We start from the raw sequence: 56674 nt of genomic DNA, 5'->3' as shown, positions 1-56674 counted from the left end.
TCTCCCGGCGCCTGGCCGCCGTCACCGACACGGCATCGGTCCTGACCACCGTCGTGGAGGCGGCCCGACGACTGCTGGCCGCTCCCTGCGCCGCCGTCTTCCTGGCCTCGCCCCACGAAAGAGAGTTCACCCCTGCCTGTGTCATGGGTGCCGACGAGCCGGAGGCCGTGGCGGTCATGCGAGCCTGCGCTGCCCGGATCACGGAGGCGGCCAGCGGTCCCGTCCAGGTGGAGATCGCCGAGGGGGGACCGTGGAGTCGGGCGATCGGGGTGCCGATAGTGGTCGGTGACCGCCTGCAGGGCATCCTGGCGGCTGGCGGCGGCGACAGGTGGGAGCCCGCGCGCACGGCCCTGGCCACCCTGGGCCACGTGGCCAGCCAGGCGGGACTGGCCCTGGACCGGGCGGCGCTGCTGGAGGACATGCAGCGTCTGGCCCTGGCCAAGCCCGATGCGCGGCTGTACAGCCGGGAGCAGTTCGACCAGATGCTGCGCCAGGAGGTGTCCCGGGCCACTCAGCTGGGGGTGCCGTTTGCGCTGCTGGCCCTGTCCTGTCCGCAGATCGACGCCCGCGCCTCCGCCGGCCCGGCCGAGGACGCCGAGCTGGCCCACCGCCGGTGGACGGCCCTCGTCCTGGACGCGGCCCGCCGGGTGGACGTGGTGGCCGACAACGGACCGGGGTCGGTCCTGGTTCTGCTGGCCCTGACCAACCCCGCCGGCGCGCGGACGTTTGCCGCCCGGCTGGTCGAGATGGCCCGGGCCGACGCCACCCTCCAGCACCTGCTGAACGCCGATGGGCCCGTGGAGGTCTATGCCGGCATCGCCGCCTTCCCCGACGATGCGGTGACCGCCAGCGAACTGCTGCACGGGGCCCTGGACGCGGTGGCCGCCGCCGACGGCGCCCGGACGATCGTGGGAGCGTCGATGATGGGTCCGTTGTGACAGGACCTGCCAGCCCCCGTGGAGGCGGGGACGGGGAGCAGTGCAGGCCGCCCCACCCCGCCGGCATGACTGCCGGTCAGGTCATGGCATAGCCCTCAGGCCCACGGCGACCAGACACCCGTCGTCGGGGCACCGGAAGCGTCTCCGCCGGCGCGTCGGCGCTCCCCCGGCGACCGCCGATCAGCGCCCGCGCTCGACCGCCGAGCGGGGAACCGTCGCGAGGACCTGCTGCTGGTAGTACACAGGGCCCCCGTCGTCGGCCGTGACATCCGAGGGGTAGTGGGTGGAGACAAACAGGGCGTATATGTTCCGGGCCGAGATGGCAAGGCCGAAGTAGTCGCCGATGAAGCCGCGGCCCTTCGGGCAGGGGTCCTGGTGGCCTGCGCAGGGATACTGGGACACGCCTCCGACCCTCTGGACCGGCTGTTCGGGATCCCAGGCGTGCTGGGAGACACGGACGTTGGGACCCAGGGCCGCCAGTCTCCCTCCCGTGTCCCGGTACGCCTGCAGCGAGACGTCGATGCAGAAGTTCTCCGCCCCGGGATGGGCCACGCTGGGGTCCTCCGGGCACGCCCGTCGCCGGTCGTAGAACGCCACCGCCACCAGACCGCCCGGGCCGGCAGCCACCGAGGGCTGGAACTGGTCGGTAGGCTCGTTGTTGTTGTCGTTGACCTTCTGGGGGGATGACCAGCTCCGTCCCCCGTCCGCAGACCACGTCAGCCAGACATCCATCTGCTTCTTGGTCCGATCCCACCCTTCGTACACCAGGTACAGGTGTCCCGGATATACCGGGCTGGCGGCAAAGTGCTCGACAATACCATCGCGGAAGGTGGTGTTGGGGAGGAACCCTTCGGGTACCACGTCCACCGTCGCCACCTTGACGAACGGGCTCCAGGTCTCGCCATCGTCGTCGGAATGCGTCACGTACAGGGTGGCCGGGGTCACGCAACACGGGGGAAAAGAGGCGAAGGCAACGTACAGGGTGCCGGCGGCGTCGACAGCCGGGTACACGTACGTGTTGGCGGGACCGCTCTGGTCGGCGGGCACGGTCAGCTTTCGCGGGGCCGTGAAGGACGCCCCCCGGTCCCGGGAGATAGCGTAACGGATCTCCACCGTGAAGCCGTTGAACACTGCCCAGAACGCGTACACGTGGTCCTGAAATGGATGGCCGGGGATGTTGTTCACAGCGACCCACTGCTTGTCCTCGACGCCCCCGAAGGTCAGGGAAGACTGGTTGGGGACGCGATCCAGGTAGCGACCGCCGTTGCCCTGAACCCAGGTGCGACCCAGGTCGTCGCTGTAGGACACACCGATGGCCGCATCGGGGTGCAGGTTGACCCACCACGCGTTGGCCGGCAGCGTCGTCTGATACGCTCGCCCACCGCTGTCGAAGGCCACGTTAGGGTCCGTGACAATCATCCAGCTGGGAGGCGAGGACTGGGTGCCTGTGGAGATGCAGTCGTACCCCTGCACCTGGGTGTGCGCCACGGGTGTGCCGTTACGGACGGTGTAGGCGCCCAGGTGGAAGATGTAAAAGGTGCTGAAGGTCTCAAAGAAGATCTTGGACGTCCCCACCAGGTTTTCGGTACCGGGCTGGACCGCCACCCACGATTCGGATCGGTTGGAGTTGTACCATCCGGACCGGCAGGTTCCGGGCAGCGGTGCCGTGGCGCCCGGCGGCACCGGATAGCCGCCGCCCTCGATGGGCCGGCTGGCCACCACATTGGTGAACGGTACGCGTGCAGACCACCCGTCCGCCGCCGAACGCACCGCCACGGGAGACCCCAGAGCCAGAAACGCCACCACGCTCACCGCGACCGCGGCCGCCGCCCCACGCATCCGAGCCACCCCGATCATCAAAGAGGGTGCCAAGACAATTCGCGCCAGGCTGACTACGCCCTGCCTGCAGTACCGGCTTGCTGGCCCGGCGGGGGGCACCCTATAATGAGCGCGGTACCGGCGTGCCGGGCTGGCGGAATTGGCAGACGCGTACGCTTGAGGGGCGTATGGGTTTCCCGTGGGGGTTCAAATCCCTCGCCCGGCACCAGAACGAGATGCGGCAGGGTCGTCTCAGACCCTGCCGCGCTGTTCTGAGGGGGAAGATAGCCCCTGCGGGCGAGGGGGAGACCCCTCACACCCGGGGGCACCGGCGCCGGCCTACCGGAAGAAGGCCAGGTAGGTGGAGGTCAGGACGAACAGGACGCCCGTGATCGCCGTGGCCCGGGTGAAGAAGGTCTCCCGAGGCCGCGGGCCGTGAAACAGCCGGGCGCTTCCGCCGATCGCCCCCAGCCCTTCCCCCTTGGGCCCCTGCAGCAGAATCACCCCGATGAGGGTGACGGCCAGGATGAAGTGCACCACCAGGATGGCCGTGATCATGCCCGCTCCCTCTCCGCTCGCATCTCCCGCCGCCCATCCTACCATGCGCGCCGTGGGCGGGTCCACCCGGGCGGACGCTCAGCGGGAAAAGGCGCGGGCGATGGCGATGAAAGCGGACGCGTCCAGGCTGGCTCCGCCCACCAGCGCGCCGTCGATGCCGGGCCGCCCGGAAAACTCCCCGACGTTGGCCGGGGTGACACTGCCCCCGTACAGCACGCGCACGTCCTCTCCCGCACGCCCCAGGGCGTCCCGGATGACGCCGGCGACCCGGTCGGCCTCCTCGCCGGTGGGTGTCCGTCCCGTGCCGATGGCCCACACCGGCTCGTAGGCGATCACCAGCAGCCGGACCCGCTCGGCCGGCAGGCCCGCCGTGGCCTGCTCCACCTGCCGGCGGACCACGGCGTCGGTTCGCCCCGCCTCGCGCTCCTCCAGGCGCTCGCCGACGCACACGATGGGGACCAGGCCGTGGTCCAGGGCCGCAGCGGTCTTGCGGCCCACGGCCTCATCAGTTTCCCCGAAGTGCTGGCGGCGTTCCGAATGGCCCACGATGACGTACCGGCACCCCACGTCCACCAGCATGGGCGGCGAGATCTCCCCGGTGTAGGGGCCCCGGGGCTCCCAGAACACATCCTGGGCTCCCAGCCGCACCCCGGAGCCCTCCAGGGCGCGGGCCGCGGCCCCCAGCGCCGTGAACGGCGGGCAGACCGCCACCTCCACGTCGGGCGGGAGGGGGCCGCGGGCGATGGCGGCCGCCAGGGCGGCCGCCTCGGCCGTGGTCGTGTGCATCTTCCAGTTGCCGGCCACCAGGCGGGGCCGGCTCATGCCGCTCGGTCCTGCAGCGCCGCCACCCCCGGCAGGACCTTCCCCTCCAGGAACTCCAGCGACGCGCCGCCGCCGGTGGAGACGTGGGACATGCGGTCGGCCAGGCCCATCTGCTGCAGGGCGGCAGCCGTGTCCCCGCCGCCGACGATGGTCACCGCCCCCGAGGCCGCGGCGGCCTCGGCCACCATCCGGGTGCCGGCGGCAAAGGGGACGAACTCGCACACTCCCAGGGGGCCGTTCCAGACCACCGTCCCGGCGGTCCGGACGACGCGGGAGAACGCCGCGGCGGTCTGCGGCCCGATGTCCATGCCCATCCAGCCCTCGGGGATCGCCTCGGCGGGCACCACCCGCACGGCGGCGTCGGGAGCGAAGCGGTCGGCCACCACCACGTCCTCGGGCAGCAGGAGGGGGACCCGTCGGCGCTCCGCCTCCTCCAGCAGCGACCGCGCCAGGTCCAGCCGGTCCACCTCGCACAGCGACGCCCCCACCCCGTACCCCCGGGCCCGCAGAAAGGTATAGGCCATCGCCCCGCCGATGAGCAGGGTATCGGCCCGCCCCAGCAGGTTGCGGATGACCCCGATCTTGTCCGAGACCTTCTTGCCGCCCAGGATGGCCACGAAGGGGCGGCGCGGATCCTCCAGAGCCCGGGACAGATACTCGAGCTCGCGTTCCATGAGCAGCCCGGCCACCGCCGGGAGGTACCGGGCCACGCCCACCGTGGACGCGTGGGCCCGGTGGGCGGTGCCGAAGGCGTCGTTGACGTACAGATCCGCCAGGGACGCCAGAGCGCGGGCAAACTCCGGGTCGTTGGCCTCCTCGCCGGGGTGAAACCGCAGGTTCTCCAGCAGGATCACGTCGCCGTCCCGCATCTCGGCCACGGCCCGCTCCACCTCGGGCCCCACGCAGTCGGCCAGCTTGCGCACCGGGGCATCCAGCAGCTCGCTCAGGCGGCGGGCCACGGGGTCCATGCGCAGGCTCTCCACCACCTTGCCCTCGGGCCGTCCCAGATGGGATGCCAGGATCACCCGGGCGCCGCGGCGGCGCAGCTCCTGGATCGTCGGCAGCGCCTCCCGGATCCGCCGGTCGTCGGCCACGCGCCCGTCGTCCAGCGGAACGTTGAAGTCGACCCGGACCAGGACCCGCCGGCCGGCCACGTCCACGTCGCGGATCGTCTTCTTGGCCATCTCCGCGACCCTACAGTCCCCGCTCGGCCATGTAGGCCACCAGGTCGGCCACCCGGCAGGCGTAGCCCCACTCGTTGTCGTACCAGGACATGACCTTCACCAGGGTGTCCTCGATGACGGTGGTCAGCGGCGCGTCCACCACCGCCGAATAGGGGCTGCCCTTGTAGTCCATGGAGACCAGCTCCTCCTCGCTGTAGCCCAGGTACCCGCGCATCTCCTCCTGGCTGTAGCGCCGGTAGGCGGCGTTGACCGCGTCCGCGGTCACCGGCCGCTCCAGCTCGCACACCAGGTCCACGATGGAGACGGTGGGGGTGGGCACCCGCAGGGCGATGCCGTGCATCTTTCCCCGCAGTTCGGGGAGGACCAGGAAGATGGCGCGGGCCGCCCCGGTGGTGGCCGGGATGATGTTCAGGGCCGCCGCCCGGGCCTCCCGCAGGTTCTCGCCCACCACGTCCAGGATCCGCTGGGTGTTGGTGTAGGAGTGGACGGTGGTCATGAACCCCCGGCGGATGCCAAACTCCCGGCTGAGCACCTTGGCGGTCACCGCCAGGCAGTTGGTGGTGCACGAACCGTTGCTGACGATGGTGTGCACCCGGGGATCGTACAGCTCGTGATTGACCCCCATGTTGAGGGTGATGTCCTCACCCTTGGCCGGCGCGGTGATGACCACCTTGCGGGCGCCTCCGGCCAGGTGGCCGCGGGCCTTCTCGGCGGCGGTGAACCGGCCGGTGGCCTCCACCACGATGTCCACCCCCGCCTCCCGCCAGGGGATGGCCGACGGCTCGCGTTCGCTGAACACCTTCATGGTCCACTGGTTGACGCGCAGCTCGCCGTCCCGGGCCTCCACCTGTCCGGGGAACGTGCCGTAGTTGGAGTCGTACTTGAACAGGTGGGCGTTGGTCCGGAGGTCGGCGATGTCGTTGACGGCCGTCACCTGGAGCCGGTCGGGGTAGCGCTCCAGCATTGCCCTCAGCGACTGGCGGCCGATCCGGCCAAATCCGTTGATGCCCACGCGGACCATGATCACACCTCCTCCCGGTGCGTTCCCGCGTCGCGCGGCGTCAGGGGATCCGCCCCGTCTCTCCTGCCGGACCCCGCCTGGCGCCGCGCCAGTACCGCTCCAGCAGGTCCCGGCGGATGAAGCCCACGTTGCCGAAGATCCGGATGGAAAAGGCAATCACGGCGCCCAGGTAGATGTCCACCCCCAGCAGGTCCCCGATGGCGGTCAGCAGCGCCGCAAAGAACGTGTTGGCAAAGAAGCCGCTGAGGAAGATGGACAGGTCAAAGCGGTCCTCCAGCTGGGCCCGCAGGCCGCCCAGGACCGTGTCGATGGCGGCCAGGATGGCGATGGCCGTGTACTTGACCACCCCCAGCGGGATCTCCACCGACGACAGAAACCCCAGGACGATGCCGACCAGCAGGCCGAGCACGGGCAACCACATGACCGCTCCTCCTGTCGCGCCCCGCCTACGGCGGGGCCTCCGCGGGGCGGGCGAAGGTGAACCGGTAGCCACCCCGGTACGCTGGCACCACCAGCCGCGAGGCTGTCGTCACCTTCACCGGAAACCCGAACGCCCGCAGGGCCTCCAGGATGCCCCCCGGCCGGGTGAGATATGCCTGGAGCGCCGCCGGATTGCCGATGGCCGTGATCCGGTAGGGCGGGGCGATGCGCTTGGCGTTGCACAGGATGGTGGTGCCCACACAGGTCAGGCCCGTGGACACCACCACCCGCTCCCCGTTGATGGCCACCGCATCGGCCCCGCCCGCCCACAGGTCGTTGACCACCGCCTGCAGGTCCGTGTAATGGAGGATCACCGTGTTGGGGTCGTCCCCGGGGCGCAGGGGCTGCGGGCTGTCATCCAGCTCCACCACCACGCCGGGCCCGACCACCGCCACCAGCCCCGCCAGCGTCCGCAGCCGTTCCAGGTCCTGGCTGAGGGCCTCCATCCGGGCCCGGCCCTGGGCGACCCCCTGCTCGTAGGCCCGCAGCCGCTCCCGCAATTCCACGATCTGCTGCTCCAGGGCCGAGCGGGCCCGCTCCTGCTCCCGCAGCAGGAAGCCCAGTTCCTCCAGCCGCTGGGATGGTACCCGCAGGTGCCGGCGGATCAGCAGTTCGTTACGCACCTGGGTGGCGGCCAGAAAACCCACCGCGGCCAGCAGCGCCGCCAGGGTGGCCTGCAGGCGGGAGACCTTCCACACGCGCAGTGTATGAGAAGTGCCCAGCATGGCGACGGCGGATCACGCCTAGGGCCAGTATACGACAGGGAAGAGGGAAGAGGGGTACGCGCTATTCTTTCATTCCTTTCCCCTCTTCCTTCTTCCCTCTTCCTTCTTCCCTTCCCCCTAGGTCTTCTCCCGCGCCTCCAGCTTGCGCTTGATGCGCTTGAGGCGGAAGATATCCTCCCGGGCCCGCTGCTCCAGCACCGATGCGATAAAGCGGATCTCGCCCAGGATCCGGGGGATCACCACCTGCTCCAGGGCGTTGACCCGCCGGGTGGTCTTCTTGATCTCCTCCCCGATCTTGCGCAGCTTGATCTCGGTGGCCGCCACCTCCAGGATCGCCCGCAGCACCTCCTCGAAGTGGGCGGCGCTCTCCATGGTGCGGGCGCTGGTGGCGGCAGGGTTGTGCCCGCGCTCCAGCAGGGTGCGGCGCACCTCCCGGACGACCACGTCGGGAATGCGGGTCCCCCACACGTTGCGCACCTGGATGTCCACCAGCAGCTCGCGCCGGTCCGCCATGGCCGCCGCCTCCAGGGCCTCCCGGCCCTCCCACGCCTTGGCCAGGGCCAGCATCAGGTACGCCTCCTCGCAGGCCCGGGTGAGCGTCTCCCGGGCGTGCAGCGACTGGCGTACGATGGTGAAGAAGTCGGCCACGAGGGCGTCCCGCTTGCGCTTGAGCAGGTCCACGCCCTGGATGGCCACTTTGGCCTGCTGCTTGCGCTGCAGCAGGTTCATCCGGGTGGGGCTGACGGCTTCCGGCATGTGCCTCCTCGGGGCGATCTGCGGTCCGAAACCGGGGACCGGCCGCGTGGTGAGCGGCCGGGGACCCCTGCGTTCTAGACCCGCGTCTTCTCCTTCCAGACCTCCTCCATCAGGTCGCCGAAGTAGTACTTGTCGATGTGGTCCTGCTTGACCCGCTTGAGCTCACCCCGCGGGAACATGGACAGCAGCTTCCAGGCCAGGGTGAGGGTCTCCTCGATGCTGCGCTCGGCCTGGCCCTGGTGGAGGAACTGGCGCTCGAACTCGTCGGCAAACCGCAGGTACAGGCGGTCGCGCTCCGTGAGCGCCTCCTCGCCGATAATGGCCACCAGCTTGCGCAGGTCCACCCCGTTGGCGTAGGCCGAGTACAGCTGGTCCCGCAGGGCGCCGTGGTCCTCCCGGGTGCGCCCGGGGCCGATGCCGTCGTTCATGAGCCGGGACAGGCTGCGCAGCGGGGTGATGGGCGGATAGATGCCCAGCCGGTGCAGTTCGCGGCTGAGGAGGATCTGCCCCTCGGTGATGTAGCCGGTGAGGTCGGCGATGGGGTGGGTGATGTCGTCGTCGGGCATGGTGAGGATCGGCAGCTGGGTGATGGACCCGCGCCGGCCGTGGATGCGCCCGGCGCGCTCGTAGATGGTGGCCAGGTCGGTGTACATGTAGCCGGGGTAGCCCCGGCGGCCGGGGATCTCCTCCCGGGCCGCGCCGATTTCCCGCAGGGCTTCGCAGTAGTTGGTCATGTCGGTGAGGATCACCAGGACGTGCATGTCGAGCTCGAAGGCCAGGTACTCGGCGGTGGTCAGCGCCATCCGGGGCGTGATGAGGCGCTCGATGGCCGGGTCGTCGGCCAGGTTGAGGAAGACCACTGCGCGCGCCAGGGCGCCCGTGGACTCGAACTGATCGATGAAGAACGCCGCCTCCCGCTGGGTGATCCCCATGGCCGCGAACACCACCGAGAACTGCTCCTCGGTGCCCAGGACCTTGGCCTGGCGGGCGATCTGGGCCGCGATCTCGTTGTGGGGCAGCCCCGCGCCGCTGAAGATGGGCAGCTTCTGCCCGCGCACCAGGGTGTTGAGGCCGTCGATGGCCGAAATCCCCGTCTGGATGAACTCCTGGGGGCGCTGGCGCGCCACGGGGTTGATGGGGGCGCCGATGATGGGCAGGCGCTTCTCGGGAATGATGGGGGGCAGCCCGTCGATGGGCTCCCCCAGGCCGTTGAACCGGCGGCCGATCATCTCCCGGGATACGCCCAGGCGCGCCACATCCTCCCGCAGGCTGATGGAGGTCCGGGCCAGGTCCAGACCCGTGGTCTCCTCGAACACCTGGATCACCGCGTGCTTCTCGGAGACCTCGATCACCTGCCCTCCGCGCACCGTCTCATCGGGCAGGTGGATGCTGACCAGGGCTCCGTAGGCCAGGTCCTTCGCCCCCTCCACGAACAGCAGGGGACCCGAGATGTACGAGATCGAGCGGTACCGCTTGGTGGCCAGCTCCATGGCGTTCCGTCCTCCCGTGGGGATTACTGCCCCTCCGCCCCCACCGCCGCCGCCGGGCGGGCGCCGAACGCCGCCGGCAGTTTTTCCAGCCAGCGGGCGATGTACCCGTCGAATTCGGCAGCGGGCACGTCCTTGAGGCGGGCGATCTCCTCGATCTCCTTCATGTTGAGGATCTCGTCCAGATCCACCCCCCGCCGCAGCGCCGCCAGGGCGAGGTCGTAGAAGGTCAGGATGGCCTTCAGGATGCCGTAGGACTTGCTCAGCGGGCAGTGGGCGTCGTCGGTGTAGGCGTTCTGCTGCAGGAAGTCCTCCCGCAGCATCTTGCCGGCCTCGATGATCATCCGCTGGTCGTCCTGCAGCGCATCGGGGCCCACCAGCTGGACGATCTCCTGCAGTTCGGCTTCCTTCTGCAGCAGGGCGCTGGCCCGGTCCCGCAGGGTTTCGAAGTCGGCCGGCATGTGGTCCCGGTACCACTGGGTCAGCAGGGGCGTGTACAGGCTGTACGACCGCAGCCAGTTGATGGCGGGAAAGTGGCGGCGGCTCGCCAGCTTGTCATCCAGAGCCCAGAATGTCCCGGTGATGCGCAGGGTGGCCTGGGTCACCGGCTCCGACAGGTCGCCGCCGGGCGGGGAGACGGCGCCGATGACGGTGATGGACCCCCGGCGCTCCGGCCGCCCCAGGCACACGGCGCGGCCGGCCCGCTCGTAGAAGGCCGCCAGGCGGCTGCTGAGGTACGACGGGTAGCCCTCCTCCGCCGGCATCTCCTCCAGGCGGGAGGAGATCTCCCGCATCGCCTCCGCCCACCGGCTGGTGGAGTCGGCCATCAGGGCCACCTTGACTCCCTGGTCCCGCCAGTACTCGGCCAGGGTGATGCCGGTGTACACCGACGCCTCCCGGGCGGCCACCGGCATGTTGCTGGTGTTGGCGATGATGATGGTCCGCTCCATCAGCGGGCGGCCGGTGCGGGGGTCTTCCAGGCGGGGAAACTCGTCCAGGACGTGGGTCATCTCGTTGCCGCGCTCGCCGCACCCCACATAGATGATCACGTCGGCGTCGCCCCACTTGGCCAGGGTCTGCTGGGTGATGGTCTTGCCCGAGCCGAACGGGCCCGGGATGGCCGCCGTCCCTCCCATGGCCACCGGGAACAGGACGTCCAGCACCCGCTGGCCGGTGACGAACGGCTCGGTGGGGTCCAGCCGCCGGGCCACCGGCCGCGGCGTGCGCACGGGCCAGGGGTGCATCATGGTGAGAGGGGTGCCGTCCTCCAGGCGGGCGACGGCGTCGGTGACCGTGTACTCGCCGGGGCGGATCTCCGCCACGATCCCGCCCGGAGAGTCGGGGGGCACCAGGATCTGGTGGCGGAACCCGAACTCCTGAACCCACCCCAGCACGTCCCCGGGGCTCACCCGGTCGCCGGGGCGGACCGCCGGCTCAAAGGCCCACCGCCGGGTCCGGTCCAGGGCCGGCACCACCGCGCCCCGGGCCACGAAGTCTCCCTTCTGGGCCCGCACGCCCTCCAGGGGCCGCAGGATGCCGTCGAAGATCCCCGCCAGCAGCCCCGGACCCATCTCGGCGGTCAGCGGCCGGCCGGTGCTCTCCACCGGCTCGCCCACCCGCAGCCCCGAGGTTTCCTCGTAGACCTGGATGAACGCGGTGTCGCCCTCCAGGCGGATGATTTCGCCCAGCAGGCCCTCGTGGCCGACCCGCACGATGTCGTACATCCGGGCGCCCAGCATCCCCCGGGCGATCACCGCCGGTCCCGCGATTTTGATGATGCTGCCCCTGATCGCCGTGCTCATCGCTCACGCTCACCCCTTCCCGGCCTAGCGCAACTTCACGTAAAAACCGATGTGCTCTTTGACCAGCCGCGCAATGTACTCTTCGCTCGTCTCGATCTTCGCCCGGGGAGCCGGGACGGGAACGATGATCGGCAGGTCCCGGTCCCGCATCAGGCGCGGGAGGGCGTCCTGCATCGCCGCCAGGAGATCCTCGTTGACGGCCACCAGGCCGTAGTCCAGGGGCAGCATCGCCCGCAGGTGTTCCAGGGCCTCCCGCCCGTCGGCGGCCTCCCGCACCTCGACCCCGGCCAGGCGGAACCCGGTCGCCGTCTCGGGATCGGTGATCACGGCCACGCGGTAGGCCACGGCGCCTACACCTCCACCATCTCCTGCCGGACGCGCTCGCGGGGAATGCCCAGCGCCTTCCCCCGGGCGATCAGGCGGAGGTTGACAACTTCATTGTACTTCTGGGCCAGGTAGCCGATGACGATGTCGATCTCCAACGGGTCTCCGCGGTACAGACCCGCCTGGACCCGCAGGAGGGCCAGGTCCAGGTCCCGCTCGAACGCCGCCAGGTCCCCCACCGGGCCCCGGACGGGGAATCCCTGCAGGCGCAGGCCGGCCAGGCCCTGGTCGGCGGTCGCCGGATCGGAGAGGGCCAGGAACAGCCGCTCGTCCACCAGCCGCCCCCCGGGGATGTAAAAGCGCGCCCTCTCGTCCGGCCCCAGGGATGCCTGCTGGAGTTTGAGGGCCGTCTTCACGTTGGTGGCATCGATCTCCGCCTGCAGCACCCGCCGCAGCACCGCGGCGCTGTGCCCGCGTCCCGCGGCCCGCCTCAGCCCGTAGGCGGCGTAGAACCGGTCCAGGCGCAGCTCCAGGGCCAGCAGATCGCCGCGCTCCCGGTAGTCCGCCAGCCCCTCGGCCAGGGCGGGGGCCAGGGGGTGCTCCTGGGCGCTGAGGGCGCCCACCACCCCCGGCACGTCCGCGGCGGCGGCCAGTTCCCGCAGGGCGACCTCGCTGAGGGCGCCCGCCGGCAGGAGGGCGCCGATGATGGCCTCGGCCGGACGCCCGGCGTGCTTGCCCCGGAGGATGGCCCGCAGGTTGGCCACGTCCCACCGCATCAGGACCACCTCGATGAGCTCCCGGGCCCGCCCGTCGGCGAACGAGAGGATCCGGGTGGTGGCCTGGTGGAAGTTGCGGGCCAGCGCCTCGTCCACGGCCCGCAGGCCCGCGTAGCGGGTCAGCGCCTCCTGCAGGTGCGGCCCGTAGGGCGTCTGCGCCAGGGCCGTGACGAACCCTTCCAGCGTGGGGATCGCCAGCAGCTCCTCCAGGTGCGCGGAGTCCAGCAGGCGGCTGTGCATGGCCCGCACCCGGGCGTTGATGTAGGGAAAGTCGGGCATGGGCTGCCTCGTCCGCGCGGGGTGACTACGTCCCCCACAATGCGGCCGCCACCTCCGGGGCCAACCCCGCCCGGGCGCGCTCCAGGCGCGAGGCCAGGGTGTTCTCCACCACGAACCGGCCGTCGGCGGACACCACCCGGACCCCTCCGCTGACGTCGTCGGCCGGCTGCACGTCGGCATCCAGGCCCAGGTCCCGCGCCGCCCGCCGGGCCAGATCGACATCCCGGGGGTGCACCTGCACCACCACCCGGCCGCCCAAGCCAGCGGCGGCTTCCCGCAGCAGGCCGCCCAGCAGCGCGCCGTAGCGGGCGCGCTCCTGGACCAGGCGGTCGAGCTCGGCCCGGGCGCGCTGGAACACCTCGGCCAGCGCCTGATCCTTGGCCTGCAGGATCAGCGCCGAGGCGCGCAGGGCCGCCGCGCTGCGGGCCCGCGTCCGGGCGGCGGCGCGTTCGGCCTCCAGTCGCGCCCGCACGGCCGCCAGTTCCGCCTCGGCCTGCTGGCGCGCCTCCTGGATCAGGCGGTCGGCCTCGGCGCGGGCGTCGGCCAGGATCCGCTCGATCTCGGCGGCGGCCTCCCGCTCGAGGATGGCGATCAGTTCCGACTGGGATGTCATGAAGCCCCGCCGGGACCCCTAGATCCGGCTGATCACGAAGAATGCCACCAGAAAGCCCAGGATGATCATCGTCTCGGGCAGGGCCAGGAAGACCAGCATCAGGCCTCCGATCTCCGGCCGCTCGGCCATGGCGCCGGCGGCAGCCGCCCCGATGCGCGACTGGGCCCACGCGGTGCCGATGGCGCCGAACCCGACGGCGATGGCCGCCGCCAGACCCAGCAATCCGGCGTTGGGGTTGGCCGGCCGCTGCTCGGCGGTCTCGGGCGCCGCCAGGACCATCCCGGCCGCTCCCAGGACCAGGATGGCGGTGACAATCACGACTGCTGCTGTCCTCACTCTCCTCACCTCCTGCGGTGCCGCGGAGCCGACGAGGCTACCGCCTCCCGGGCGCCGCGGTCTTCTGGAACGGGCGGTACGCCCGCCCGGTTTCCTCGTGGAACTTGAATTTGCTGAAGAACTCTACCCAGTGCAGACGGGCGGGCTGGATCACGTGGCCGAAGATGGTGAACACGAAGAACAGCGCCTGAAACAGCGCCCCCACCAGGACCGCCGCCACCCGCCCCAGGGCGCCCGCCTGACGGCCCAGCTCGTTGGCCGCCATGGCCAGGGCGGCGGCGGCCAGGCCGAACGCCATCAATCGGGCGTGGGACAGGATGTGCCCGAAAGCCGTGGTGCTTTCCAGCAGCCACAGGAACCGGCGGATGACGTTGCGCTCCACGACCAGCGAGACCCCGGCCAGCCCCACGGCGCCCGCAAACAGCCACAGGCCCGGCGCGTCCCAGGAGGCGGGCAGCATGGCGCCCCGGGCGCCCAGGAACAGCAGCAGGCCGCCGGTCCCCAGCATGATGACGGCCGCTTCGAACGCGCCTTCCAGGTGCCGGTGCCGCAGGGCCTGGACGAAGTGCACCAGCAGGCCCAGGAAGATCATGGCGATGCCCGCGGCGATGATCACCAGGAAGTACCGGCCGGTGTCCTCGACCCGGTTGAACAGCGGCCGCACATGCCACAGCAGCTCGGGCAGGTTGCCGAACGCTTCGGCGTAGATCGCCCCGAACGCCATGATCCAGGCGGCGCAGGCCCGGATCAGAAACGACGCATCCGCCAGCACCGGCGGCGGGAAGCGCAGGTTCAGCAGCCGCACCTCCACCGTCCGCCCCGCCCGGGCCAGGGAGCGCATCTTCCAGCCCAGCAGGAACAGCAGCGCGCCGTAGCCCACGTCGCCGATCACCAGGCCGACAAACAGGGGGAAGGTGATGGCCACCACGGGACTGGGATCCCAGGTCCCATACCGTGGGGGCTGGAACAGGGCCAGCAGCCGCTGGAAGGGCCGGATCCACGGGTGGTTGTCCAGCAGGACCGGCACCCGCTCGGGGTCGTGGTGCGGGTCGGCGGGAGAATCGAAAACCACGACGTCGGACCCGAAGCGGCCGGCCAGGACCGCCCGGATCTGTCCCACGGCCCGCGACGGCGCCCACCCGTGGAGGACGAACGTGTACCGGGTGGCGCCCAGGTCCTGCAGCACCGACAGCTGGGCGGCCCGGTCGGCCAGCCAGGACCGCAGCACCTCCAGGCGGGGGCGGATCCGGGCGGCCAGCTCGCGCAGCTGGCGGTCCACCTGCTCCAGCTCCCGGGGAATCTCCCGCCGGCGGCGCTCCATGAGGGCGACGGCATCGGCCACCGCGCCCCCGGCGAACCGCTCCGGCAGGCGCAGTTCGGTGATCCCCGAGCGGGCCAGCACGGCCCGCACCGCCTCGCCGTCCTCCCGGCGGAACGCCACCACCATCCCCAGGCGCCTGTCGTCGACGGCGCGGCTGACCACCTCCACCCGTCCCCCGGTGGCGCGGATCAGCTCGGCGCGCAGCGCTGCCGCCACCTTCAGGTCGGTGGTGTTCAGCAGGAAGCCCAGCGATTCCAGCCGGGCGCTGCCCCGCAGGGCCTGGAGCAGGGGAGACAGCGCCCGCACCGCCCCTTCGTAGGTCTCGATGAGGGTGCGCTCCTCCTCCAGTTCGAGGCGCTGCCGGGTCAGATCCCGCACCTGCCGCTCCAGGGCGGCAAGTTCGGCCTCCACCTCGTCCACCGACCCGACCTCGGCCTCGGCGGAAACCGCGCCGTCGGCGGGGGGCAGCAGGGTGAGCACGGCGTCCGCCTGCCCGAGGAGACGCTCCAGGCGCTGGCGGGCCGCCGCCTGCTCGTCGGTGGCGGGCGGCGGCGGGGCTTCGTCGGATTCGATCCGGTCCACGTGCAGACTGCCCAGACGCTGCACCTCGTCCAGGACGGCCCCCAGCAACCGCTTGGGGCCCAGCACGATGACCCGGCTCATCTCGACAATCATGGCGACCCCGTCACCCGCCCGGCCCCCGCCGGGGACGCGCAACTGCCCGCCTACGACCTGTCCAGTCCGGCCAGCACCCGCTCCACCACCAGGGCGACGGCCCGGGGCAGGCGCTCGGCCACCGCAGCCCGCAGCCTCTGGACCTCCGCCTCGGCGGCGGCCAGCTGCTCGGCCTGCAGCGCCTCCACCTCCCGCGCGGTCTCCTCCCGCAGGCGGGCGGCCAGGGCGGCGGCGTCGGCCCGCGCACCCTCGCGGATCTGGTCCGCCTGCCGGCGAGCGTCGTCCACCACCTGCCGGGCCCGCTCCCGGGCCTCGGCCACGCGGGCTTCCAGTTCTTTCTCCTTCTGGGCGAGGATCTGAAGGACGTTCTCGTCCGTCGGGCCGTGCCGGGCCGTCATGGCTGCCACCCGCTCCATCGCTTGTCTGCCGCACCGGGAGGACCGGGAAGAGACACCGCCGCCCCCACCTCAGCGGCCGGAATGCAGGGACTCCACGCGCGCTATCCCGACAAAACCCAGGAACGGCGGGTCCCCCGCGCATTCCTGGGTTTGGACAAACACGCGCCCATCATAGCAGGCCCGCGCGAACAGCGTCAAGGACAGCGCCTACAGCCGCAGGAGCTGGGAGGCGGTGCGGACCAGGTCGATGACCGGCTGGGGGTACAGGCCGATGAGCAGGGTGCCCAATCCGGTGATCCCCAAGGCCACCTGCAGGCCGGTCGGCTCGGGCACGGGCGTGTCCGTGGCCGCCGGCAGCACGTACATGGCGCGGATGACTCCCACATAGTAGTACAGCGAGATGACGCTGTTCACCACGGCCACCACCGCCAGCCACAGCAACCCGTTGTCGATGGCCGCCGCCAGCACGTAGAACTTGCCCAGGAAGACGGCCGTGGGGGGAATCCCCGTCAGCGAGAGCATGAACAGGGCCATCAGCAGGGCCGAGACCGGCGCCCGGCGCGCCAGGCCGGCGTAGTCCGGGATCTCGTCGGTGCCCAGCTGGGTCCCGATCAGGGTGGCCACGAAGAATGCGCCCAGCTGGGTGAAGGTGTACCCCAGCAGGTAGACGAGCAGCCCCGGCGTGCCGAACGCGCCCCGGAACGCCGCCACCCCGATCAGGAGGAAGCCGGCGTGGGAGATGCTGGAGTAGGCCAGCATCCGCTTGATGTTGCGCTGGGGGAGCGCCAGCAGGTTGCCGACGGTCATGGTGACGGCGGCCAGCACCGCCACCAGCAGGACCCAGTTCACCCGGGACGGATCCACCACCACCTGCAGGACCCGGGCCAGGGCGGCGAACCCTGCCGCCTTGGATCCCACCGACAGGAATGCGGCCACCGGGGTGGGCGCGCCCTCGTACACGTCCGGGGCCCACTGGTGGAACGGCACCATGGAGATCTTGAAGCCCAGCCCCGCCAGGACCAGGATCAGGCTCAGGTAGAGGGTGAGGCCGGGGGCGCCGGCGACGGCCCGGGCCACCTGATAGAGGTTGGTGGTGCCCGCCAGACCGTACAGCAGCGAGAACCCGTAGATCATCACCGCCGACGCCGTGGCGCCGTACAGGAAGTACTTGATGCCGGCCTCGGCGCTCTTGGGGTGGGCCTTGAGGAATCCCGCCAGCACGTAGGAGGTGAGGCTGACGAACTCGATGGCCAGGACCAGCAGCACCAGATCGGTGCTGGCCGCCATCAGCATCAGGCCCAGGGCGGTCAGAACCAGCAACCCGTAAAACTCTCCCTCGAAGCGGGTGCGGGGGCCCACCGACTCCAGGGAGGAGAGGATCACCAGGGCGGTGGCGGCAACGGCGATGATCTTGAAGAACACCGCGAACCCGTCCACGGCGTAGGCGCCGTACAGGATCGTGCGCGGCTGCCAGGTCAGCATGGTGGCGATGGGCACCAGGGCCAGGACCAGGCCGCCCACCGCCATCACCCCCACGGCAGCCTTGCGGCCCGCCGGCACCACCAGGTCGAGCAGCAGCACCAGCAGGCCCAGCCCCAGCAGCCACAGCTCCGGGACAAGCGACCACAGATCGGCCGGGCTCACCGCGGGCATGGCCCCCTCCGCGCGCGTCGTCCTCCCGTGTGCCGGTGCGCCATGGCCGCCTCCTACCGCAGGGCCGTCACCAGCCCCGCCATGGCGGTGTTGATCACCTCCAGCAGGGGCCGGGGATACAGCCCGAACACCACCATGAGGACGGCCAGGGGTACCAGGGACAGCTTCTCCCGGGTGTCCAGGTCCGGCAGCCCCACCCACCGCTCGTTGAGGGGTCCCAGGAAGATCCGCTGGATGGTCCACAGGAACATGGCCGCGGTGAAGATCACCCCGGTCACCGCCACCGCCGTCAGGTAGGGGAAGACGCCGAAGGACCCCACGAACACGAGGAACTCGGCCACAAACCCCATCAGCCCCGGCAGGCCCAGGGACGCCAGCATGGCCAGGGTGGTGATCCCCGTGTACACCGGCAGGCGGGCGCCCAGTCCGCCGAACTCGTTGACGCCCCGGGTGTGCGCCCGGTAGTCGTACAGCACGCCGACGATGAGGAACAGGGCGCCGGTGATCACCCCGTGAGCGATCATCTCAAAGACGGCGCCGTTCAGGGCAGTGGTGGCGGCCTGGGCCTTGTGGGGCTGCCCCACCGCCGCGGCCGCGGCGGCGGTGCCCAGCATCACATACCCCATGTGGTTGACCGAACTGTAGGCCACCAGCTTTTTCAGGTCGGTCTGGGCCATGGCCACCAGCGCGCCGTACACGATGCCCAGCAGGGCCAGGATGGCGACGACGCCGGCAGAGGCCCGGAACGCTTCCGGCAGCATGGGCAGGCTGACCCGCACGAACCCGTAGGTGCCCATCTTCAGCAGGATGCCGGCCAGGATGACGCTGCCGGCGGTCGGGGCCTCCACGTGGGCGTCGGGCAGCCAGGTGTGGAAGGGCCACATGGGCACCTTGATGGCAAAGCTCAGGAAGAACCCCCAGAATGCCAGGGTCGCCAGCAGGGGCGCCCGGGCCAGGGGTTGCTGGCGGATGAGGGCCAGCATGTCGAACGTCCGGGGCTCGCTGTGGAAGTACAGCAGCAGGATCGCCAGCAGCATGGCCAGCGACCCCACCAGGGTGTACAGGAAGAACTTGATGGCCGCGTATTCGCGGCGGGGGCCGCCCCAGATGCCGATGAGGAAGTACATGGGCACCAGGGTGACCTCCCAGAAGATGTAGAAGAGGAAGAAGTCCAGGGCGGCGAACACGCCCAGCATGCCGGTCTCCAGCAGCAGGAACAGGAACAGGTATTCCTTCAGCCGCAGCTCGATCCGCCAGGAGTAGACCAGCGACACCAGGCTGAGCAGGGCCGTCAGCACCACCAGGGGCAGGCTGAGCCCGTCCACGCCCACGTGGTACTGGATCCCCAGGGTGGGGATCCAGCTGTAGCGTTCCACGAACTGCATCCCGCCTCCCACCTCGTACAGGGCCACCAGGAAGAGGGAGAGGATGAAGGACGCCAGCGACGCCCCCACCGCCACGCCCTTCATCAGCGGCTCGTTGGCCTTGGACGTGAACAGGATGATCAGTCCGCCCACCAGCGGCAGAAAGATGATCAGCGTCAGCAGCATGCGTCTCCTCCGCCGAACCTCGTGGTCCCCCGCGCCCGCACCGGCTACCGCACCAGGCCCACCAGGGCCAGGACGATGACGCCCAGGGCGATGGCCAGCAGGTAGTTGTGGGCGCGCCCGGTCTGCACGTACCTCAGGGTCGCCCCCAGCAGGCCGGTCACCCACCCCACCAGGTTCACGATGCCGTCCACCACATACAGGTCGAACAGCCGATACAGGCGGGCGATCCCCACGAAGACCACGCCCACGGCGTTGACGAGCCCGTCGATGACGTACAGGTCGAACGTCCGCAGCTGCCGGGCCGCCCACAGCAGCGGGCGCACCACCGCCCACGCGTACAGCTCATCCCACCAGTACTTGTGCACCAGCACCGCGTACAGGGGCGCCAGAACCCGGCGCAGCGTCGCCGAGCGGACCCACTGCCAGCGGTACACCACCGCCGCGGCCAGGATGCCGGCCAGGGCGATGCCGGTGGACTGCAGGGCGAAGGCCGGATCGAAGGCCGCCGCCTCGGCCTCCTCCAGGTGCACGAAGCGCTGGAACAGGTTGCCCACCCCCGGCCAGGGCGCCCCCACCAGTCCGATCACCGTGGCGAAGACCGCCAGCACCACCAGGGGCACCGTCATCACCCGGGGAGACTCGTGGGCGTGCTGCGCCGCGTGCCCCGGGGCGCCGGTGAAGGTGTAGAAGATCATCCGGAAGATGTAGAACGCCGTGACGAACGCGCCGGCCGCCCCCAGGCCGTACAGGGCCGGCGCCCGGTGGGCGGCCTCCAGCAGGATCTCGTCCTTGCTCCAGAACCCCGCAAAGGGCGGCACCCCCGCCAGGGCCAGGGCGCCCACCAGCATGGTCCCGTAGGTCACCGGCATGGATCGGGCCAGCCCGCCCATCTGCTTGATGTCGTTGGTGTGCACCGCATGAATGACCGACCCGGCCGCCAGGAACAGCAGCGCCTTGAAGAAGGCGTGGGTCACCAGGTGGAACACGCCGGCGGTGTAGCCGCCCACCCCCAGGCCCATCATCATGTAGCCCAGCTGGCTGATGGTGGAGTAGGCCAGGACCCGCTTGATGTCGTCCTGCACCACCCCGATGGTGGCCGCCATGAGGGCGGTGATGCCGCCGATGACCGCCACCACCTGCAGGGCGGCGTGGTCGGGGGAGGCGGCGAACAGGGGGAAGGTGCGGGCCACCAGGTACACCCCCGCCGCCACCATGGTGGCGGCGTGGATGAGGGCCGAGACCGGCGTGGGGCCCTCCATGGCGTCGGGCAGCCACACGTGCAGGGGCACCTGGGCCGACTTGCCCACCGCGCCTCCGAACACCAGGACCGCCGCCAGGGTCAGCAGCGGGCCGGCCAGGCGGCCGGACGCGGCCGCCTCCAGGATGTCGTCGAACCGCAGGGACCCCACCTGCCAGAACAGCAGCAGGATGCCCAGGAACATGAAGAAGTCGCCCACCCGGGTGGTCACGAAGGCCTTCAGCGACGCCCGCGCGGCCGCCGGCCGCTCGAACCAGAAGCCGATGAGCAGGTACGAGCACAGCCCCACGCCCTCCCATCCCACGTACAGGAGGAGGAAGTCGTCGGCCAGGACCAGGGTGAGCATGGCCGCCGCGAACAGGGAGAGGTAGGCGAAAAAGCGCGGGTACCGCGGGTCGCCGTGCATGTAGCCGATGGAGTAGATGAAGATCAGCAGGCCCACCACGGTGACCACGGTCAGCATCACCGCGGTCAGCGGATCCACCCGGTACCCGACCGCAAAGACCCGGTCGCCGCCCACCGCCCAGGTCAGGGCGGCCTGAGCGGTGGCCCCGGCCAGGACCTGCGCCAGGACCCCCACAGACAGCAGCGCCGAGGCGGCCAGGGAGCCCACGGCCACGTAGGCGCCTTCGCCCGGCAACCGACGGCCCCAGAACACGATGGCCCAGAACGCCGCAAAGGGCAGGAGGGGGATCAGCCAGGCCAGCGCCAGCATCACGGAACTCTCCGATCCCGAACCGCGGCGGCCGGGCGCGCGCCCGCCCCTCCGCGGCTCCGACATCCTGCGCGGTCGACTGTCGTCTTCGTCACCATTTCATCAGGTTGATCTCGTCCACGTGGATGGTCTCCAGGCCGCGGTAGGCGGCCACCACCAGGGCCAGGCCCACCGCCGCCTCGCAGGCCGCCAGGGTGATGACCACCAGCGCGAAGACCTGGCCGCCCACCGCCGCCGGCGCCAGATACCGGTTGAAGGCCACCAGGTTGATGTTGGCGGCGTTGAGCATGAGCTCCACGCCCATCAGGATGGCCACGGCGTTGCGGCGGGTGAGGACCCCGTACAACCCCAGGCAGAACAGCAGGGTGCTCACCACCAGGTAGTGCGCCAGCCCCACCTGCATCAGCACTCCCCCGTCGTCCCCGGCGTCTGCGCGGGCCCGGGATGTCGCCCGCCGGCAGCCCCGGCCTCTTCTACTCCTCCCGGCGGGCGATGACGATCGCCCCGATCAGCGACACCAGCAGGACCAGGCTGGTCACCTCGAACACCAGCACGTAGTCGGTGAGGAGCGCGGTCCCCACGGACGCCACGCCGTACTGCGGAGCCGCGCCCGCCGCCCCCGGCCAGGGAGTCCGCAGCAGGATGGTCAGGACCACGAACGCCAGCCATACCGCCGCCATGGCCCCCAGGGGAACCTGCTCGGTGATCTGCCGGACGCGGACCCCCGTGCCCCCCTCGGTCAGCATGATCACGAACAGGATCAGCACCGTGATGGCGCCGGCGTAGATCAGGATCTGGATCCCGGCCACGAACTCGGCGTGCAGCAGGATGTACAGTCCCGTCACGCCGAGGAATGTGGGCACCAGGGAGAGGGCGGCCCGCACCAGGTTGCGGGACGTGACCACCACCGCCGCCGGGACCAGCGTCACCAGCGCCAGGATGATGAAGGCCGCCAGCTCGCCCACCGTCCGCCTCCGCCCGGCCTACCGGCCGGCCACGGTCAGGACCAGCCCCGTGGCCAGCAGGTTCGCCAGCCCCACCGGAATCAGGACCTTCCACGACAGCGCCAGCAGCTGGTCCAGCCGCAGGCGCGGATAGGTCCACCGCATCCACATGAGAAAGAACACCAGGGCGAACAGCTTGAGGGCAAACCACACCACCGACGGAAGGACCGGAGATCGGCCCCCCGCCACCCCCCACGCCATCACGGCGGCCACCACCGCGCCCATCAGCGACAGGATCAGCAGCGGCCGCACCACCAGGTTGCGCGCCCCCCCGGTGACGAGGATCACCGCCGCCACCACCAGGGCCAGCAGGGCCACGCCGGCCCACATCCAGGGCTCCAGGCGCGGCTCGGCCCACCCACCAAAGAACATGACCGACGCGAGCGCCGCCATGGCAAACATCTCCCCGTACTCCCCCAGCTGAAACAGGGCGAAGCGCATCCCGGTGTACTCGGCAAAGTACCCGGCCACCAGCTCCGACTCGGCCTCGGGCAGGTCAAAGGGCACCCGGTTCACCTCGGCGGTGGCGGCCGCCAGGAAGGTCAGGGCGGCCAGCAGGCCCAGGGGGGCTCCCCACCAGCCCACCGGGTCGGGCAGCCGCAGCAGGAACCACCCGCCCTGGCGCACCTGCGCCTCCACGATGCCCACCGTGGAGAGGGTGCCGGCCACCAGGGCCACCCAGATGATGCTCAGGGCCAGCGGGATCTCGTAGCTGACCATCTGGGACGCCGACCGCAGGGCGCCCAGCAGCGCGTACTTGTTGTTGCTGGCCCACCCTCCGGACAGGATGCCGATGACGGTCAGGGACGCCATGGCGGCGAAGTACAGGACCCCGATGTTGAGGTCGCGGACCACCAGCACGCGGTCGCCCACCGCGCCAAACGGGATCACCACCCAGTCCAGCAGGGCCGCCACCGCCACCACCACCGGCGCCGCGTTGAACATCAGGGCGTCGGCGTGACGCGGGGTGATGTGCTCCTTCTGGAGGAGCTTGACGGTGTCGGCCACCGTCTGCAGCAGTCCCTGGGGTCCGACGTGCTTGGGGCCCAGGCGTGCCTGGATCCAGCCGCTGATCTTCCGCTCCAGGTACACGCCCAGCATGGCCCCCACCACGGCCAGAAAGGTGAAGACCGCCACGGTGAGGCCGAGGGCCTTCAGCGCCTCGATCACCCACGCCATCGGTGGGGTTCCTCCCGGGTGGACGGGCGGCTCGGGGCGACAGCCATCATCCCGCGGGGCGCGGCTCCGGCGGCCGCCGGGCGGAGCCTCACATCCACTCCAGGGCTCCTTTGCGCCAGGCGTAGGCCAGGCCCACGATGAGGATCCCGAGGAACAGCAACATCTCCACGAAGGCGACGGCGCCCAGCTGGCGGAAGACCACCGCCCACGGGTACAGGTAGATGACCTCCACGTCGAAGATCACGAACACCAGCGCGAACAGGTAATAGCGGACGTGAAACTGCGCCCAGGCCTGACCGAAGGGGATGACGCCCGACTCGTAGGTCAAGGTCTTCTGGGGCAGGGACACCCGCGGCGCCAGCAGCCACACCACCGCCAGGGGCAGGGCCGCCATGACGGTTCCCGCCACGGCGAAGATCGCCACGTACAGCCAGTCCACCAGGACCCGGGGCATGATCCGACAACCTCGACGCCCGCCCGGCCGATGCGCCGGTGGCGGGCACACCGGCAGTACTCATTCGCGCGATCAACCAGCGTCCCCTGCCACCGCTCCGTCCGCCGTCGTCATCCGGGCCGTCCTCCGTCACCTGTGCGCCCGTCGCCCACCATCGCATCCCCCGCCCGGGAGGCATCCTGGAGGATGTGCAGCAGGAGACGCGCCAGGCGGGCCGGATCGTGCCGCAGCACATCCTCCTCACTGAGCAGGGCGGCCGGCACCGGCACCACGCCCAGGGCGGCCACCCGGTCCAGGTCGGGTTCCACCGGCGCGGCCCCCTCCGCCAGATAGCGGGACAGCACGGTCGGATGGCGGGGCCGCTGGGTGTTGACCACCACGTGGCTCACCAGCCCGGGCCCGACCTGGTCCACCAGAGCCCGCACGTGGTCGCTGGCCGCGAAGCCGTCGGTCTCGCCGGGCTGGGTCATGACGTTGCACACGTACACCCGCACCGCCCGGCTGCGCCGGATGGCGTCGGCCACCCCCTGCACCAGCAGGTTGGGAATCACGCTGGTGTACAGGCTCCCGGGACCCAGCACGATCAGGTCCGCCTCCCCCAGCGCCTCCAGCACCTCCGGCGCCGGAGCCACGCCCGCGGGGCGCAGGCCCACCCGCCGGATACGCTTGCGGGCCCGGGTGATCTGCGACTCCCCCTCGACGGCGGTTCCGTCGGTGAACTCGGCCCACAGGACCACGTCCTGCACCGCCGACGGCAGGACCCGCCCCCGGATGTTGAGGACCTTGCTGGCCTCCCGGATGGCGCTCACCAGGTCGCCGGTCACGCCCGTGAGGCTGGCCAGGAAGAGATTCCCGAAGGCGTGGCCGTCCAGCGCCCCTCCCCGGAAGCGGTACTCGAACAGGCGCGTCAGAAGCGGCTCCGACTCGGCCAGAGCCACCAGGCAGTCCCGGATGTCGCCGGGCGGCAGCACGCCCAGTTCCCGACGCAGGCGGCCCGAACTGCCCCCGTCGTCGAACACGGTGACCACGGCCGTCAGGTTGTCGGTATGTGCTTTGAGGCCCCGCAGCAGGGTGGACAGTCCCGTCCCCCCGCCCACCACCACCACGTGGGGGCCCCGGCGGCGCTGGCGCTGGCGGGCCAGCACGTCCACCAGAGGGCGGCCGCCGGCGGGCAGCAGGGCGTCGGCCACCGACCGCACCGTCCCCCGCAGTCCTGCAAAGACCGCGGCCACGCCGCCGGCCAGCAGGACCACGGCCACGCCCGTCGCCGACAGGCGTCCTCCGGTCACCCTCAACACCCGCAGGGTTGCCCGGAACACCAGGGACTCCACCCACCCCAGCGGCTGGACGTTGATCATGAGCATCGTCCCCGCCGACAGGGCGAGGATGCCGGCGGCCATCAGCGCCACGTAGCGCTTGACGCCCAGCCCGGGGGCCAGCCAGCGCAGCCAGGCCGGGCGGAGGGGGCGGTCCACGGGCTACTCCTTGCCGACGTCCCGGTGGCGGACCGCCACGCGGTAGCCCCGCCCGCCCAGGTGGGCGGCCAGCTCGTCGGCCAGGACCACCGACCGGTGCTTGCCCCCGGTGCACCCCAGCGCGATGGTGAGGTGGGCCTTGCCTTCGGCCACAAACTGGGGCAGCAGGTAGTCCAGCAGGTCCCGCAGGCGGCGGAGGAACTCCTGGGTGGCCGGGGCGCCCAGGACGAACTCCCGCACGGGGGGGCTGTGTCCGGGCAGGGGGCGGAGGGCCTCGTCGTAGTGGGGGTTGGGCAGGAAGCGCACGTCCAGGACCATGTCGGCGTCCAGGGGGAGGCCGTACTTGTACCCGAAGGACATCACGGTCACCGCGAGGGTGCCGGGCGGCACGCCGCGGAGGAAGGTCTGCACGATGGCGTCCCGCAGCTCCCGCACCGTGAGGGTGGAGGTGTCCACGATCCAGTCGGCCCTCTCCTTGACCGCCTCCAGCCGCCGCCGCTCCTCCCGGATGCCCTCCAGGATGCCCCCGGCCTGCGCCAGAGGATGCTTGCGGCGCGTCTCCTCGTAGCGCCGCACCAGGACGTCGTCGGAGGCGTCCAGAAACAGGATGCGCGCCGGCAGCCCGAAGGCGGCCAGCTGGTCGAGGGCCATGAAAAAGTCGTTGAAGAACTCGCCCCCGCGCACGTCGATGGCGACGGCGACGTGGTGGATGCGGTCCGACTGCAGGCACAGCTCGGCGAACTTGGGTAGCAGCGCCGGAGGGAGGTTGTCCACGCAGAAGTAGCCCAGGTCCTCGAACACCTTCATGGCGTTCGACTTCCCGGCGCCGGACAGGCCGGTGATGATGACGAACTGCAGGCTGCCCTCCGGCCGGATCCCCATTTGCTGCAGGGCCGCAGGTCGCGCCACGGAACCCCCTCCCTGCCGGGCGGCCGGGGCCGGCCGCCCGCGGGGATCAGTGTACCACGCCCTCCCTGCGCCGGCGGGACCCGGGGGCCCGCGGTCCGTACGCGACCTGGAGCCTGGGACCGCGCCGGGCGGGAAACCTCAGCGGGCGAGCAGGGCGCTCAGCGCCGTGCTGATCAGGGAGATGAGCAGTGCGCCCGCCACCGCCCACCAGAAGCTGGTGACCTCCAGGGCGGTCAGGGCGGCCACCAGCGACAGCATCAACGCGTTGACCACCAGGGTGAACAGCCCCAGGGTCAGGATGGTCAGCGGCAGGGTGAGGACGAAGACCAGCGGGCGGATCACCGCGTTGACCACGCCCAGGACCAGCGCCGCCACCACCGCGGCGCCCACCCCCGGCACCCGCACCCCGGGCAGAAGCAGGGCCGTCAGATAGATGGCCGCGGCATTGATCGCCCACCGCAGGACGAATCCCGCCATGGGGGACCGCCCCCGCCGGCTAGAGATGGCCGGCCACCAGGTCGGCGACGGCCGTGGGGAGGGCGGCCACGCGGACCCCGGCCGCCTGCAGGGCCTCCACCTTGCTGGCCGCCGTGCCGGCCGTCCCGGAGATGACGGCGCCGGCGTGCCCCATGCGCTTGCCCGGGGGCGCGGTGCGCCCGGCGATGTAGGCCACCGCCGGCTTGGACATCCCTCCGGACCGGATGAAGGCAGCCGCCTCCTCCTCCGCGCTGCCCCCGATCTCCCCGATGAGGACCACGGCCCGCGTCTGGGGGTCCGTCTCGAAGAGCTGCAGGGCGTCGGTAAAGCTCATCCCCACCACCGGGTCGCCCCCCAGGCCCACGGCCGTGCTCTGACCGATGCCCCGTCGCGTCAGGCTGGCGACGATCTCGTAGGTGAGGGTGCCGCTGCGGGAGACCACCCCCACCGGGCCCGGGAGAAACAGCGAGTTGGGCATGATACCGATCTTGCAGCGGCCGGGAGCCGCCAGGCCCGGACCGTTGGGGCCCACCACCCGCACGCCGCGCCGCTGCGCCTGGTCGACGATCTGGATGGTGTCCTGCACGGGAATCCCCTCGGTGATGATGACCACCGGGTCCATCCCCAGCTCGATAGCCTCCAGGGCCGCTTCGCGGGCAAAGCGGGCGGGGACGAACAGGCAGGCGGCGGTCCCCCCGGTGGCCCGCACCGCCTCCTCGCCGGTCTCGAACACCGGCACCCCGTGGACCGTCTGGCCGCCCTTGCCGGGGGTGACGCCGGCCACCACCCGGGTGCCGAACTCCAGCATCCGGGCCGTGTGGAACTGCCCCTGGTAGCCGGTCATCCCCCACACCACCACCCGCGTGTCGGCCGAGACCAGAATCGCCACGTCACTCCCTCCGCGTCCGTGTCGCTTTCCGTGTCGTCCGCCCGGTGGCCGTCAGGGGCCCCCCGCCGGCAGCAGGACCGGAGTGCCCTGCCAGCCGGCGGGCACGGCCAGCCCCAGCGCCGCCACCACTGTGGCCGCGGTATCGTAGGTCACCACCGGCCGCCGCAGCGGCCCCGGGGACACCGCACCCCAGGCGATCCACGGAATGGTCACATCCTGAGGGTCGGCACTGCCGTGGACGCGCCCGTGGCCCCCGTGGTCGGCGGTGAGGATGAGCAGGTAGGCGGCGCCCAGGCGGTCCAGCGCGTCCCGCAACACCTGCACCGTGTCCGGCAGGCGAGCCACTGCCCGCCGGTAGGGCTCGGACATCCAGCCGGCGCGGTGCCCTTCGGCATCGGGATCGGCCACGTGCACAAACAGCAGGTGCGGACGGGCCTCCTCCAGGTAGGAGGCGGCCCGGCGCGCCACCTCCGCCTGGTCAGCGCGCGGGAAGGGCAGGACGGCCACGTGGCGGACCGCTGCCGGGGGCAGCAGGTACCGCAGCTTGGCCTTGGCGACGAACGCCGCGGTGGCCATCCCTGCGCCGGCCGCCACCGTGAACGCCGTGGGCCGGTCCAGGTAGCCCTGCCCGGGCGACCAGGTGTTGACGCGCACGCCGTGCACGGCGGTCCCCACCCCCGACAGCATCGAGACGTGGGAGGGCAGGGTCGTGCTGGGCAGCGTGGTGCGGGCCGACCAGGTGTAGGCGGCGCCCGCCAGGCGCTCCGCAGGCCAGGCGGCGGCCACCGCGTCGGCGCGGGCCCCGTCGGCGCTGAGGACCACCACGTGGCGGACGACGGTCCTGGCCGCCGCGGGCAGGCCCGCGGCCAGGACCGCGGCCAGCAGCAGCGCCAGGAGCCAGAGGGATCGCCTCACCGCCGGGATGCGAGGGCCACGGCCTGCCGGGCGGCGTCATCGGGATCCACGAACGCGTGGATGCCGGCCTGCTGGAGGATCTGCTGGCCCTGCTCCTCGTTGGTCCCCGTCAGGCGCACCACCAGGGGCACCGGAGGCAGGGCGCTCACGATGCCGCGGGCGATGTCGTCACAGCGGGTGATGCCGCCAAAGATGTTGATGAACAGGACCCGCACCCCCGGCTTGCGCAGGGCAATCTCGATGGCCTGCCGCATGTTCTCGGTGGTCGCTCCGCCGCCCACGTCCAGGAAGTTAGCCGGCCGCCCCCCGAAGTGGGCGACCATGTCCAGCGTGGCCATCACCAGCCCGGCGCCGTTGCCGACGATGGCGATGTCCCCGTCCAGCTCCACGTAGGACAGACCCGCCGCCCGGGCCAGGCGCTCCAGGTCCGTCAGCTCCTCGCTGGCCGGCAGTTCCGGGTGGCGGAACAGCGCGTTGTCATCCACCACCACCTTGGCGTCGACGGCCAGCAGGTGGCCGCCCACCACCCCCAGGGGGTTGATCTCGGCCAGCTCGGCATCCTGCTCGGCGACCAGCCGGTACAGAGCGGTGGCGACGCCGGCGAACTCCCCCAGGAGCGGCCCGCTCAGGCCGATGGCCCGCCCCAGCCGCCGGGCGTGGTAGGGCAGGAACCCCACCCATGGGTCCACCGGCAGCCGGGCGATCGCCTCGGGCGTGGCGCGGGCCACCTCCTCGATGTCCACACCCCCCGCCGCCGACGCCACCGCCACCAGCCGGCGGGCCGAGCGGTCCACGGTGAACGCCAGGTAGTACTCGGCGGCGATCTCCGCGGCTTCGGCCACCAGCAGCCGCCGGACCCGTTCGCCCCGGATCTCCATGCCCAGCAACGCCGCCGCCACCGCCGCGGCCTCCCGGGGAGTGGACGCCAGGCGGATGCCGCCGGCCTTGCCCCGCCCTCCCACCAGGACCTGGGCCTTCAGGACCACGGGATAGCGAAGGTCCAGCGCGTCGATCTGGTCGGGGCGCTCCACCACTGCGCCCCGCTGGACGGGGATCCCGTAGCGGGCGAACAGCTCCTTGGCCTGGAACTCGTGGAGCTTCACGGCCTACAGTTTCAGCGCCCCGATCATCTCCCGCACCGCCGCCACCGAGGCCGCAAACGCCGCCCGCTCCTGGGCGTCCAGGGGAAGCTCGATGATGCGCTCGACCCCGCGTGCCCCCAGGACCACCGGCACCCCGATGCACACGTCGCGCTCGCCATACTCCCCGTCCAGGTACACGCTGCAGGGGACCAGGCGCTTCTTGTCCCGCAGGATGGCCTCCACCATCTGGGCGATGGCGGCCCCCGGGGCGAAGAACGCGCTGATGCCCATCAGTTCGGTGATTTCCGCCCCCCCGCGCCGGGTGCGGGCCACCACCGCCTGGATCCGCTCGGCCGGCAGCAGGTGGTCCAGCGGCACGCCGCCCACGTGGGCGAACCGCGGCAGGGGAACCATGTCCTTGTCGGTGTGGGCGCCGATCACCATGGCGTGCACGTCCTCCACCGAGACCCCTACCTCCCGGGCGAGGAAGGTGCGGAAGCGCGTCGAGTCCAGGGCGCCCGACTGGCCGACCACCCGGTGCCGCGGAAAGCCCGACACTTTGCAGGTGAGGTAGGTCATGGCGTCCAGGGGGTTGGTGACCACCAGCAGGATGGCCTCGGGCGAGTAGCGGACCACCTGCTCCACCACCCCGCGCACGATGCCGGCGTTGGTGTCCAGCAGCTGCTCCCGGGTCATCCCGGGCTTGCGGGCCACGCCGGCCACGATGACCACCACCTGCGAGCCCGCCGTCTCCTCGTACCCGTTGCTGCCCACCACCGTCAGGTCCACGCCCCGGATGGGCAGGGCCTGGGCCAGGTCCAGAGCCTTGCCCTGGGGCATCTTCTCGATGATGTCCACCAGCACCAGATCCGCCAGCTCCTCGGCCGCCAGCCAGTGGGCGGCGGTATGGCCGACCATCCCCGCTCCGACGATGGACACCTTGGGCCGCATGGTGACCCCTCCCGCGCGCGACGGGGAAGAGACAACGGTCAGGGTCCGGGATGGTCGGACGCGTCTCCCGATCCCGACACCCCGCCGGCCCCTCCCTCTTCCCTCTTCCGTCCTCCCTTTTCCCTGGCCTCCGGCCGACCCGGCCGCCCGTCACTCCATGTTGTCGATGACGGCGCTGGCGAACTCGCTGGTCCGCACCTCCCGCGCGCCGTCCATCAGGCGGGCCAGGTCATAGGTCACAATCTTCTGGCGGAAGGTCTTCTCCAGAGCCCGCACGATCCGCTGGGCGGCCTCGGTCCACCCCAGGTACTCCAGCATCATGACCCCCGACAGGGTGACCGAGGTGGGATTGACCTTGTCCAGGTTGGCGTACTTCGGGGCCGTTCCGTGGGTGGCCTCGAACACGGCGTGCACGTCGCCGATGTTGCCCCCCGGGGCCATGCCGATGCCTCCCACCTGCGCCGCCGCCGCGTCGGAGAGGTAGTCGCCGTTGAGGTTCCCGGTGGCGATCACGTCGAAGTCCTGCGGCCGGATCAGCAGGTGCTGGAAGGTCACATCCGCGATGGAGTCCTGGATCAGCAGCCGGCCGGGCGGCACCTGGCCGCCGTGGTCGCGCTGGACCTCCTCCCAGGTGACGGTGACGTCGCCGAACTCCTCCCGGGCCACCTGATACCCCCACTCCCGGAAGGCGCCCTCGGTGTACTTCATGATGTTGCCCTTGTGCACCAGGGTCACGCTGCGCCGGCCGCGCTCCAGGGCGTACCGGATGGCCTTGCGCACCAGCCGCTTGGTCCCGAAGGGGCTCATGGGCTTCAGGCCGATGCCCGAGTCCTCGCGGACCTGCCAGCCGAACTCCCGCCGGACGAACTCAATCAGCCGGCGCGCCTCCGGGGACTGGCTGGGATGCTCGAAGCCCACATAGATGTCTTCGGTGTTCTCCCGGAAGATGACCACGTTCAGCCGCTCGGGATGCCGCACCGGGCTGGGCACCCCCTCGAACCACCGCACGGGCCGCACGCAGGCGTACAGGTCCAGCAGCTGGCGCAGGGCCACGTTGAGGCTGCGGAACCCGCCCCCCACCGGCGTGGTGAGGGGGCCCTTGATGCCGACCACGTAGTGCTGGAAGGCCCGCAGGGTATCTTCGGGCAGCCACGTGCCAAAGAGCTTGTAGGCCTTCTCGCCGGCGTACACCTCGAACCACACGATGCGCCGGCGGCCCCCGTAGGCCGCCTGCACGGCGGCGTCGAAGATCCGCCGGCTGGCGCGCCAGATGTCCGGCCCCGTCCCGTCGCCCTCGATGAAGGGGATGATGGGCTGGTCGGGCACCACCAGGCGGCCGTCCCGGACCTCGATGCGCTGACCCTCGGCAGGGGGCGTGAGCGTTTCCAGCGCCGACATGACAGACCCTCCACGCGCCCGCAGATGTCTCGGAGATATCTCGGACCGCGATCAGTGTAGCGCAGGGGGAATACGGAGGGAAGAAGGAAGAGGGATGAAGGAAGAGGGAAGGCTCCTATGCCGTTCCGTCCGCCTTCCCCTCTCCTCCCGTTATTGACTCGGCCGCCGCACCGGGGTAGGCTGAAAGCGGACTGCTGGTCAGACCAGCAGTCCTCCCATGGCCGCACCCGGGCGCCTGTTCCAGCCGATCCGCCGCAGCCGGATCTACGAGGACGTCGTCCGCCAGATTCAGGACCTCATCGCCTCCCAGCACCTGGCCCCGGGGGACCGCCTGCCCGGGGAGCGGGAGCTGGCCGACCGGCTGTCGGTGAGCCGCCAGTCGGTGCGCGAGGGCCTGCGGGTCCTGGACTACCTGGGCGTGGTGGACGTGCGGCCGGGCGAGGGGACGTTCGTGGCCGCCGCCCCGTCCGCCCCCCTGGACCCCGCCGTCTACAGCCTGCTGTCCGAACGTACCTTCCTCCTGGACGTCCTGGAGGCCCGGGCCATCGTCGAGGAGGGCATCGTGACCCTGGCCGCCGGGCGGGCCACCCGGGAAGACCTGGACGCTCTGGAGGCGCTGCTGCAGGCCCGGGAGCGGGACCTGGCCGCCGGCCGCCACGACGTGGCCGGGGACCTGGCCTTCCACGCCCAGCTGGCGGAGGCCACCGGCAATCCGGTCCTGACCAGCCTCATGCGCCACCTCAACGAGATGTGGCTGCGCTCGCGGGAGAAGACCGGGCGGCGCCAGAGCAGCCCCCAGCGGGCCCTGCAGTTTCACCGGGCCATCCTCCGCGCCTTGCGGCGGCGCCAGCCGGCGGGGGCGCGGCGGGCCCTGCGGGCGCACCTGCGGGATATGCGGGCCGACATCGAAGAGCGCAGCGCGCGGCTGCGCCAGATCCGGCGCGGGAGGTGACGACAGATGGCACGCGCGACGTCGCGCAAGCGCGCCCGCCGGGTCAGCCGGCGGGTCATCCGGCCGGCGCGGGCACCCGGCGCCCCGCCGGAGACGCGCATCGAGCGGGACTCCCTGGGCGAGATGCCGGTCCCCCGGGAGGCCTACTATGGCGCGTCCACGGCCCGGGCGGTGCGCAACTTCCCCATCAGCGGACTGCGGTTCCCGCGGTCCTTCCTGCGGGCCCTGGGCCTCATCAAGCGGGCCGCCGCCGAGGTCAATATGGACCTGGGCCTGCTGGACCGACGGACGGGCGAGGCCATCGCCCGGGCGGCGGCGGAGGTGGCCGAGGGAAAGTTCGACGATCAGTTCGTGGTGGACATCTTCCAGACCGGCTCGGGCACGTCCACCAACATGAACGCCAATGAGGTGATCGCCAACCGCGCCACCGAACTGCTGGGAGGCGAGCGGGGGAGCCGTCTGGTCCACCCCAACGACCACGTGAACCTCTGCCAGTCCAGCAACGACGTCATCCCCACCGCCATTCACCTGGCCGCCCTGCTGGACATCGAGGGGCGCCTGCTGCCGGCGCTGGAGGAGCTGCAGCAGGCGCTGGAGGAGAAGGCGGTGGCATTCGCCGACATCATCAAGACCGGCCGGACCCACCTCATGGACGCCACCCCTATCCGCCTGGGGCAGGAGTTCACCGGATACGCCGGGCAGGTCCAGCGGGCGATCCGGCGGATCCGGACCGCCGCCGAAGACCTGCGGGAGGTCCCCCTGGGAGGCACGGCGGTGGGCACGGGCGTCAACGCCCACCCCGAGTTCGCCGCGCGGGCCTGTGCCCGGCTCAGCCAGCTGGCCGGCACCGAGGTGCGGGAGACCACCAACCACTTCCAGGCCCAGTCCTGCCTGGACGCCCTGGTGTTCACCTCAGGCGCCCTGCGGGCGTATGCCACGGCGCTGATGAAGATCGCCAACGACATCCGCTGGATGGGATCGGGCCCCCGGGCCGGGCTGGGTGAGCTGAAGCTGCCGGCGGTGCAGCCCGGGTCGTCCATCATGCCCGGCAAGGTCAACCCCGTGATCCCCGAATCGGTGATCCAGGTCTGCGCCCAGGTGCAGGGCACCGACCTGGTGGTGGCCCTGGGCAACCAGTGGGGGAACTTCGAGCTGAACACCATGATGCCGGTGATGGCCTACAACCTCCTGCAGGCCATCGCCGTGCTGGCGGCGGCGTCCCAGAACTTCGCCCGCCAGTGCGTGCGGGGGCTGGAGGCCACCGAGGCCGGGCCGGCGTCGGTGGAGCGGGGGCTGATGCTGGCCACCGCCCTGGCGCCGGTGGTGGGGTACGACCGCGCCGCCGAGGTGGCCAAGCAGGCCGCCGCCACCGGCCGCACCATCCGGGAAGTGGCCCGGGAGATGCTGGGCCTCAGCGACGCCCAGCTGCAGGAGATCCTGGACCCCGCCCGCATGACCGCTCCCGGCCTGCACGGCGCCGGCGGCGGAGGATAGGCGCGGATCTCGCACCACCACAGGGCCGCACGACGGGAGGTCGGCGATGAGCAGACGCTGGCTGTGGGACGAGCGGGGAGCGGTGGGGGCGCCGCCGGCACCCTGGGCGGCTGCGACGCTGCGCCGCGACCCGTGGTGGAGGGATGTGGTCCTGATCCTGGTCGCCCTGGCGGCGTTCGTGGCCTACGCCACCTGGCGCGCCCTGATGAACGCCCACTACTACGTGCCGCCGTACATCTCGCCGTTTTACTCTCCGTGCGTGGCCGAGGCCTGCGCCCACGCCACCGCGCGGTGGATCGGCGGCTGGTGGCGGTTCACGCCGGCGTTGCTCGTCCTGTGGGTGCCGCTGGGATTCCGGGTCACCTGTTACTACGCCCGCCGGGTGTACTACCGGGCGGTGTTCTGGGCGCCGCCCGCCTGCGCGGTGCGGGACCGCCCCGCGGTCTACACGGGGGAGACGCGGTTCCCGTGGGTCCTGCAGAACCTGCACCGCTACTTCTTCTGGCTGATCCTGCCCATCGTGGCCGTCCACTGGTGGGACGTCACGGTGGCCTTCCGGTTCCCCGACGGGCCGGGGGTGGGCGTGGGCTCCCTGGTCATCCTGGCCGACGCCCTCCTGCTCACCCTGTACACCGCCTCCTGCCACGCCTGCCGGCACCTGTGCGGCGGCCACGTGGACGCCTTCAGCCGGGCCCCGCTGCGGGCCCGCCTGTGGCAGGCCGTCAGCCGCTTGAACCCCTATCACGGCCTGTTCTTCTGGCTGGCCCTGGGCATGGTGGCCCTGGCCGACCTGTACGTCTACCTGCTGTCCGTGGGCGTGCTGACCGACGTGAGGATCCTGTGATGGCGCGCGAGGCGTACGAGATTCACGACTACGACGTGGTGGTGGTGGGTGCGGGCGGGGCCGGGCTGCGGGCGGCCATCGAGGCGGCCACCCAGGGCGCCCGCACGGCCCTGGTCTGCAAATCGCTGCTGGGCAAGGCCCACACGGTGATGGCCGAGGGGGGCGCGGCCGCCGCCCTGGGCAACATCTGGCCCGAGGACAACTGGCGGGTGCACTTCCGGGACACCATGCGGGGCGGCAAGTTGCTCAACAACTGGCGCATGGTGGAGATCTTCGCCAAGGAAGCCCCCGAGAGGATCCTGGAGCTGGAGGAGTGGGGCGCGGTCTTCGATCGCACCCCCGAGGGCCTGATCTCCCAGCGGGATTTCGGCGGCCACCGCTACGCCCGCCTGTGCCATGTGGGCGACCGGACGGGGCTGGAGATCATCCGCACCCTGCAGTACCGGCTGCTGTCCCTGCCGTCGGTGGACGTCTTCATGGAGTGCACCATCACCCGGCTGCTCACCGACGCCGGGCGCATCGCGGGGGCCTTCGGATACCGGCGGGACACGGGAGAGTTCGTGGTGTTCCGGGCGCCCGCCGTGGTCCTGGCCACGGGAGGGTTCGGGAAGGTCTGGAAGTACACGTCCATGTCCTGGGAGAGCACCGGCGACGGCATCGCTCTGGCCCTGGACGCGGGCGCCGAGCTGCTGGACATGGAGATGGTGCAGTTCCACCCCACGGGCATGGTGTGGCCGCCCGGCGCCCGGGGGATTCTGGTCACCGAGGGCGTGCGTGGGGACGGTGGGGTGCTGCTCAACGCCCAGGGGCGGCGGTTCATGTTCGACTACATCCCCGAGTTCTTCCGGGCCGAGACGGCGGAGACCGAGGAGGAGGCCGACCGGTGGTACACCGACAAGAAGCACAACCGCCGGCCTCCCGAACTGCTGCCCCGGGACGAGGTGACCCGCGCCATCTACTTTGAGGTGAAGGCCGGGCGGGGCACCCCGCACGGCGGCGTGTACCTGGACATCGCCAGCCGCCGGCCCGCGGACTATATCAAGAGGCGGCTGCCCTCCATGTACCACCAGTTCCTGCAGCTGGCCGGCATCGACATCACCCGCCAGCCCATGGAGGTGTACCCCACCTGCCATTACGCCATGGGAGGGGTGCGCGTGGACGCCGAGACGGCGGCGGCCACCCTCCCCGGCCTGTTCGCCGCCGGGGAGATCGCCGGCGGCCTGCACGGGGCCAACCGGCTGGGGGGCAACTCGCTGACGGACCTGCTGGTCTTCGGCCGGCGCGCCGGGCTGTACGCCGCGCGGTACGCCGGCACCTCCGGCACGTCCCCCACCGTCAGCCGGGACCAGCTGGACGACGCGGCGGCCGAGCTGCTGCGGCCCTTTGAGGCCCGCGGGGAAGAGAGCCCCTTTGACCTGCAGGCGGCCCTGCAGGAGGTCATGCAGGACCACGTGGGCATCTTCCGGGACGAGGCGGGGATGCGCACGGCCCTCGACAAGATTGCCGCGCTGCGCGAGCGGGCGGCGCGGATGCGGGTCTCGGGGGGCCGTCAGTACAACCCCGGCTGGCACGCCGCCCGCGACGTCTACTCGATGCTGTCGGTGGCCGAGGCGGTCACGCTGTCGGCCCTGGAGCGGCGGGAAACCCGCGGCGGCCACAGCCGCACCGACTACCCCCAGGCCGACCCCGAGCTGGGGCGGGTGAACATCGTGGTGGCCCGCCGCAACGGCGCGCTGCTCCTGCGCCGCCAGCCCATCCCGCCCCTGCCCGACGACCTGCGGGCGATTCTGGAGGAGACGCGATGAACGCACAGAGGGAGGTTACCCTGCGCATCTGGCGCGGCACCGCCTCCGGCGGGGAGTTCCGCGACTACCGCGTGCGGCCCGTCGAAGGTATGGTGGTCCTGGACGCGGTGCGGACGGTGCAGGCCGAGCAGGCCCCCGACCTGGCGGTGCGGTGGAACTGCAAGGCGGGCAAGTGCGGCTCCTGTTCGGCCGAGGTGAACGGCCACCCGCGCCTGATGTGCATGACCCGCCTGACCGAGGTGGTCCGGGACGGCGAGCCGGTCACCGTGGCCCCCCTGCGCGCGTTTCCCGTCATCAAGGACCTGGTCACCGACGTCTCCTGGAACTTCGAGGTGGCCCGTACCATCCCGCCCTTTCAGCCCGCGCCCCCCGGCCCCGACGGGAAGAGGCGCATGTACCAGCACGAGGTGGAACGGGTCCAGGAGTTCCGCAAGTGCATCGAGTGCTTCCTGTGCCAGGACGTCTGCCACGTGATCCGCGACCACCCGGAGAACACGGCGGTGTTCGCCGGCCCGCGGTTTCTGGTGCTCCTGGCGGCCTACGAGATGCACCCCCTGGACACCGCCGACCGGACCGCCTTCGTCCGGTCCCGGGCGGGGGTGGGGTTCTGCAACATCACCCGCTGCTGCACCGAGGTGTGCCCGGAGAACATCCGCATCACCGACAACGCCATCATCCCGCTGAAGGAGCGTGTCGTCGACCGCCACTACGACCCGCTGCTGTGGCTGTGGCGGAGGCTGACCGGACGAGCCTGACGGAGCCCCTCCGGCCGGCCGCGGCAGACGGCGGGGGATGTCGGCCGGGCAGACGCCCCCAGGCGCTACGCCCGGCGCTGCCAGAGGACGTCCGCCCGACGGGCGGCCCGGTTGGCCTCGCGCGCCAGGACGAACAGCAGGTCCGACAGGCGGTTGAGGTACTGCAGCACCTCGGGCCGCACCGGCTCGGCCCGCGCCAGCGCCACCACCCGGCGCTCGGCCCGCCGGCACACGGCCCGCGCCACGTGCAGCGACGCCGCGAGAGGGGTTCCCCCCGGCAGGACGAACGCGCGCAGGGGCGCCAGGCGGTCCTGGTACCGGTCGATGGCGCGCTCCAGGGCGGCCACGTCCTCGGCGCGCACGCCCGCCGGTGGGATGTGCGTCGGCGGGGTGGCCAGCTCGGCCCCCAGGTCGAACAGCCGATGCTGGATCTCGCCCAGCAGGGCGGTCACCTCCCGCGCCCGGGCCAGGGCGCGCACGGCACCCAGGTGGGCGTTCAGCTCGTCCACGGCACCGTAGGCCTCCACCCGCGGGTGGTCCTTGGGCACCCGGCGCCCGCCGATGAGCCCGGTCTCGCCGGCATCGCCGGCGCGGGTGTAGATCCGGGGGCCCGCGGCCCGCCGGGGCGTCCGCGTCACCGGCTCTCTCCGGCGGCCACCGCCGCCGGCGGGGCGGGCTGCGCGAGGTGCTCGGTGAACCAGCGCACGATCCACCGCAGCCGCTCCACCCGGTGGGTGGGACGGCCGGTGCGGGACAGATCGTGGCTGGCGTCGGGAAACCGCACGAACACCACGCGGCGGCGCAACTTCATCAGGGCCGCAAACAGCTGCTCGGCCTCGCCGATGGGACAGCGCAGGTCCTGCTCGCCGTGCAGGATCAGCAGCGGCGTGGTGATCCGGGCCACGTAGGCCAGAGGCGACCGCTCCCAGTACCAGGTGGGCGCCTCCCACGGGTCGCCGGGAAACTCCCAGAAGCCCTTCATGTAGGCCAGGTCGCTGGTGCCCCACTGGCTGAGGTGGTTGCTGATGGAGCGCATCGTCACCGCCGCCTTGAAGCGGTCGGTGTGGCCGATGATCCACGTGGTCATGTAGCCCCCGTAGCTGCCGCCGGCCACGCCCAGCCGGTCGGGGTCCAGGGACGAAAACCGCTGGAGGGCGGCGTCCAGCGCCGCCATGAGATCCTCGTAATCCTTGCCGCCCCAGTCGTGGCGCGTGGCGGCCGTGACGGCCTGCCCGTAGCCCTGGCTGCCGCGGGGGTTGGTGTAGACCACGGCGAAGCCGGAAGCCGCCAGGACCTGAAATTCGTGGACGAACGCCTCCCCGTACGCTCCGTGGGGGCCTCCGTGCACCTGCAGGACGGTGGGGTGGCGGCCCTCCTGCCGGCCGGGCGGCAGCAGCACCCACCCCTCCACCGGCCACCCGTCGGCCCCCGGGCAGACAAACCGCTGCGGCTCCGCCAGGGTCAGTTCGGACAGCAGGGCGTGGTTCACCGACGTCAGGCGGCGCATTCCGCCGTCGGCCAGGTCCACCCGCCACAGGTCCCCGGGGGTCAGCGGGTCGCTGGCCGCCACCACCGCCGCCGCCCGGTCGGGATCCACCGACAGGCCGTAGATCTCCTGGCGGCCCGCGGTGACCGCCCGCACCGAGCCGGTGGCCGCATCCACCTCCCCGATCTGGGTGGTGCCGCCGTCGGCAATGAGCACCACCAGGCGCCGCCCGTCGGCCGTCCAGGCCGGGCCGCCGATCCGCGGATGCGCCCGCATGTCGGTGATGATGTGGTGGCCCAGGCTGCGGTCGTAGTGGCGGGTGAGGTGGACCGGTTCGCCGCCGGCCGCCGGCACGACCCACAGCCCGATGTTGGTGGCGCCCATGGCCGCGTTGTCGTGGCCATAGTAGGCGATCCGGGTGCCGTCGGGAGACCAGGACGGGAACTGGCAGGGGCCCACCGACCGGGTCAGCCGGCGCGGGGAGCCGCCGTCGGCGGGCACCACCCACACGTCGGTCACGTTGGTGACGTCGGCGTCCGGATCCCGGTTGGCGACGAACGCCAGGTGGCGGCCGTCGGGAGACCACGCCGGGTCCGCGTGATCGTAGTCCCCGTCGGTCACCTGTCGGGGTTCCCCGCCGGCCAGCGCCACGATGAAGATGTGGCGGTACCGGCCATCCCACAGTCCCTCCCCGTCGGCCTTGTACCGGATGCGGGTGATGACCCGCACGTCGCTGGCGGGCTCCTTGTGGGGGGGCTTGCCCACACAGGCCAGGAGGCGGCCGTCGGGAGACCAGCTCGCCTCCGAGGGCGCGTATGCGGGCGGAACCAGCAGCCGCGCCTCCCCGCCGTCGGCGGGGATGACGTACAGACCCCGCACCCGCCGTCCCCCGGCCGGGGCATCGCGATCGGACAGGAACGCGATCCACCGGCCGTCCGGAGACCAGCGGGGCAGGGTGTCCCGGTGCGCGCCGGTGGTGAACTGGCGCATCTCCCCGCCGTCCGCGGGCACCACCCACAGGTGCGACCGGTAGGTGTCGGCCTCCCGGTCCACCACCGTCACCACGCAGACCACCCGGCGTCCGTCCGGGCTCACCTGGGGGTCGCTGATCCATCGCAGGGCCAGCAGGTCCTCGATGGTGATCGTCCGTCCCGTCATCGGCCTCCTCCGCGCACAGCGATGCCTCCGCCTACCGTCCGTAAGCCAGCCGCTCCGCCAGGATGGGCGGCAGGCCGGCGGCCCGCATCTTCTGCTGGGTGCGGGCCAGGGGATACGCCAGGCGGACCACAAGCACCTCCCGGGCGTCGGTGTCCAGCCACAGGTAGGCGGCCCGGGGGTCGCCGTCCCGCGGCTGGCCGACGCTGCCGACGTTGATGATGTACCGGCGGTCCGGGCGCAGCCGCACCGGCCTCCCGGGCAGCAGCGGCTCGGCCGTCACCGCCTCGCCGGCCTCGGTGAACACCGCCGGGATGTGGGTGTGCCCCACCAGACACAGCTCGAAGGGGGCCGCCCGAAAACTGGCCCGGGCCGTCTCCGCGTCCAGAATGTACTCTTCGATGGGATCGCGCGCGCTGCCGTGCACGCACAGGATCCCGTCCAGGGTCAAGCGGTGGGGCAGCCCCTGCAGGTAGGACCGCACCGCGTCGGTCAGCTGGCGGCGGGTCCACAGGGCCGCCTCGTAGGCATAGGGGTTGAAGCGGGCGGCCAGGGTGTCCTGAGGGTCCACCACCGCGGCGTCGTGGTTGCCGAGGACCGCTCCCCGTAGCAGCGGGCGCAGCCGCGTCACGCAGGCGACCGGGTCCGGACCGTAGCCCACGAAGTCTCCCAGGCACAGGACCGCGTCCGGGCGGCGCGCGGTCAGGTCGGCCAGGACCACCTCCAGCGCCTCCAGGTTGGCGTGGACGTCAGACAGGACGGCGTAGCGCATCCCGAGGTCGGAAGGGACCGCTTCCTCCAGTTCGGGGCGGGCGCGGGCGGCTCCTGTGCCAGGAGGCCCGGCGCCGACACCGAACTCCCTGGAGGTTGATGGACGTCCTCCGGCGCTGGTTGCGAGTCCCCCTGCCTCCCCGGACCCGCGCCGTCGTTCGCCTCGACATGGCGGCGGCGTTCCTGTACGGCGCGTTCGCCGGGCTCACGCAGCCGTTCATCCCGGTGATGGGCGTCCGGCTGGGCGCCACCCCGCTTCAGGTCTCCCTGCTGGTCGCGGCGCCGGCGGTGGTGTTCCTGCTGTCCTTCTGGGTGGTGAACGCCGTCCGCCCCGTGCACCCGGTCCGGCTCGTCATGGGGCCGGCGCTGGCCGGGCGGGCGCTGTTCCTGCTGATGCCGCTGGTCCGGTCCCCGCGGGCCTACGTGCTGCTGGTCATCCTGTACCACGCGGTAAACTCGGTCAACCCGCTGGGCTACGCCCAGGTCATGCGGACGGTCTATCCCGATGACGCCCGGGGCCGCATCATGGCCCTGGTCAAGGTGGTGATGGCGGCGGCGTGGGTCGCGGGATCGCTGGTGGGCGGGTCGCTGATGCAGCGGCTGCCTTTCCAGTGGGTGTTCGCCGCCGCCGGGATCCTCGGCATGGCCAGCGCGGTGGTGTTCGGCCGCATCCGCCTTCCCCGGCCGGCGGAGCACCCCGAGCACATTCCCCCCGGTGCCGCCGCGCGGGTGCTGCGGGACGATCCCGGCTACCGCCGGTTTCTGCTGGCCTTCTTCGTGTTCGGGTTCGGCGGGTGGCTGACCGGGCCGGCGGTCCCCCTGCTGCTGGTGCGGGACCTGCGGGCCTCCAACCTGCAGGTGGGCCTGCTGGGCGCGGTGACCTCGGCCACCTGGGTGCTGTCGTTCTACTCCTGGGGCCGGATGATCGACCGGCGCACGGCCACCGGCGCCCTGAAGGTCGTTTTCACCATCGGAACCCTGACGCCGCTGATCTACCTGGTGGCTCCCAATCCCTGGGTGGTCCTGCTGGCGGGGATCACCGATGGCCTGGCCTCGGCCGGCATCGACCTGGGGTGGCTGGCCGCCGTCCTCCACTACGCGCCGCCCGGCCGGGTGCTGCTGTACACCACGCTGTTCAACACCCTGGTCGGCGTGCGGGCCGCGGTGGCGCCGGTCCTGGCCGGATCGCTGATCCCCCGCGTGGGGGTGCGGGCCATCTTCGCGATCGCGGCGGCGTTCTACCTCCTGGGCACGGTGCTCATGCGCCGGGTGCCCCCTCCCCCCCAGGCGGGCCGAACCGGGCCTGCCAGTACGGGCTGAGCAGGTCCGCCAGCTCCCGGGGAGGGCGGCGCCACAGCAGGGTCCGCTCCACCGTCTCTCCCAGCCGGCGGCGCTGGATCCGCACCCGCTGGTAAAAGCGCGCCCAGAACGCGTCTTCGGCGTCCTCCAGAAGGACCACCCGCCGGCCTTCCACGAGGACCTCCAGCCGGCAGCGTCCGCCGGAACTCACCACCCAGGCGTCCCGGCAGCCGAAGCGCCGGCGCAGCACCTCCCGCAGGTGGGCGGCCAGCCGGCGCTGCTGGGGCCAGGGGCCGCCACGGGCAGTCATGAGGCCGCCAGCCGGCGGCCCAGGTCGTCCAGGAACGCCCCCAGATACGCCGCGCCGATCTGGTCGGGGTCGTCCACGTCGCGCAGGGCGGCGCGGTCCACGTCCAGGGTGGCGGCGATGTCCGCCACCATCGGCCGCAGCGTCTGGATGTACGCCTGCACGTGCTTCTGCCCGGAGCGGGTGTGGGGCACGGGAATGACAAAGCCGCGCCGGCGGTCTCCCGCCGGCAGTCGCCGTTCCGCCCGCACCATCGCGCTCACCCCCTCGGTGCGGCCCCGGCCGTCAGGGCTTGAGGGAGAAGTCGGCCACCTGCGGGGACGCCAGCCGGGCGAAGTCCGCGTAGGCGATCTTCATGGTCTCCCGGTGGGTGCCGGCGTTGAAGACGATGTAGGGATCTTCGGTGAGCTGGCGGTCCACCACCACCGGCACGTTGTACAGGTTGCCGAACGGCGGCATGGCGCCCACCTCGCAGTCGGGGAAGACGTGGGCGAACTCCTGCTCCCGGGCCAGACGCGCCTCCCGGGCTCCCAGGGCGGCCTTCAGGCGGGCGAAGTCCACCCGGTTGGGCGCCGGCAGGACCAGGGCCACCAGGGATCCGTCCACCATGGCCATGACCACCTTGGCCACCAGGCGGCCGGGCACATGTTGCACCGCCGCCACCTCCTGGGCGGTGTAAACCTCCGGGTGGGTGGAGAGCTCGTAGCGGACGCCGTTCTCCCGGAAGTACTGCTCCAGGCGCTCGCGGCACGTCATCGCCGTCACCTCCCCGCCACCGTGTCCTACCGTCCCCAGGCCCCGGTGGTGAAGGCGCGGCCCACCAGGGCCGCCTGGGTCAGGCACAGGAGCGCGAACGCCGACGGGCCGGCGGCTCCCGGGTTGTGCAGGGCCGGCCGCAGGAATCCTCCCGGCCGCAGCCCCACCTGGGCCACCGCGCCGGCAACCACCAGGCCGCCGTACAGGAAGTGCAGCGCCGTGCGGGGCCGCGCCCCGCCCAGGGCCAGGACGGCGCCGGAGGCGGCCTGGACCACCGTCAGCGCCGCCACCGCCAGCAGGACCGTCCAGAAGGCTGCGCCCAGGGTCCGCCGGCCCCCGACGTGCGCCCGGAAGGCCCACAGGGCGAGCGCGGCGTTGCCGACGATCACGGCCACGGCGAGGTACCGGGAAGCATGAACGGTGAGCAGCGCGGCCATCGCTGGGAGTCCGCCGGACACCGACCCACTTCCACGACCCCGGGGGGAGGGTCCTGCCGGACAAAGAGGGAAGAAGGAAGAGGGAAGAAGGAAGAAGGGGGTGCCTCTCCCCCTCTTCCCTTCTACAGGGCCGTCAGCAGCCCGCCCTCCCGCAGGCGCTCGAGGATCGCCTGCATCTTGGCGAAGTCCCGGAAGCCGGCGCTGAACTCGTCGCTGGTCTTGTACCCGATCTCGACGAACTTGTTCAGGGTCACGAAGAAGGCGTACTGGACGGTGCTGGCTATCGTCTCCGGGGCGTCCCGGTTCTTGTCCAGGTGCAGGTCCAGGATGTCGATCTTGGGAATCAGCTCGCTGTCGGTCCGGCCGGCCTTGGCCTCGGTGCGCAGCAGGTCCTCCAGGTTCTTCGTGGCCACCCAGTCCTTGCTGAGGACCATGGCCACGTCCAGGTCGTACTCCAGGTCGCCGGAGCCCACGCAGTGGTGCATGGTGGGGCGGGCAAACTCGGAGACTTCCTCGTGGGGCTTCTCGTCCAGCCGGCAGCCCTCTTTGTCCAGCGGCGAGATGGCGAACACCGGCACGTTCAGCTCCAGGCTGAGGTCCGCCAGCTTGGCGGAGATGAGGTCGGTGCGCGCCTTCTCGTCGTGGACATTCTCCTCCAGGGGCACCCGCTGCAGGTAGTCGATGAAGATGACGCACTCGTCGGTCTGGTAGGCGTGCATGAGGTTGTGGGCGCGGGCCTTGATCCGCTCCACCGTGTCCTGGCGGCCGGCCTCGAACAGGTACAGGGTGCCCAGCTGCTTCTCCAGCCGGGCCCAGGCGTCCTTGACCCGGCCCCGGATCGAGGGGGCGCGGGATTCGGCGGACAGCAGCGCCGCCGGGTTGACCAGGGATTCCTTGGCCAGCAGCCGCGCGAACAGCACCCGGCTGGTCTGCTCCCACGAGTAATACAGGACCGGGATGCGGTAGCGCCCGGCCACGGTGGCGGCCAGTTCCAGGGCGAAGTTGGTCTTGCCCCGGCGAGGCGCCCCCGCCAGCCCGTAGTAGAAGCCTCGCCGCAACCCCGACAGCGCTTCGCTGAGGCGGTCAAACGGCGACAGATCGTAGCCCAGGGTCGAGCCGGACCGGCCCTCGAGGATTTCCTGGACGATGCGGGACCCCACCTCCCCGGCGGCGGGCGTGTTGCGGGCCATGCGCTGCTGCTGGATCTCCAGCAGGGCGGGGATGATCTGCCCGACGAAGTCCACCACGTCCCGCTCGGCCCGGTCCTCCTCGAGATAGGTGGTGATGGCCGTGTTGACCTCCACCAGCCGCAGGCGGGCGGCCCGCGCTTTGAGGATGTCCACGTAGGCCATGACCTGGGCGGCGTCGGGCTCGGGCGTGGCCTCCACCGCGTCCAGGAATTTGCGCATCTCGGGGGAGAGGACTCCGCGCTCCCCGAGCAGGCCCCGCACCGTCAGGGGCTCCAGGGGCATTTCCTTCTGGGCATAGATGTCGCCAAGGACCTTGGCCAGGGTGCGGCCGAGGGCGTGAGGCATCAGGTCCGGGCGGAACCCCGCCTCCAGGGCGCGGCCGAGCAGGTAGCGATCCCGGAGGAACCCGCTGAGGAGGCGCTTTTCGATGACGGCGACTTCTTCCACAGACCCACCCCCGCCGCCGCCGTGGTCGGGCACGCCCGCCCCCGGGCGCAGGACGCAGGAGGCGGCGCAGGCGGCGCAGACGTTCAGGGTTCCTGCACCCGTCCTATGCCCCCCGCCCACGCGAGGGTAGACCGGGCCTAGCGCTTCCAGCGGCGGTAGCGGACCTCGGCGGCCCGGTGCATGCGCTCCACGGCGTTGACGGTGCCGATGACGGCGTCGCAGACCCAGCCACCGTCGGGCAGGCGCTGATCCCCCGAGGGGAAGGTCAGCCGCAGGCCGCGCAGCCGCAGCCGGGGCCGGCCGCCGGCCAGCAGGGTGACCGAGGGCGCCGCCCGCGCCATCAGCCGCGGCAGCACCGACCGCCCGAAGGTGGCGCGGGTGAATCCGATGGTGCGCGGGCCGACCACCGCCTTGTCGGCATAGGCCAGGATCAGGCCCCGCGGCCCCACCAGGGTCACGTGGCGGAAGGCCAGCGGCCGGCGATTCCGTTGAGGGGAGGCGGCCACACTGATATAATTCCCTGTGCGTCTCGCCCCTTCTTGCGCGGCGCCCGCGCGCCCGTAGCTCAGCGGATAGAGCGTCGGCCTCCGGAGCCGAAGGCCGGGGGTTCAAATCCCTCCGGGCGCGCCACCAACTCCCCTGCCAGACGCGGTTTTTCACCCATGCGGTCTCCCCCGAGCTGCCCTGTCGGGGTCAATGCGCAATCCGGTGGCAGGGACCTCCGCCTGCGCGATCGGACCGAGCCGACCGGGTCATCGAGATGGCCCCTCGCCAGGAGGGGGTGACTCCCTCAGCAGCCGGGCGATCTGGCGGATGGCTCCCAGATGATACCCCCCGTGGCCCACCAGCGCCAGCACGCCCCACAGGGTGTCGCGGTCCGACCAGTCCTGCCGGTCGCGGATGGCCTGCAGGAGTTGGCGGTGCGCCTGCCGCAGGTCGGCGCGCAGCCGGTGCCACTCGGGGGCGGTCACCACCTGCGTCCGCCAGCTGCCGGCCCAGTCGGCGGAGGCATACGCGTCCTCGCCGGCCAGGGCGCGGGCGGCCAGGTCCAGCGCGTACCGCAGGTGCGCGGCGTGGGCGGCGATGGTGTTCATGCCCGGAGCCGGCGGACGGGACGCCGCCCCGGCGGAGATCGCCTCCAGCGTGCCCAGCACGCCCGATGCAGGCTCGTTGCTCACCACCCACGTGGACCTTGGGTCGGGCGGCCCCACGTGGATCTCTTCCAGGAGGGCTTCCACCGCCTCCACGAACCGCTCGCGACCGATATCCTCCATCCGTCTGACCTCCTTCCAGAGTCCGTGGAGCTCCCGCGGAATGGGCAGGTCCCTTCCCCCATGGGCCGCGCCTTCTGCGACTCCGGCGTCGCCTCAGGCCAAAGGGGCCGGCATCCCCCGGGAACTCCGTGACGTGCCCGCTATGCAGCGGTCCACCCCGCGTCGGCGGGGATGATGGCTCCGTTGATCTGCCGCGACTCGTCCGATGCCAGAAACAGTGCCAGCGCGGCGATGTCCTCGGGCTCCAGGATGGCGGGGATCAGCGCCGCATACGCCTGGGCGCGCGCCGAACCGGCCGGGTCCATGCGTTCGGGGATCATGGATTCGGCGATGTTGGTCCGGGTGGCACCCGGGCAGATGGCGTTGCACCGGACGCCCTTCAGCGCGTACATCCAGGCCGTGTTCCGGGTCAGCCCCACCAGCGCGTGCTTGGAGGCCGTGTATGCCGCTCCCGCGGCGCCGCCCTCGATCCCGGCCGTGGACGAGATGTTGATGATGGACCCGCCGCCCTGCTGGACCATCCGGGGGACGGCCCGGCGCATGGTGAACATGGGCCCGTCAAGGTTGACAGCCAGCACCCTCCGCCAGACGTCGTCGTCCAGCTCCCCCACGCCCTGCATGAAGTCCATGATGCCCGCGTTGTTGACCAGCACGTCGATGCGGCCGTAGGTGTCAACCGCGAGATCCACCAGCGCCTCCGCCGCCTGCCGGTCGGCGATGTTGCCGTGGACGCCGGTGATGGCCCCCCCGCCGGCCCGGATGGACGCGACCGCCTCGTCCAGGCGGGTGGCATTGATATCTCCAGCCACCACCTTCGCCCCTTCGGCGGCGAAGCGCCGGGCGATGGCCAGACCGATGCCCGACGCCGCTCCCGTGACCACAGCCACCTTCCCCTGCAGCCTCATCCGCTCACCCCCGGTCTCCAGGTCTTCGACCTAGCCCCGGCGCCCGCTCAGACCCGCGGCGCGCGCGCGCCGGACGGAAAAGCCCCCATCACCTTACCCCCCTCCGCCGGAGCCTGCAATCGGGCCAGGATACGAGCCGCCTCACGCTGCGCTCCGAAAGTGTGGTGGCAACCTCCCTGACACGTTCATCTCACCCCACACAGAGCAAGACCTGGATGCCCAGCTCGCCCAGTTCATGAGCGTACATCCCGAGACCACGCATCGGATCCTGTCAAGGGATGCTGATTCTTTGCCGGCGGCCTGAGAACATTTGCACGCTCCCCTGCCTGTTCGGATCCGGGACGGTAAAATGATGTTTGAACAACGCATCCGGAGGTGCTTCCGTGGTCCGAGCCATGACTGCTCTGGCGCTCGTGATACTGCTTGCGTCTCACGCCGTCAGCGCACCGACGTGGCCCGCAGGACGTGCTGTCACAATTGTGGTCCCGTTCGCAGCCGGTGGGGGTACGGACATAATCGCCCGGCAGCTCCAGCGGGCGATGCAACGGTTTCTGGACGCTCCCATCGTCATCCGCAACGTCCCCGGTGCGGGAAGCGGCATCGGGACCAATGAGGTGTTGCGCGCCCAGCCCGATGGGCACACCCTGCTGCTATCGGGAACCCACACCATTACGGCGTCTCTGCAGGGACTCACCACCGGATCGGTGTTCCAGCTCGACCACATTGCCAGCCTGAACTGGGACGCTTTCGTGATCGGGGTCCTGGATACTTCACCCTACAGGACCCTCGGAGATCTCATCGAAGCGGGCAAGAGAGAACCAGGAAAGATTACCATCGGCCATGCTGGCGTGGGAGCCCTCACGCACCTCACCGCGGAAGCGCTCAACCGGTCCGCAGGGAACCCGTGGACGGTCGTTCCCTTCGAGGGTGGGGCCCGACTGATCGCGGGCGTTCTCGGAGGCGTGGTCGCCGCTGGGGTCTTCTCCCAGTCCGAGGTCATAGGTCAGACTGGCCGTTTGCGGCCCCTGGCCGTCACCAGTCGGAGCCGTTCGCCGCTGTTCCCCCAGACCCCCACGCTTGAGGAACTGGGGTTCAAAGGCATTCCCCAGGGAAGCTTCCGCGCCATCAGCGGACCGAAGGGGATTCCCATGGACACCCGCCGCGCCATTGCGGCGGCTGTGGGACGGGCGATGAATGACCCCGACTGGATCGCGTTCAGCCGGCAAAACGGCCTCGTCAAGCACTATCTCACCAACGAGGAGCTGGAACGGTATTTCGGTGTTTTGACGCTGGAGTTGTCCAAACTCCTCCGCCAGGTTGGGCTGATCAAGTGACCCGCCCGGCGCGACTGGTCCTCGGTGCCGTCCTGGTCGGTCTGGGCCTGGGTGTCTTGGTGGCGGCAAACGGCATTCCGGTCCGCCCCGTCCGAGGAGACCCTGGCCCCCGGGCGGTACCGGTAGCGTCGGCCGTCCTGGTAACGGCCGGGGCGGCCTGGGCGACCTTTGGTGACCTGCACCGTTCTCGCCCGCCGAGCATGGTGTCGGCGTCGGGGGCGACGGCGGTCGCCTGCGCCGGTGTCTTATACCTGGTCGCGCTACCGCGGGTGGGCTTTCTGGCTTCCACGGCCCTATTCATGGGAGGGGTATCTCTGTTGCTGGACCGCCCTCGTCGGTATCCGGTGTCCGTTCACCTGGCCACGGCAATCGCTACCGCTGCCCTTCTGTGGGCCATCTTCGCGAGGATTTTCGGCGTGATCCTCCCCCGGGGTCCCCTGGGAGTGTAGGCATGGAGCCTCTGCTAAAGGGCCTGGCCTTCGTCCTGCAGCCCACAACCCTGCTGTGGATCGTCGCGGGAGATATCGTCGGCATCTTCGTGGGCGCCCTTCCGGGATTGACGGCCACCATGGCTCTGGCCCTATTTCTCCCCCTTACGATTCACCTCGACAGCCTGACGGGAATCGCCCTGATGCTGGGGCTGTACTTCGGGGCCGTTACGGGGGCCTCGATCCCGGCCATCCTGTTCGGGATCCCCGGCAACCCCAACGCTATCGCCACCGTGCTGGACGGACTACCGATGGCCCGCAAAGGCCAGGCGGGTGTGGCCCTGGGCGGGGCTGTGATCGCGTCGCTCATCGGGGGGCTTGTCAGCACTGCAGCGCTACTGGCCGCCTCGCCGGCGCTCGCCCGCTTCTCGTTGCTCTTTGGACCCGCGGAGTACTTTGCCCTGGCGGTGGCGAGCCTGACCATCATCGCCAGCGTCTCGGGCCGGTCGCTTCTGAAGGGTGTCGTCATGGGTGCGCTGGGAGTGCTGCTGTCCACGGTGGGCATCGATACCGTGACCGGTATACAGCGTTTTACTTTCGGCAACCCCTTTCTGGCCACCGGGATCGGGTTAGTGCCGGTACTGATCGGCATGTTCGGTATTACCCAGGCGTTGGAGGACGCCGGTCGGCCCGGCGGGGCTGTGCAGGTGGTCACCCGGCACCTGGGCCGCCTCTTTCCCCGCTTGGGGCAGCTGCGTCGAATGTGGCGGATCCTGCTGGAGTCCAGCTGGATCGGTACCCTGGTGGGCATCCTCCCCGGGGCGGGGGCCAGCGTGGCCGTGATGCTCGCCTACGAACGGGCAAAACAGCTCTCCGAGCGGCCCGACGAGTTTGGCACGGGCAGGCTGGAGGGGGTGATGGCCCCTGAAGTGGCCAACAACGCGTGCATCGGCGGAGGCCTCATCCCCACCCTCACCCTGGCCCTTCCGGGTGAGTCGGCGGCAGTCCCCATCCTGGCGGCCCTGGTTTTACACGGGATCACTCCGGGCCCTCTGTTGTTCTCCTTTCAGCCTCACTTCATTTACGCCGTGGTCTTCGCCATGATCGTGGCCAACCTCACCACCTGTCTCTTTCAGCTGGTGGGCATCCGACTCTTTGTCAAGGCGCTGAGCATCCCCCCGCCGCTGCTGACGCCGCTGATCATCGTTCTGTCAATCGTCGGTGCATATGCCCTCAACGGATATCTGTTTGACGCCGCCGTCGCTGTGGTGGCCGGGCTGTCCGGGTTCGTCTTACGGCGGGCGGGATACCCGCTGATCCCGCTTATCCTGGGCCTGGTCCTGGGGGGGATGCTCGAATCCGAATTCCGGCGCGCCATGATTATCACCGGCGGCGACCCCTCCGTGTTCATCACCCGTCCGCTGTCGGCGCTCTTGCTGGCGGCCGGAGTCATGTTTCTCGCCCGACAGCTCATGCATGCCCGGCGGGCGAAGGGAGAGATGGCGTAGGTGAACACCACGGAGATTCGACAGGTGGTCGTCTTCGACTACGACGGAATCCTGGTGGACACATTCTCGGCCACAAGTGCCGCCGATGCGGAGGCCATGGGGGAGGTCCTCGGCCTGCCAGAGGTAACCCGGTCCCGGGTCGAGGCGATTCGCTCGCACCAGTGGTGCAAACTGCCTGGCCCAGCTCGAGGGAACTGCGAGGGAACCCGGCGTCCTCCTCGCCGACCGGCATCGGCGGGATTTCCTTCACAAGTTCTCCGAGTACGTGACGGCGCAGGCAGCCGTGAGACCCGAATTTCCGTCGGCCCGGCGGGTACTCCGTGTCCTGCAAAAGCGATACGACGTGGTGGTGGTGAATGGCATGCCTGAGAATGAGCTGGTGGAAGATCTCCTCCGCCGGGGCCTCGCGCAGCATGTCACGTACGCGCAGGGCGGCGACGAGGGGGTCGTTCTCGACCGCCTGCGGGCGGAGGGGCGTCAGATCGCTCTCCTTGTAGGAGACACTCCTCACGACGCGGTGATAGCAGTCTCCCGCGGCATCCCCTTCTACCCGGCCGGGCGGGATGAGGCCCTCGCCCGGCTTCCCTGCTTGCCGCTATGACCCCGCGTCTGATTCTCCTGGGCACCGGCGGAGCGCTTCAGACGGCCGCACGGGATAATACCGCCCTTGCACTCGTGATCGAAGATCGGGCAGTTCTCGTGGACTGTCCGGGTAGCGCCTGCCGGAAGCTGCTGCAGGGAGGAGTGGACCCCCTTCGGCTGGCAGCAGTAGTCATCACCCATCTCCACACCGACCACGTCTACGGACTCCCGTCCCTCGTCCACAACCTGTGGCTGTTGGCCCGCGGCCGACAGCTAACGCCGGTTCCGATCTACGTGCCCGAACAGGGCGTGGAACCTCTGCGCCGTCTCCTGGCAGCCCTGGACCTGGACCGACGGGGGACGTTCTTAGAGTACCGTCCGCTCCCCGGAGATCCCGGTACGGTGTTCTGGGAATACCACGGTCACCGTCTCGCATCCCATCCGGTCGACCATGGTCCCGAGACTTTCGCAATTCGGTGGGAGACGCCAGCCGGTCTCCGCCTCGTCTACTCCTCGGATACCCGCCCTCTCGAAGCGCTTGCCCAGTTCGGCAGGGGGGCCTCCTACCTGGTGCACGACGCCACGTATGCGGAAGACGAAGCCGACCGGGCGCGAGTGGGAGGACATTCTACCCCGGCCGAGGCCGGCCGGGTCGCCACCCTCGCGGGCGCCCGTCGTCTGGTGTTGGTGCACCTGGGAGAGCAGGCAACCCCTGCCCGGTGGATAGCCGAGGCATCAACGACCTTCACCGGTCCAATTGACGTTCCCGAGGACGGGGCGGTGTACCCGCTAGGGTAGCCACGCACTCTTCCTTCGGGAAGTTGCGGACGACGTAGTTCGCGGGTATCGGGCAGAGTACCCTCTCGTTTTTGGGCCTTTGGGGCCTTTCCCCGGGTGACAGTCACCATGGTGGGGAGCGATCCTTTTACTACAGCATGCACGCAGGGGGTACGCACGTCCCACGTTCGGGTGACGGCACATAGAGGCGACGGGACAGCCATCCGGGCGCGGGGAGGCCCGCCGGAACCACGGGCCTGACCGGGATGGCCACGGGGCGCTCGTCCTTCTCGGAGAAAAATTCAAGGGCCAATCGCCCTCTGGCATGGCGGTTGCTCCATACCGGCCGCGGAGTCCTCACAGCGATAAAGGCAAACCCGTCGCGAGGCGGGGACGCAAAGCCGCGGGACTCCGGACGGGAGTGGGGCGCGACCACCCCGGTTCCGGAGTCAGCCGGGCTGCCGAAGGTGGGGATGGCCCTGGCGACCACTGGCGTACCTGTGCCGCCTCTCCTTCGGCTGGTTGGGGAGGGGCGGCAGTGACACGCAGCGTTCACAGTGCATCCAGAACCGGCAGCCGGTCGGGCCGCCGCACTGTGTCCTCCCACCTGCACCTTCTCGCGGCGCTCGCCCGCCGGCTCAACGCCCTGACGGACCTGAACGAGATCGTGCAGACCGGCCTGGCCCTCACCCGGGAACTGGTGGGAGCACCCACGGGGTGGATCACCCTGGTGGATAGATCCGGCCGGTTTACCCTCGCCGTCGCCCACGGCCTTCGGTCCGACCTGGCCGCCAATGATGCCGCGGCCCTCCGCTGGGCACCGTGCCGGTGCCAGCGCATGCTGCTCGCCGGCGACCTCCGGCAGGCGGTCACGGTGGTCGCATGCGAACGCCTCCGGCGCCTGGCCCGGGGCCAGTCCCCAGGCGCGCGCTCGCGTGCACCCGAGTTCCGCCACATCAGTATCCCCCTCCGGGCCGGCGACGAACGGCTGGGCATCCTCAACCTTCTCCTGCCTTGGCGCGTGCGCCGGGTGGGCGACCCGGACCTCACCGCCCTGACCTCGGCCGGACAGATGCTCGGCGCAGCGATTCACCGCGCCCGCCTGTACGAGCAGGCGCGCGCCCAGCGCGCAGCCGAGCACACGACACTGGCCGACCTCTCGGCGCATATCCTGGCCGCCGAGCACCCTCAAGATGTGATGGATCTGGCCGTCCAGACAGCCGCCGCGGCGCTGAGGGCACCGCTGGTGGGCGTGCGGCTGGCCGACGACGGCGGCCGATGGCTTGTGCTGCACGCCGGCTGTGGATGGCCGGCCGACTGCGTCGGCACCCACCGCGTCCCGATCGCCGGCCGAGTGGGGCTGTCGGGGCACGTGTTCCGCACGCGCACCCCTCTGGTGGTCCCTGACATTCGGACATACCCGCACCTCCGCCCGCGGATGCTGATTGCCCGGCTGGGGATGCGCAGCGCTGTGGCCGTCCCCATGGTCGCCGGCGACCGGGTGATCGGCACCATGTCCGCCGCCTCTCCCGAGGTGGGCCGGTTCACCGCCGACGACGCCCGCCTGCTATCCCTCATCGCCAACTACGCCGCCCTGGCGCTGCACCGGGTGGATGTCATGCAGTCGTTGCGTCGCCGCGTCGCCGAGCTTGACCTGCTGCACGCCGTCGGCGCCGCCAGCACCCGGGCCTCGGGCCTGGACGAGACACTTCGGGCCATCATTCGGGAAATCAAGGACAGGTTGGGGTACGAACACCTGTGGATCATGCTGGTGGAAAACGGCCGCCTGCGGGTGCGGGCCACCGACGAGACCACTCGGAGCCCGATCCTCGAGCTTCCCCTCGGGGAAGGCATCACAGGGTGGGTCGCCCGGCACGGCGAACCCGTCCTGGCCCCCGACGCCCCCGGCGATCCCCGCTACGTGCCGGGAATCCCCGACACCCGGTCGGAACTCTGCGTCCCCCTCCGCGTGGACGGTCGGGTCATCGGCGTGATCAATGCCGAGAGCCCCCGCCCCCAGGCGTTCTCCCCGGAAGACCTGCGGGTCCTCACCACCGTGGCCGGAGAGGTAGCCGTCCTCATCGAGCGCACGCGTCTTGTGGACGAACTGGCCCGACGCGTGCGAGACCTCTCCGCCCTCGCCCACGCCAGCGAGGCCCTGCGGGGGACCGACACGCAGGAGGACCTGGCGGCCAAGGTGACCGAGCAGGCGGCGCGTCTGGCCGATGCCGATGTGGCGATGCTGTGCATGGCCGACCCCGACCGCCGGGAGATTGAGGTGATCGCCTCCTGGGGCCTGCCGGACGCCGCGGGCCGCCACCACGGAGTCGGGGACGGAATTTCCGGACACGTGCTGCGTACCGGGCACAGTTACCGCTGCATGCGCCTGGAGTCTGACCCGCAGGTCGCTCACCGGGACCTGGTCGCGGGGCTGGGGCCGGCGGTGTGCCTGCCCCTGCGCACCACCGCGGGCACCGTGGTGGGCACCGTGCTTGTGGCGCGCGCGCTGCGGGCGGGCTCAGCCCGTCCCTTCGACCAGGATGACGAGCGGCTGCTGGGCACGCTGGCCGAGATCGCGGCCAACGCCCTGGCGCGGGTGCGGACCCACCAGGCCCTGGAGGAGTCGTACGTGCAGCTCGCCCTGGCCCTGGCCAACGCCGTCGACGCCCGCGACGCCTACACCGCCGAGCACAGCCGCCGCCTGGCCGAGCTGGCGGTGGCCACCGGCCGGGTCCTGGGGTGCGACGAGGCCACGCTGCAGGTGCTGCGCTGGGGTGCCCTGCTGCATGACATCGGCAAGATCGCCATCCCCGACGCCATCCTGCGCAAACCTGGTCCGCTGACCGCCGACGAGTGGGACGTGGTACGCCGCCACCCGGACGTGGGCGCCCAGATCGTGGCACCGGTGCGGAGTCTGCAGCCCGTCATTCCCATCATCCGGCACCACCAGGAGCGCTGGGATGGGTCGGGGTACCCCGACGGCCTCCGGGGAGATGCCATCCCCCTGGCCGCCCGCATCCTGGCCGCTGCCGACGCCTACGTGGCCATGACGGACGCACGCCCGTACCGGCCGGCCCGTTCCCACCACGAGGCCGTGGCCGAACTGCGGCGCCACGCCGGCAGCCAGTTCGACCCCGCGGTGATCGAGGCGCTGTGTCGGGTGCTGGCGGAAGAGATGCCGCCTGCCTCGGGCTCCGTCGCCACCCCCGGGCCGCCCCTCGTCCGGTGCAGGACCGGCGGCGGGGGGATGGACGGCGACAGGAACCGGTGACAGCGGTTCGCGAACCATCGTGGCGATGCGCCTCTCCGTCCGCCTGGCCGCCCTCTTCCTGCTCCCGGTATCCGCAGCGGCGGCGGCCTCCGCTTCCGGGGCCGGGCGATGGGACCGGCGCGCGCCGATGCTGACCGAGCGCACCGAGGTCGCCGGCGCCGCCCTCGACGACCGCATCTACATCGCGGGCGGGCTGGGTCCCGGAGGCGCGACCGACGCCGTGGAGGAGTACGACGTCTCGGCGGACACCTGGCGGACCCGGGCGCCGCTGCCGGCGCGGCTTCACCATGCGGCGGCGGTGGTGGTGGGGAGCCGGCTGTACGTGGTGGGCGGATTCGACCCGGCGTGGAGGCCGGTGGTCTCTGTTTTCGAATACGACCCGGCAGCGGACCGCTGGCGGCGGCGGGCGCCCCTGCCCACTCCCCGCGGGGCGCTGGCCGCCGCGGTGGTGGAGGGCCTGATCGTGGCCGTCGGCGGGGTGGGCCCGGAGGGAGACGTGGCGGTGACCGAGATCTACGACCCGGGGCGGGACCGGTGGGCCCGCCGAACGCCGATGAGCGCGGCCCGCGACCACCTGGGGGCGGCGAGCGTCGGGGGGAAGATCTACGTCTTCGGCGGACGCGTGGGAGGGCGCAACCTTCCGATCAGTGAGGTCTACGACCCCTCCATCGACCG

Annotated in this window: 54 protein-coding genes, 2 tRNA genes and 1 riboswitch (1 of these 57 cut by a window edge); of the genes, 14 read left to right on the top strand and 42 right to left on the bottom strand. The window is 71.1% G+C overall.

The window, feature by feature from the left end:
- Window positions 1-938, top strand: the 3' portion of a protein-coding gene (locus RB150_07270) for a hypothetical protein (protein MDQ7820333.1). 667 nt of this gene lie to the left of the window's left edge; 938 of the gene's 1605 nt are visible here — the last part of the coding sequence; its start codon lies off the left edge, out of view; it ends in the stop codon at window positions 936-938.
- A 180-nt stretch (window positions 939-1118) separates the two neighbouring features.
- Here the strand turns inward: RB150_07270 and RB150_07265 are convergent, their stop codons facing one another.
- Window positions 1119-2777 (bottom strand): sialidase family protein, encoded by a 1659-nt coding sequence (locus tag RB150_07265; protein MDQ7820332.1) that lies wholly within the window; start codon window positions 2775-2777, stop codon window positions 1119-1121.
- Between the two features lie 124 nt (window positions 2778-2901).
- On the opposite strand from RB150_07265, the gene RB150_07260 reads away from it, so the two are divergent.
- Window positions 2902-2985, top strand: a tRNA-Leu gene (locus RB150_07260).
- Between the two features lie 110 nt (window positions 2986-3095).
- Here RB150_07260 and secG read toward each other — a convergent pair.
- The 30 genes from secG to icd all read right to left on the bottom strand — a co-directional run bounded on the left by secG (window position 3096) and on the right by icd (window position 32222).
- Window positions 3096-3314 (bottom strand): preprotein translocase subunit SecG, encoded by a 219-nt coding sequence (secG, locus tag RB150_07255; protein MDQ7820331.1) that lies wholly within the window; start codon window positions 3312-3314, stop codon window positions 3096-3098.
- 78 nt (window positions 3315-3392) lie between these two features.
- A complete protein-coding gene (gene tpiA, locus RB150_07250; protein ID MDQ7820330.1) occupies window positions 3393-4136 on the bottom strand; it encodes a triose-phosphate isomerase in 744 nt (247 codons plus the stop codon).
- The gene (locus tag RB150_07245; protein MDQ7820329.1) at window positions 4133-5320 is read right to left on the bottom strand and encodes a phosphoglycerate kinase; all 1188 of its coding nucleotides are present in this window, start codon (window positions 5318-5320) and stop codon (window positions 4133-4135) included. The genes tpiA and RB150_07245 overlap by 4 nt, the downstream gene beginning before the upstream one ends.
- 10 nt (window positions 5321-5330) lie before the next feature.
- Entirely contained in the window at window positions 5331-6344 is a 1014-nt protein-coding gene (gene gap, locus RB150_07240) for a type I glyceraldehyde-3-phosphate dehydrogenase (protein ID MDQ7820328.1), read from the bottom strand.
- A 37-nt stretch (window positions 6345-6381) separates the two neighbouring features.
- Entirely contained in the window at window positions 6382-6762 is a 381-nt protein-coding gene (locus tag RB150_07235; GenBank protein MDQ7820327.1) for a DUF1290 domain-containing protein, read from the bottom strand.
- A 25-nt stretch (window positions 6763-6787) separates the two neighbouring features.
- Window positions 6788-7546, bottom strand: a complete 759-nt coding sequence (locus RB150_07230) for a DUF881 domain-containing protein (GenBank protein MDQ7820326.1) — start codon at window positions 7544-7546, stop codon at window positions 6788-6790.
- Window positions 7547-7663: 117 nt separating this feature from the next.
- Window positions 7664-8302 carry a V-type ATP synthase subunit D gene (locus RB150_07225; protein MDQ7820325.1) on the bottom strand — a complete coding sequence of 213 codons (639 nt, stop codon included), beginning with the start codon at window positions 8300-8302 and terminating at the stop codon, window positions 7664-7666.
- A gap of 74 nt (window positions 8303-8376) precedes the next feature.
- Window positions 8377-9792, bottom strand: coding sequence for a V-type ATP synthase subunit B (locus RB150_07220; protein ID MDQ7820324.1), 1416 nt, complete (start codon window positions 9790-9792; stop codon window positions 8377-8379).
- 23 nt (window positions 9793-9815) lie between these two features.
- Window positions 9816-11591, bottom strand: coding sequence for a V-type ATP synthase subunit A (locus tag RB150_07215; GenBank protein MDQ7820323.1), 1776 nt, complete (start codon window positions 11589-11591; stop codon window positions 9816-9818).
- A 24-nt stretch (window positions 11592-11615) separates the two neighbouring features.
- Window positions 11616-11936 (bottom strand): V-type ATP synthase subunit F, encoded by a 321-nt coding sequence (locus RB150_07210; GenBank protein MDQ7820322.1) that lies wholly within the window; start codon window positions 11934-11936, stop codon window positions 11616-11618.
- A 5-nt stretch (window positions 11937-11941) separates the two neighbouring features.
- Entirely contained in the window at window positions 11942-12970 is a 1029-nt protein-coding gene (locus RB150_07205) for a V-type ATPase subunit (GenBank protein ID MDQ7820321.1), read from the bottom strand.
- A 25-nt stretch (window positions 12971-12995) separates the two neighbouring features.
- A complete protein-coding gene (locus RB150_07200) occupies window positions 12996-13583 on the bottom strand; it encodes a V-type ATP synthase subunit E (protein ID MDQ7820320.1) in 588 nt (195 codons plus the stop codon).
- Window positions 13584-13601: 18 nt separating this feature from the next.
- Window positions 13602-13919: a F0F1 ATP synthase subunit C gene (locus RB150_07195; GenBank protein ID MDQ7820319.1), complete on the bottom strand. Its 318-nt coding sequence runs from the start codon at window positions 13917-13919 to the stop codon at window positions 13602-13604.
- Between the two features lie 37 nt (window positions 13920-13956).
- On the bottom strand, window positions 13957-15915 hold the full coding sequence (locus RB150_07190) for a V-type ATPase 116kDa subunit family protein (protein MDQ7820318.1): 1959 nt from the start codon (window positions 15913-15915) through the stop codon (window positions 13957-13959).
- Between the two features lie 50 nt (window positions 15916-15965).
- Entirely contained in the window at window positions 15966-16331 is a 366-nt protein-coding gene (locus tag RB150_07185; GenBank protein MDQ7820317.1) for a V-type ATPase subunit subunit G family protein, read from the bottom strand.
- Between the two features lie 189 nt (window positions 16332-16520).
- Window positions 16521-17966, bottom strand: a complete 1446-nt coding sequence (locus RB150_07180; GenBank protein MDQ7820316.1) for an NADH-quinone oxidoreductase subunit N — start codon at window positions 17964-17966, stop codon at window positions 16521-16523.
- 53 nt (window positions 17967-18019) lie between these two features.
- On the bottom strand, window positions 18020-19516 hold the full coding sequence (locus tag RB150_07175; GenBank protein MDQ7820315.1) for an NADH-quinone oxidoreductase subunit M: 1497 nt from the start codon (window positions 19514-19516) through the stop codon (window positions 18020-18022).
- 44 nt (window positions 19517-19560) lie between these two features.
- The gene (nuoL, locus tag RB150_07170; protein ID MDQ7820314.1) at window positions 19561-21489 is read right to left on the bottom strand and encodes an NADH-quinone oxidoreductase subunit L; all 1929 of its coding nucleotides are present in this window, start codon (window positions 21487-21489) and stop codon (window positions 19561-19563) included.
- 91 nt (window positions 21490-21580) lie between these two features.
- Window positions 21581-21892: an NADH-quinone oxidoreductase subunit NuoK gene (gene nuoK / locus RB150_07165; GenBank protein ID MDQ7820313.1), complete on the bottom strand. Its 312-nt coding sequence runs from the start codon at window positions 21890-21892 to the stop codon at window positions 21581-21583.
- Window positions 21893-21962: 70 nt separating this feature from the next.
- Window positions 21963-22454, bottom strand: coding sequence for an NADH-quinone oxidoreductase subunit J (locus tag RB150_07160; GenBank protein MDQ7820312.1), 492 nt, complete (start codon window positions 22452-22454; stop codon window positions 21963-21965).
- 18 nt (window positions 22455-22472) lie between these two features.
- Complete coding sequence (locus RB150_07155; protein ID MDQ7820311.1) at window positions 22473-23672, bottom strand: complex I subunit 1 family protein; 1200 nt, start codon at window positions 23670-23672, stop codon at window positions 22473-22475.
- A gap of 88 nt (window positions 23673-23760) precedes the next feature.
- Window positions 23761-24126, bottom strand: coding sequence for an NADH-quinone oxidoreductase subunit A (gene ndhC / locus RB150_07150; GenBank protein ID MDQ7820310.1), 366 nt, complete (start codon window positions 24124-24126; stop codon window positions 23761-23763).
- Window positions 24127-24236: 110 nt separating this feature from the next.
- A complete protein-coding gene (locus RB150_07145) occupies window positions 24237-25601 on the bottom strand; it encodes a YvcK family protein (protein MDQ7820309.1) in 1365 nt (454 codons plus the stop codon).
- Between the two features lie 3 nt (window positions 25602-25604).
- Entirely contained in the window at window positions 25605-26510 is a 906-nt protein-coding gene (gene rapZ / locus RB150_07140; GenBank protein ID MDQ7820308.1) for an RNase adapter RapZ, read from the bottom strand.
- A 138-nt stretch (window positions 26511-26648) separates the two neighbouring features.
- Window positions 26649-26987, bottom strand: coding sequence for a phage holin family protein (locus RB150_07135; GenBank protein MDQ7820307.1), 339 nt, complete (start codon window positions 26985-26987; stop codon window positions 26649-26651).
- Window positions 26988-27006: 19 nt separating this feature from the next.
- Window positions 27007-27876 (bottom strand): succinate--CoA ligase subunit alpha, encoded by an 870-nt coding sequence (gene sucD / locus RB150_07130; GenBank protein MDQ7820306.1) that lies wholly within the window; start codon window positions 27874-27876, stop codon window positions 27007-27009.
- A 51-nt stretch (window positions 27877-27927) separates the two neighbouring features.
- Entirely contained in the window at window positions 27928-28791 is an 864-nt protein-coding gene (locus RB150_07125) for an alkaline phosphatase family protein (protein MDQ7820305.1), read from the bottom strand.
- Window positions 28788-29894, bottom strand: coding sequence for an ADP-forming succinate--CoA ligase subunit beta (gene sucC, locus RB150_07120; protein MDQ7820304.1), 1107 nt, complete (start codon window positions 29892-29894; stop codon window positions 28788-28790). Before sucC ends, RB150_07125 begins: the two co-directional genes overlap by 4 nt.
- 3 nt (window positions 29895-29897) lie before the next feature.
- On the bottom strand, window positions 29898-30824 hold the full coding sequence (gene mdh, locus RB150_07115; GenBank protein MDQ7820303.1) for a malate dehydrogenase: 927 nt from the start codon (window positions 30822-30824) through the stop codon (window positions 29898-29900).
- 150 nt (window positions 30825-30974) lie between these two features.
- On the bottom strand, window positions 30975-32222 hold the full coding sequence (gene icd / locus RB150_07110; protein MDQ7820302.1) for an isocitrate dehydrogenase (NADP(+)): 1248 nt from the start codon (window positions 32220-32222) through the stop codon (window positions 30975-30977).
- Between the two features lie 217 nt (window positions 32223-32439).
- Between icd and RB150_07105 the strand changes: the two genes are divergently transcribed.
- The 5 genes from RB150_07105 to RB150_07085 are packed head-to-tail and all read left to right on the top strand — an operon-like array spanning window position 32440 to window position 38072.
- Window positions 32440-33174 carry a FadR/GntR family transcriptional regulator gene (locus RB150_07105; GenBank protein MDQ7820301.1) on the top strand — a complete coding sequence of 245 codons (735 nt, stop codon included), beginning with the start codon at window positions 32440-32442 and terminating at the stop codon, window positions 33172-33174.
- A gap of 6 nt (window positions 33175-33180) precedes the next feature.
- Window positions 33181-34668, top strand: coding sequence for a class II fumarate hydratase (locus RB150_07100; GenBank protein ID MDQ7820300.1), 1488 nt, complete (start codon window positions 33181-33183; stop codon window positions 34666-34668).
- A gap of 46 nt (window positions 34669-34714) precedes the next feature.
- Entirely contained in the window at window positions 34715-35512 is a 798-nt protein-coding gene (locus RB150_07095; protein MDQ7820299.1) for a hypothetical protein, read from the top strand.
- Entirely contained in the window at window positions 35512-37317 is a 1806-nt protein-coding gene (locus tag RB150_07090; protein ID MDQ7820298.1) for a fumarate reductase/succinate dehydrogenase flavoprotein subunit, read from the top strand. The genes RB150_07095 and RB150_07090 overlap by 1 nt, the downstream gene beginning before the upstream one ends.
- Window positions 37314-38072 (top strand): succinate dehydrogenase/fumarate reductase iron-sulfur subunit, encoded by a 759-nt coding sequence (locus RB150_07085; protein MDQ7820297.1) that lies wholly within the window; start codon window positions 37314-37316, stop codon window positions 38070-38072. Before RB150_07090 ends, RB150_07085 begins: the two co-directional genes overlap by 4 nt.
- A 65-nt stretch (window positions 38073-38137) precedes the next feature.
- Here RB150_07085 and RB150_07080 read toward each other — a convergent pair whose 3' ends face one another.
- The 3 genes from RB150_07080 to RB150_07070 are packed head-to-tail and all read right to left on the bottom strand — an operon-like array spanning window position 38138 to window position 41485.
- Entirely contained in the window at window positions 38138-38710 is a 573-nt protein-coding gene (locus tag RB150_07080; protein MDQ7820296.1) for a cob(I)yrinic acid a,c-diamide adenosyltransferase, read from the bottom strand.
- Window positions 38707-40716, bottom strand: coding sequence for a S9 family peptidase (locus RB150_07075; protein ID MDQ7820295.1), 2010 nt, complete (start codon window positions 40714-40716; stop codon window positions 38707-38709). Before RB150_07075 ends, RB150_07080 begins: the two co-directional genes overlap by 4 nt.
- A 31-nt stretch (window positions 40717-40747) precedes the next feature.
- Window positions 40748-41485, bottom strand: a complete 738-nt coding sequence (locus tag RB150_07070) for a metallophosphoesterase family protein (protein ID MDQ7820294.1) — start codon at window positions 41483-41485, stop codon at window positions 40748-40750.
- 98 nt (window positions 41486-41583) lie between these two features.
- Between RB150_07070 and RB150_07065 the strand changes: the two genes are divergently transcribed.
- On the top strand, window positions 41584-42804 hold the full coding sequence (locus RB150_07065; GenBank protein MDQ7820293.1) for an MFS transporter: 1221 nt from the start codon (window positions 41584-41586) through the stop codon (window positions 42802-42804).
- Here RB150_07065 and RB150_07060 read toward each other — a convergent pair.
- The 6 genes from RB150_07060 to RB150_07035 form a co-directional block, all read right to left on the bottom strand.
- Window positions 42743-43093: a hypothetical protein gene (locus RB150_07060; protein ID MDQ7820292.1), complete on the bottom strand. Its 351-nt coding sequence runs from the start codon at window positions 43091-43093 to the stop codon at window positions 42743-42745. The genes RB150_07065 and RB150_07060 overlap by 62 nt on opposite strands.
- Complete coding sequence (locus RB150_07055) at window positions 43090-43344, bottom strand: hypothetical protein (GenBank protein ID MDQ7820291.1); 255 nt, start codon at window positions 43342-43344, stop codon at window positions 43090-43092. The genes RB150_07060 and RB150_07055 overlap by 4 nt, the downstream gene beginning before the upstream one ends.
- A gap of 31 nt (window positions 43345-43375) precedes the next feature.
- A complete protein-coding gene (locus tag RB150_07050) occupies window positions 43376-43846 on the bottom strand; it encodes a YbaK/EbsC family protein (protein ID MDQ7820290.1) in 471 nt (156 codons plus the stop codon).
- A 26-nt stretch (window positions 43847-43872) separates the two neighbouring features.
- Window positions 43873-44283 (bottom strand): hypothetical protein, encoded by a 411-nt coding sequence (locus RB150_07045; GenBank protein MDQ7820289.1) that lies wholly within the window; start codon window positions 44281-44283, stop codon window positions 43873-43875.
- A gap of 122 nt (window positions 44284-44405) precedes the next feature.
- On the bottom strand, window positions 44406-45920 hold the full coding sequence (locus tag RB150_07040) for a DnaB-like helicase C-terminal domain-containing protein (protein MDQ7820288.1): 1515 nt from the start codon (window positions 45918-45920) through the stop codon (window positions 44406-44408).
- Between the two features lie 137 nt (window positions 45921-46057).
- Window positions 46058-46426 carry a hypothetical protein gene (locus tag RB150_07035; GenBank protein MDQ7820287.1) on the bottom strand — a complete coding sequence of 123 codons (369 nt, stop codon included), beginning with the start codon at window positions 46424-46426 and terminating at the stop codon, window positions 46058-46060.
- 48 nt (window positions 46427-46474) lie between these two features.
- Between RB150_07035 and RB150_07030 the strand changes: the two genes are divergently transcribed.
- Window positions 46475-46550: transfer RNA gene (locus RB150_07030), tRNA-Arg, on the top strand.
- A 122-nt stretch (window positions 46551-46672) separates the two neighbouring features.
- On the opposite strand, the gene RB150_07025 is transcribed toward RB150_07030, so the two are convergent.
- A complete protein-coding gene (locus RB150_07025; protein ID MDQ7820286.1) occupies window positions 46673-47194 on the bottom strand; it encodes a DinB family protein in 522 nt (173 codons plus the stop codon).
- Between the two features lie 140 nt (window positions 47195-47334).
- On the bottom strand, window positions 47335-48099 hold the full coding sequence (locus RB150_07020; protein ID MDQ7820285.1) for a glucose 1-dehydrogenase: 765 nt from the start codon (window positions 48097-48099) through the stop codon (window positions 47335-47337).
- Between the two features lie 395 nt (window positions 48100-48494).
- On the opposite strand from RB150_07020, the gene RB150_07015 reads away from it, so the two are divergent.
- The 5 genes from RB150_07015 to RB150_06995 all read left to right on the top strand — a co-directional run.
- The gene (locus RB150_07015) at window positions 48495-49433 is read left to right on the top strand and encodes a tripartite tricarboxylate transporter substrate binding protein (GenBank protein ID MDQ7820284.1); all 939 of its coding nucleotides are present in this window, start codon (window positions 48495-48497) and stop codon (window positions 49431-49433) included.
- 451 nt (window positions 49434-49884) lie between these two features.
- Window positions 49885-51369 (top strand): tripartite tricarboxylate transporter permease, encoded by a 1485-nt coding sequence (locus tag RB150_07010; protein ID MDQ7820283.1) that lies wholly within the window; start codon window positions 49885-49887, stop codon window positions 51367-51369.
- Window positions 51370-51966: 597 nt separating this feature from the next.
- Window positions 51967-52749, top strand: a complete 783-nt coding sequence (locus tag RB150_07005; GenBank protein MDQ7820282.1) for an MBL fold metallo-hydrolase — start codon at window positions 51967-51969, stop codon at window positions 52747-52749.
- Between the two features lie 339 nt (window positions 52750-53088).
- A riboswitch (cyclic di-GMP riboswitch) is annotated at window positions 53089-53194 on the top strand.
- Between the two features lie 72 nt (window positions 53195-53266).
- Window positions 53267-55999 carry a GAF domain-containing protein gene (locus tag RB150_07000; protein ID MDQ7820281.1) on the top strand — a complete coding sequence of 911 codons (2733 nt, stop codon included), beginning with the start codon at window positions 53267-53269 and terminating at the stop codon, window positions 55997-55999.
- A gap of 25 nt (window positions 56000-56024) precedes the next feature.
- The coding region (locus RB150_06995) for a kelch repeat-containing protein (GenBank protein MDQ7820280.1) at window positions 56025-56674 on the top strand (650 nt) is incomplete at its 3' end.

This window comes from Armatimonadota bacterium (assembly GCA_031081675.1).
GTDB lineage: Bacteria > Sysuimicrobiota > Sysuimicrobiia > Sysuimicrobiales > Kaftiobacteriaceae > Calidihabitans > Calidihabitans tengchongensis.
The sequence above is the reverse complement of the archived record's forward strand: the minus strand, read 5'-3'. Positions and strand labels throughout refer to the sequence as shown.

Coding starts and splice junctions, on each gene's coding strand:
- RB150_07015 (MDQ7820284.1), top strand. CDS start 48,495: ATGACTGCTCTGGCGCTCGTGATACTGCTTGCGTCTCACGCCGTCAGC.
- RB150_07200 (MDQ7820320.1), bottom strand. CDS start 13,583: ATGACATCCCAGTCGGAACTGATCGCCATCCTCGAGCGGGAGGCCGCC.
- RB150_07050 (MDQ7820290.1), bottom strand. CDS start 43,846: ATGACGTGCCGCGAGCGCCTGGAGCAGTACTTCCGGGAGAACGGCGTC.
- RB150_07095 (MDQ7820299.1), top strand. CDS start 34,715: ATGAGCAGACGCTGGCTGTGGGACGAGCGGGGAGCGGTGGGGGCGCCG.
- RB150_07065 (MDQ7820293.1), top strand. CDS start 41,584: ATGGACGTCCTCCGGCGCTGGTTGCGAGTCCCCCTGCCTCCCCGGACC.
- ndhC (MDQ7820310.1), bottom strand. CDS start 24,126: ATGCCCCGGGTCCTGGTGGACTGGCTGTACGTGGCGATCTTCGCCGTG.
- RB150_07045 (MDQ7820289.1), bottom strand. CDS start 44,283: ATGGCCGCGCTGCTCACCGTTCATGCTTCCCGGTACCTCGCCGTGGCC.
- tpiA (MDQ7820330.1), bottom strand. CDS start 4,136: ATGAGCCGGCCCCGCCTGGTGGCCGGCAACTGGAAGATGCACACGACC.
- RB150_07215 (MDQ7820323.1), bottom strand. CDS start 11,591: ATGAGCACGGCGATCAGGGGCAGCATCATCAAAATCGCGGGACCGGCG.
- RB150_07235 (MDQ7820327.1), bottom strand. CDS start 6,762: ATGTGGTTGCCCGTGCTCGGCCTGCTGGTCGGCATCGTCCTGGGGTTT.
- nuoL (MDQ7820314.1), bottom strand. CDS start 21,489: ATGCTGGCGCTGGCCTGGCTGATCCCCCTCCTGCCCTTTGCGGCGTTC.
- RB150_07060 (MDQ7820292.1), bottom strand. CDS start 43,093: ATGACTGCCCGTGGCGGCCCCTGGCCCCAGCAGCGCCGGCTGGCCGCC.
- RB150_07055 (MDQ7820291.1), bottom strand. CDS start 43,344: ATGGTGCGGGCGGAACGGCGACTGCCGGCGGGAGACCGCCGGCGCGGC.
- RB150_07085 (MDQ7820297.1), top strand. CDS start 37,314: ATGAACGCACAGAGGGAGGTTACCCTGCGCATCTGGCGCGGCACCGCC.
- RB150_07135 (MDQ7820307.1), bottom strand. CDS start 26,987: ATGGCGGGATTCGTCCTGCGGTGGGCGATCAATGCCGCGGCCATCTAT.
- RB150_07180 (MDQ7820316.1), bottom strand. CDS start 17,966: ATGCCCGCGGTGAGCCCGGCCGATCTGTGGTCGCTTGTCCCGGAGCTG.
- RB150_07225 (MDQ7820325.1), bottom strand. CDS start 8,302: ATGCCGGAAGCCGTCAGCCCCACCCGGATGAACCTGCTGCAGCGCAAG.
- RB150_07020 (MDQ7820285.1), bottom strand. CDS start 48,099: ATGAGGCTGCAGGGGAAGGTGGCTGTGGTCACGGGAGCGGCGTCGGGC.
- RB150_07105 (MDQ7820301.1), top strand. CDS start 32,440: ATGGCCGCACCCGGGCGCCTGTTCCAGCCGATCCGCCGCAGCCGGATC.
- RB150_07265 (MDQ7820332.1), bottom strand. CDS start 2,777: ATGCGTGGGGCGGCGGCCGCGGTCGCGGTGAGCGTGGTGGCGTTTCTG.
- RB150_07185 (MDQ7820317.1), bottom strand. CDS start 16,331: ATGGAGCGGGTGGCAGCCATGACGGCCCGGCACGGCCCGACGGACGAG.
- RB150_07070 (MDQ7820294.1), bottom strand. CDS start 41,485: ATGCGCTACGCCGTCCTGTCTGACGTCCACGCCAACCTGGAGGCGCTG.
- RB150_07090 (MDQ7820298.1), top strand. CDS start 35,512: ATGGCGCGCGAGGCGTACGAGATTCACGACTACGACGTGGTGGTGGTG.
- nuoK (MDQ7820313.1), bottom strand. CDS start 21,892: ATGCAGGTGGGGCTGGCGCACTACCTGGTGGTGAGCACCCTGCTGTTC.
- mdh (MDQ7820303.1), bottom strand. CDS start 30,824: ATGCGGCCCAAGGTGTCCATCGTCGGAGCGGGGATGGTCGGCCATACC.
- RB150_07205 (MDQ7820321.1), bottom strand. CDS start 12,970: ATGCCCGACTTTCCCTACATCAACGCCCGGGTGCGGGCCATGCACAGC.
- RB150_07075 (MDQ7820295.1), bottom strand. CDS start 40,716: ATGACGGGACGGACGATCACCATCGAGGACCTGCTGGCCCTGCGATGG.
- RB150_07005 (MDQ7820282.1), top strand. CDS start 51,967: ATGACCCCGCGTCTGATTCTCCTGGGCACCGGCGGAGCGCTTCAGACG.
- RB150_07190 (MDQ7820318.1), bottom strand. CDS start 15,915: ATGATTGTCGAGATGAGCCGGGTCATCGTGCTGGGCCCCAAGCGGTTG.
- RB150_07100 (MDQ7820300.1), top strand. CDS start 33,181: ATGGCACGCGCGACGTCGCGCAAGCGCGCCCGCCGGGTCAGCCGGCGG.
- RB150_07155 (MDQ7820311.1), bottom strand. CDS start 23,672: ATGGCGTGGGTGATCGAGGCGCTGAAGGCCCTCGGCCTCACCGTGGCG.
- RB150_07230 (MDQ7820326.1), bottom strand. CDS start 7,546: ATGCTGGGCACTTCTCATACACTGCGCGTGTGGAAGGTCTCCCGCCTG.
- RB150_07220 (MDQ7820324.1), bottom strand. CDS start 9,792: ATGGAGCTGGCCACCAAGCGGTACCGCTCGATCTCGTACATCTCGGGT.
- RB150_07245 (MDQ7820329.1), bottom strand. CDS start 5,320: ATGGCCAAGAAGACGATCCGCGACGTGGACGTGGCCGGCCGGCGGGTC.
- RB150_07175 (MDQ7820315.1), bottom strand. CDS start 19,516: ATGCTGCTGACGCTGATCATCTTTCTGCCGCTGGTGGGCGGACTGATC.
- icd (MDQ7820302.1), bottom strand. CDS start 32,222: ATGTCGGCGCTGGAAACGCTCACGCCCCCTGCCGAGGGTCAGCGCATC.
- secG (MDQ7820331.1), bottom strand. CDS start 3,314: ATGATCACGGCCATCCTGGTGGTGCACTTCATCCTGGCCGTCACCCTC.
- RB150_07025 (MDQ7820286.1), bottom strand. CDS start 47,194: ATGGAGGATATCGGTCGCGAGCGGTTCGTGGAGGCGGTGGAAGCCCTC.
- RB150_07010 (MDQ7820283.1), top strand. CDS start 49,885: ATGGAGCCTCTGCTAAAGGGCCTGGCCTTCGTCCTGCAGCCCACAACC.